This window comes from Paenibacillus sp. 11B, from assembly GCF_030487755.1.
Taxonomy (GTDB): domain Bacteria; phylum Bacillota; class Bacilli; order Paenibacillales; family Paenibacillaceae; genus Paenibacillus; species Paenibacillus vandeheii.
The window spans coordinates 115,344-173,014 of record NZ_JAUKNS010000007.1; the positions used below are offsets into that span (position 1 = coordinate 115,344).

Annotated in this window: 48 protein-coding genes (2 of these 48 cut by a window edge); 36 read left to right on the forward strand and 12 right to left on the reverse strand. The window is 49.5% G+C overall.

What is annotated here, in order from left to right:
* A protein-coding gene (locus Q0V21_RS26340; protein ID WP_094937839.1) for a YqzM family protein crosses the window boundary here: on the reverse strand, window positions 1–19 show its 5' portion. The gene continues 137 nt to the left of window position 1, outside the view; only the first 19 of its 156 coding nucleotides appear in the window; the start codon lies at window positions 17–19; its stop codon lies beyond the left edge, outside the window.
* A gap of 264 nt (window positions 20–283) precedes the next feature.
* Between Q0V21_RS26340 and trxA the strand changes: the two genes are divergently transcribed.
* Window positions 284–601 (forward strand): thioredoxin, encoded by a 318-nt coding sequence (gene trxA, locus Q0V21_RS26345; protein ID WP_017692451.1) that lies wholly within the window; start codon window positions 284–286, stop codon window positions 599–601.
* A gap of 478 nt (window positions 602–1,079) precedes the next feature.
* Window positions 1,080–3,170 carry an excinuclease ABC subunit UvrC gene (uvrC, locus tag Q0V21_RS26350; RefSeq protein ID WP_024632631.1) on the forward strand — a complete coding sequence of 697 codons (2,091 nt, stop codon included), beginning with the start codon at window positions 1,080–1,082 and terminating at the stop codon, window positions 3,168–3,170.
* Here uvrC and Q0V21_RS26355 read toward each other — a convergent pair.
* Window positions 3,139–4,836, reverse strand: a complete 1,698-nt coding sequence (locus Q0V21_RS26355; RefSeq protein ID WP_301881290.1) for a CPBP family intramembrane glutamic endopeptidase — start codon at window positions 4,834–4,836, stop codon at window positions 3,139–3,141. The two genes, uvrC and Q0V21_RS26355, sit on opposite strands and share 32 nt — an antisense overlap.
* A 466-nt stretch (window positions 4,837–5,302) precedes the next feature.
* Between Q0V21_RS26355 and Q0V21_RS26360 the strand changes: the two genes are divergently transcribed.
* Together Q0V21_RS26360 and Q0V21_RS26365 are read left to right on the forward strand one after the other, a co-directional pair.
* Window positions 5,303–6,637: a TrkH family potassium uptake protein gene (locus tag Q0V21_RS26360; RefSeq protein ID WP_301881469.1), complete on the forward strand. Its 1,335-nt coding sequence runs from the start codon at window positions 5,303–5,305 to the stop codon at window positions 6,635–6,637.
* Window positions 6,638–6,654: 17 nt separating this feature from the next.
* Window positions 6,655–7,326 carry a potassium channel family protein gene (locus Q0V21_RS26365; protein WP_024632628.1) on the forward strand — a complete coding sequence of 224 codons (672 nt, stop codon included), beginning with the start codon at window positions 6,655–6,657 and terminating at the stop codon, window positions 7,324–7,326.
* Between the two features lie 55 nt (window positions 7,327–7,381).
* Here Q0V21_RS26365 and Q0V21_RS26370 read toward each other — a convergent pair whose 3' ends face one another.
* Entirely contained in the window at window positions 7,382–8,305 is a 924-nt protein-coding gene (locus Q0V21_RS26370; RefSeq protein ID WP_024632627.1) for a LysR family transcriptional regulator, read from the reverse strand.
* Between the two features lie 303 nt (window positions 8,306–8,608).
* On the opposite strand from Q0V21_RS26370, the gene Q0V21_RS26375 reads away from it, so the two are divergent.
* From Q0V21_RS26375 to Q0V21_RS26400, 6 genes are all read left to right on the forward strand, one after another.
* Window positions 8,609–9,277, forward strand: coding sequence for a succinate dehydrogenase cytochrome b558 subunit (locus tag Q0V21_RS26375; RefSeq protein ID WP_024632626.1), 669 nt, complete (start codon window positions 8,609–8,611; stop codon window positions 9,275–9,277).
* Between the two features lie 42 nt (window positions 9,278–9,319).
* A complete protein-coding gene (gene sdhA / locus Q0V21_RS26380; RefSeq protein WP_024632625.1) occupies window positions 9,320–11,062 on the forward strand; it encodes a succinate dehydrogenase flavoprotein subunit in 1,743 nt (580 codons plus the stop codon).
* Between the two features lie 486 nt (window positions 11,063–11,548).
* Window positions 11,549–12,313, forward strand: a complete 765-nt coding sequence (gene sdhB, locus Q0V21_RS26385; RefSeq protein ID WP_024632624.1) for a succinate dehydrogenase iron-sulfur subunit — start codon at window positions 11,549–11,551, stop codon at window positions 12,311–12,313.
* Window positions 12,314–12,489: 176 nt separating this feature from the next.
* The gene (locus tag Q0V21_RS26390) at window positions 12,490–13,431 is read left to right on the forward strand and encodes a metallophosphoesterase (protein WP_301881291.1); all 942 of its coding nucleotides are present in this window, start codon (window positions 12,490–12,492) and stop codon (window positions 13,429–13,431) included.
* A gap of 39 nt (window positions 13,432–13,470) precedes the next feature.
* A complete protein-coding gene (locus Q0V21_RS26395) occupies window positions 13,471–14,205 on the forward strand; it encodes a metallophosphoesterase family protein (protein WP_301881292.1) in 735 nt (244 codons plus the stop codon).
* Between the two features lie 180 nt (window positions 14,206–14,385).
* Window positions 14,386–15,018, forward strand: a complete 633-nt coding sequence (locus tag Q0V21_RS26400; protein WP_079347650.1) for a GNAT family N-acetyltransferase — start codon at window positions 14,386–14,388, stop codon at window positions 15,016–15,018.
* Window positions 15,019–15,266: 248 nt separating this feature from the next.
* On the opposite strand, the gene Q0V21_RS26405 is transcribed toward Q0V21_RS26400, so the two are convergent.
* The gene (locus tag Q0V21_RS26405) at window positions 15,267–16,076 is read right to left on the reverse strand and encodes a histidinol-phosphatase (RefSeq protein WP_301881295.1); all 810 of its coding nucleotides are present in this window, start codon (window positions 16,074–16,076) and stop codon (window positions 15,267–15,269) included.
* Between the two features lie 32 nt (window positions 16,077–16,108).
* Window positions 16,109–17,011, reverse strand: a complete 903-nt coding sequence (locus Q0V21_RS26410) for a LysR family transcriptional regulator (protein ID WP_024632619.1) — start codon at window positions 17,009–17,011, stop codon at window positions 16,109–16,111.
* 448 nt (window positions 17,012–17,459) lie between these two features.
* Between Q0V21_RS26410 and Q0V21_RS26415 the strand changes: the two genes are divergently transcribed.
* From Q0V21_RS26415 to Q0V21_RS26435, 5 genes are all read left to right on the forward strand, one after another.
* On the forward strand, window positions 17,460–17,918 hold the full coding sequence (locus tag Q0V21_RS26415; protein ID WP_024632618.1) for a chemotaxis protein CheX: 459 nt from the start codon (window positions 17,460–17,462) through the stop codon (window positions 17,916–17,918).
* A 56-nt stretch (window positions 17,919–17,974) separates the two neighbouring features.
* Window positions 17,975–18,748: an SDR family NAD(P)-dependent oxidoreductase gene (locus tag Q0V21_RS26420; protein ID WP_024632617.1), complete on the forward strand. Its 774-nt coding sequence runs from the start codon at window positions 17,975–17,977 to the stop codon at window positions 18,746–18,748.
* A 212-nt stretch (window positions 18,749–18,960) separates the two neighbouring features.
* Window positions 18,961–20,334 (forward strand): DEAD/DEAH box helicase, encoded by a 1,374-nt coding sequence (locus Q0V21_RS26425; protein WP_079347646.1) that lies wholly within the window; start codon window positions 18,961–18,963, stop codon window positions 20,332–20,334.
* A 27-nt stretch (window positions 20,335–20,361) separates the two neighbouring features.
* Window positions 20,362–21,114 carry an ABC transporter ATP-binding protein gene (locus Q0V21_RS26430; protein WP_301881299.1) on the forward strand — a complete coding sequence of 251 codons (753 nt, stop codon included), beginning with the start codon at window positions 20,362–20,364 and terminating at the stop codon, window positions 21,112–21,114.
* A gap of 2 nt (window positions 21,115–21,116) precedes the next feature.
* Window positions 21,117–22,334 carry an ABC transporter permease gene (locus Q0V21_RS26435; RefSeq protein ID WP_079347642.1) on the forward strand — a complete coding sequence of 406 codons (1,218 nt, stop codon included), beginning with the start codon at window positions 21,117–21,119 and terminating at the stop codon, window positions 22,332–22,334.
* A 159-nt stretch (window positions 22,335–22,493) separates the two neighbouring features.
* Here Q0V21_RS26435 and Q0V21_RS26440 read toward each other — a convergent pair whose 3' ends face one another.
* The 3 genes from Q0V21_RS26440 to Q0V21_RS26450 form a co-directional block, all read right to left on the reverse strand.
* Window positions 22,494–22,625, reverse strand: a complete 132-nt coding sequence (locus Q0V21_RS26440) for a YjcZ family sporulation protein (RefSeq protein ID WP_218671893.1) — start codon at window positions 22,623–22,625, stop codon at window positions 22,494–22,496.
* A gap of 286 nt (window positions 22,626–22,911) precedes the next feature.
* The gene (locus Q0V21_RS26445) at window positions 22,912–24,210 is read right to left on the reverse strand and encodes an aminotransferase class I/II-fold pyridoxal phosphate-dependent enzyme (RefSeq protein ID WP_301249003.1); all 1,299 of its coding nucleotides are present in this window, start codon (window positions 24,208–24,210) and stop codon (window positions 22,912–22,914) included.
* 178 nt (window positions 24,211–24,388) lie between these two features.
* Window positions 24,389–25,006, reverse strand: coding sequence for a pyridoxamine 5'-phosphate oxidase family protein (locus Q0V21_RS26450; protein WP_301881301.1), 618 nt, complete (start codon window positions 25,004–25,006; stop codon window positions 24,389–24,391).
* 136 nt (window positions 25,007–25,142) lie between these two features.
* On the opposite strand from Q0V21_RS26450, the gene pdxR reads away from it, so the two are divergent.
* Entirely contained in the window at window positions 25,143–26,603 is a 1,461-nt protein-coding gene (gene pdxR / locus Q0V21_RS26455) for a MocR-like pyridoxine biosynthesis transcription factor PdxR (RefSeq protein ID WP_301881302.1), read from the forward strand.
* A gap of 124 nt (window positions 26,604–26,727) precedes the next feature.
* A complete protein-coding gene (locus tag Q0V21_RS26460) occupies window positions 26,728–27,513 on the forward strand; it encodes a helix-turn-helix domain-containing protein (protein ID WP_079347636.1) in 786 nt (261 codons plus the stop codon).
* 489 nt (window positions 27,514–28,002) lie between these two features.
* On the opposite strand, the gene asd is transcribed toward Q0V21_RS26460, so the two are convergent.
* Both asd and Q0V21_RS26470 read right to left on the reverse strand, forming a co-directional pair.
* Window positions 28,003–28,794, reverse strand: coding sequence for an archaetidylserine decarboxylase (asd, locus tag Q0V21_RS26465; RefSeq protein ID WP_079347634.1), 792 nt, complete (start codon window positions 28,792–28,794; stop codon window positions 28,003–28,005).
* Between the two features lie 85 nt (window positions 28,795–28,879).
* A complete protein-coding gene (locus Q0V21_RS26470) occupies window positions 28,880–30,010 on the reverse strand; it encodes a YheC/YheD family endospore coat-associated protein (protein WP_301881303.1) in 1,131 nt (376 codons plus the stop codon).
* 394 nt (window positions 30,011–30,404) lie between these two features.
* On the opposite strand from Q0V21_RS26470, the gene Q0V21_RS26475 reads away from it, so the two are divergent.
* Window positions 30,405–35,075: a WIAG-tail domain gene (locus Q0V21_RS26475; RefSeq protein WP_301881305.1), complete on the forward strand. Its 4,671-nt coding sequence runs from the start codon at window positions 30,405–30,407 to the stop codon at window positions 35,073–35,075.
* A 186-nt stretch (window positions 35,076–35,261) separates the two neighbouring features.
* Here the strand turns inward: Q0V21_RS26475 and Q0V21_RS26480 are convergent, their stop codons facing one another.
* Window positions 35,262–36,827, reverse strand: coding sequence for a M4 family metallopeptidase (locus Q0V21_RS26480; protein WP_301881306.1), 1,566 nt, complete (start codon window positions 36,825–36,827; stop codon window positions 35,262–35,264).
* Window positions 36,828–37,590: 763 nt separating this feature from the next.
* Between Q0V21_RS26480 and Q0V21_RS26485 the strand changes: the two genes are divergently transcribed.
* The 4 genes from Q0V21_RS26485 (at window position 37,591) to Q0V21_RS26500 (ending at window position 41,217) form a co-directional block, all read left to right on the forward strand.
* Window positions 37,591–38,541, forward strand: a complete 951-nt coding sequence (locus Q0V21_RS26485) for a glycosyltransferase family 2 protein (RefSeq protein ID WP_301881307.1) — start codon at window positions 37,591–37,593, stop codon at window positions 38,539–38,541.
* A 62-nt stretch (window positions 38,542–38,603) separates the two neighbouring features.
* Window positions 38,604–39,719, forward strand: a complete 1,116-nt coding sequence (locus Q0V21_RS26490; RefSeq protein WP_301881309.1) for a glycosyltransferase family A protein — start codon at window positions 38,604–38,606, stop codon at window positions 39,717–39,719.
* Window positions 39,716–40,489, forward strand: coding sequence for a glycosyltransferase family 2 protein (locus Q0V21_RS26495; RefSeq protein ID WP_301881310.1), 774 nt, complete (start codon window positions 39,716–39,718; stop codon window positions 40,487–40,489). The genes Q0V21_RS26490 and Q0V21_RS26495 overlap by 4 nt, the downstream gene beginning before the upstream one ends.
* Complete coding sequence (locus Q0V21_RS26500) at window positions 40,486–41,217, forward strand: sugar phosphate nucleotidyltransferase (protein ID WP_024632601.1); 732 nt, start codon at window positions 40,486–40,488, stop codon at window positions 41,215–41,217. Before Q0V21_RS26495 ends, Q0V21_RS26500 begins: the two co-directional genes overlap by 4 nt.
* Window positions 41,218–41,452: 235 nt before the next feature.
* Here Q0V21_RS26500 and Q0V21_RS26505 read toward each other — a convergent pair whose 3' ends face one another.
* A complete protein-coding gene (locus Q0V21_RS26505) occupies window positions 41,453–41,821 on the reverse strand; it encodes a hypothetical protein (protein WP_301881311.1) in 369 nt (122 codons plus the stop codon).
* Between the two features lie 208 nt (window positions 41,822–42,029).
* On the opposite strand from Q0V21_RS26505, the gene Q0V21_RS26510 reads away from it, so the two are divergent.
* The 14 genes from Q0V21_RS26510 to opp1C all read left to right on the forward strand — a co-directional run.
* On the forward strand, window positions 42,030–42,794 hold the full coding sequence (locus Q0V21_RS26510; protein ID WP_301881313.1) for a GT-D fold domain-containing protein: 765 nt from the start codon (window positions 42,030–42,032) through the stop codon (window positions 42,792–42,794).
* Between the two features lie 64 nt (window positions 42,795–42,858).
* A complete protein-coding gene (locus Q0V21_RS26515; RefSeq protein WP_301881314.1) occupies window positions 42,859–44,418 on the forward strand; it encodes a glycosyltransferase family 2 protein in 1,560 nt (519 codons plus the stop codon).
* Window positions 44,419–44,734: 316 nt separating this feature from the next.
* Window positions 44,735–45,004 (forward strand): glutaredoxin family protein, encoded by a 270-nt coding sequence (locus Q0V21_RS26520; RefSeq protein ID WP_301881315.1) that lies wholly within the window; start codon window positions 44,735–44,737, stop codon window positions 45,002–45,004.
* Between the two features lie 311 nt (window positions 45,005–45,315).
* Entirely contained in the window at window positions 45,316–46,656 is a 1,341-nt protein-coding gene (locus tag Q0V21_RS26525) for an LLM class flavin-dependent oxidoreductase (protein ID WP_301881318.1), read from the forward strand.
* 106 nt (window positions 46,657–46,762) lie between these two features.
* Entirely contained in the window at window positions 46,763–48,403 is a 1,641-nt protein-coding gene (locus tag Q0V21_RS26530) for an ABC transporter substrate-binding protein (protein ID WP_301881319.1), read from the forward strand.
* 42 nt (window positions 48,404–48,445) lie between these two features.
* Window positions 48,446–49,378, forward strand: coding sequence for an ABC transporter permease (locus Q0V21_RS26535; RefSeq protein WP_079347613.1), 933 nt, complete (start codon window positions 48,446–48,448; stop codon window positions 49,376–49,378).
* 64 nt (window positions 49,379–49,442) lie between these two features.
* Window positions 49,443–50,360, forward strand: coding sequence for an ABC transporter permease (locus Q0V21_RS26540; protein WP_301881320.1), 918 nt, complete (start codon window positions 49,443–49,445; stop codon window positions 50,358–50,360).
* A 24-nt stretch (window positions 50,361–50,384) separates the two neighbouring features.
* Window positions 50,385–50,933 (forward strand): NADPH-dependent FMN reductase, encoded by a 549-nt coding sequence (gene ssuE / locus Q0V21_RS26545; protein ID WP_301881470.1) that lies wholly within the window; start codon window positions 50,385–50,387, stop codon window positions 50,931–50,933.
* A 130-nt stretch (window positions 50,934–51,063) separates the two neighbouring features.
* Window positions 51,064–51,936 carry a LysR family transcriptional regulator gene (locus Q0V21_RS26550; RefSeq protein ID WP_301881321.1) on the forward strand — a complete coding sequence of 291 codons (873 nt, stop codon included), beginning with the start codon at window positions 51,064–51,066 and terminating at the stop codon, window positions 51,934–51,936.
* 68 nt (window positions 51,937–52,004) lie between these two features.
* The gene (locus Q0V21_RS26555; RefSeq protein ID WP_301881322.1) at window positions 52,005–53,066 is read left to right on the forward strand and encodes an LLM class flavin-dependent oxidoreductase; all 1,062 of its coding nucleotides are present in this window, start codon (window positions 52,005–52,007) and stop codon (window positions 53,064–53,066) included.
* Between the two features lie 199 nt (window positions 53,067–53,265).
* Entirely contained in the window at window positions 53,266–54,381 is a 1,116-nt protein-coding gene (locus Q0V21_RS26560) for an amidohydrolase (protein ID WP_301881471.1), read from the forward strand.
* Window positions 54,382–54,646: 265 nt separating this feature from the next.
* A complete protein-coding gene (gene nikA, locus Q0V21_RS26565; protein WP_301881323.1) occupies window positions 54,647–56,254 on the forward strand; it encodes a nickel ABC transporter substrate-binding protein in 1,608 nt (535 codons plus the stop codon).
* 116 nt (window positions 56,255–56,370) lie between these two features.
* The gene (gene opp1B / locus Q0V21_RS26570) at window positions 56,371–57,300 is read left to right on the forward strand and encodes a nickel/cobalt ABC transporter permease (RefSeq protein WP_024632588.1); all 930 of its coding nucleotides are present in this window, start codon (window positions 56,371–56,373) and stop codon (window positions 57,298–57,300) included.
* A 1-nt stretch (window position 57,301) separates the two neighbouring features.
* A protein-coding gene (gene opp1C / locus Q0V21_RS26575) for a nickel/cobalt ABC transporter permease (RefSeq protein WP_301881325.1) crosses the window boundary here: on the forward strand, window positions 57,302–57,671 show its beginning. 515 nt of this gene lie beyond the right edge of the window; the window shows 370 of its 885 coding nt (coding positions 1–370); it begins with the start codon at window positions 57,302–57,304; its stop codon lies beyond the right edge, outside the window.

Sequence of the window (57,671 nt, forward strand, 5' to 3'; positions counted from 1 at the left end):
TTCGCACATTTGCATCCATGGTATTGCCTCCTTATGGGGATTACAGCTTGCCCTTTTTGGGAGCTGAAGCCCGGAGTAATTTTAGTATACTTGGAAAAGAAAGCGTTTGTAAAGATTTTGCAGTGATCCTGCCAAGTTCTTCAATTGTGAAGATTTGATGTTGGGAAGATGAACATTGATGCGTTCATTTCACAAGTTTAAAGTACCTGTGTTATACTGGAAGTGTCGTTCACGACGTTACAGGTTAAAATAAACCGTAAGTATATATAAGGAGGACAATTTCATGGCTATTGTTAACGTATCCGATCAATCCTTTAACGCTGAAGTCGAAGGCGAAGGAACGGTTCTTGTTGATTTTTGGGCGCCTTGGTGTGGTCCTTGTAAAATGCTCGCTCCAATCCTGGAAGAGCTGTCCACTGAAGTTGGCGATGCAGTGAAAATTGCTAAAGTCAATGTGGACGAAAATCCGGAATCTGCTTCCCGCTTCGGCGTAATGAGCATTCCAACTTTGATCTTCTTCAAAGACGGTCAACCAGTTGATAAAGTGGTTGGTCTGAACTCGAAAGATGCTCTCAAAGGAATTATCGCAAAACATCAATAAGTTACCAGGCTTACACATACGCCTCCGGTTATGCGCCGGGGGCGTTTTGCGTCGAAACCTTTTATATAGGACAATATAAAGTATAATTATTTTTACACGATAACGTAGAGTGCAGGACCGATCTGGGGAAGCGTAGCGTTCCCATTTATTCTAAGACTTTTCCCTTATATATTATTGGATCTAATTATTTACACAGTAACGGAGAGGACAGAAAAAACCTGGAAAAGCGGAGCGGTCGCATTTATCACCGGATGTTCCCTTTGAAAAAAGGGGAATCGAAAAAATCTGGGGATAACAGCGATTGGAAGGTTGTTCTGTCATCGTAGTGTCAGTGTGAAATATCTTTTAGTTCAATTAAAATAGAAAGGAACTCATAGAAAATCCGGGATAATGACGATCGAAAGATGGTACTGCAATTGGAGTGGTACAGTGTAACCTTTTATTTATACTTTTTTCAGGAAGGAGGACCCACCGAATTATGGATGAATTCCTTACAAACGTACAGGAACAGGAGAAGGCACTGGAGCAGATCCGCCACAAGCTGGCTTTGCTGCCCGACATGTCCGGCTGTTACCTGATGAAAAACAGTGAAGGTACCATTATTTATGTAGGTAAGGCCAAAGTGCTGAAGAATCGCGTAAGATCTTATTTTATCGGCAGTCATAATGGGAAGACCCAGCGCCTGGTGTCCGAAATCCGTGATTTCGAATATATCGTTACTGGCAGTAACATGGAAGCGCTCATTCTGGAGTGTAACCTGATCAAAAAACATATGCCGCGGTATAACGTGCTGCTCAAGGATGACAAGACATTTCCTTACCTTAAAATTACGAATGAAAAGCATCCCCGGCTCGAAGTGACCCGGCGTGTGCTCAAAGATAAAGCCAAATACTTCGGACCTTATCCGAACTCGTATGCGGCACACCAAACGAAAAAGCTGCTTGACCGGATGTATCCGCTGCGCAAATGCGGCGTAATGCCAAAGGAAGTTTGCCTGTATTACCATATGGGTCAGTGTCTGGCTCCATGTGTTCAAGAAGTGGGCAAGGAGCAGTATGATGAGATCTCCCAGGAGATCAGTTCCTTTCTGAGTGGCGGGCATGAAGAGATCAAGAAGGATTTGCAGCGCAAAATGCAGGAAGCGGCTGAGGATCTTTATTTTGAACGTGCCAAAGAGCTTCGGGATCAGGTTATCGCCATTGACGCGATGATGGAAAAACAGAAAATTACGATGGCGGACGCCAGAGACCGCGACGTATTTGGTTTTGCCATTGATAAAGGCTGGATGTGTGTCCAGATTCTATATATGCGTCAAGGGAAAATGATCGAACGTCACGTCTCAACATTCCCGTTTTACGGTGAGGCATACAGTGATTTTATGTCTTACGTGACCCAGTACTATAGTGATAATCCAGCATTGCCGCAAGAAATTTTACTGCCGGAAATGCCGAAGAATCTGGAAGATGGTGAAGTCAACGAGGATGCTGTATCTGATGCTGATGGAGCGCGATCTGCGGCCGTGACAGCTGAGTCAGAACAGACAGCACGGTTAACACAAGATTCAATTATGGAGCCACGTGTTGCCGAATCCCGTGCATCTTATGGAGATATCCAGCCAGAGGTAGATTCAGAAGAAGCTGCGATGGTCATTCAGGACAACGCTGTTGCTGAGGCGGATGTATTGGCTGATAAACAGGCCCCAGGCCTCGAAGATCCTTCTCAGGTCGCAGCTGCATTGCAGGAATGGCTGGAAATCAAAGTCCACATCCCGCAGCGTGGGTTGAAACGGCAGATGATTACGATGGCGGTAGATAACGCACGCGTAGCGTTGGAGGAGAAATTCCGTCTGATCGAGCGCAACGAAGAGCGAACCTCAAAGGCCTCGGAAGGCTTGGGACGTTGGATTGGCCTGGATCAGCTGCGCCGGATCGAAGCGTTTGATAACTCAAACATCCAGGGAACCAACCCGGTATCTGCGATGATTGTATTTACCGATGGCAAACCGGATAAGAAAGAATACCGCAAGTATAAAGTGCGCTCGGTAGAAGGGCCAGATGATTATGAAACGATGCGAGAAGTTATCCGCCGCCGTTACGAGCGGGTGCTGAAAGAAAACTTGACCCAGCCTGACCTGATTGTTGTCGATGGAGGCAAAGGCCAGATTTCGGCCGCCGTGGACATTTTGGAGAATGAATTGGGATTGTTTATTCCGGTATGTGGATTGGTGAAGGATGCGAAGCACAAGACCTCGCAACTAATGATCGGCAATCCGCCGGAAGTCATTTCCTTGCCACGTGACAGTCAAGAGTTCTACCTGTTGCAGCGGATTCAGGAAGAGGTCCACCGTTTTGCAATTTCGTTCCACCGGGAGCAGCGTGGAAAATCGATGGTGACTTCCCGTCTGGATGCTATTCCAGGGATCGGTGAAAAGCGGCGCAAGCTGCTGCTGAAGCATTTTGGCTCTTTACGCAAAATAAAAGAGGCCAGCGTCGAAGACTTCCGGCCTCTATCTATTGGTGACAAGCTTGCGAATCAAATTATTGCAGCACTTCGTGATGAGGAGTCGTAACATACGGCTTCTTTTTTTTGTTTGGATTCAATTTGTAAATGACATAACCAACGATCCCCGGAAGTACAATCCAGAAGAGTCCGGCGGAGATGTTGAGCGCATCACCCATGAAGATCAGGCTGAGCCCCATCAGCAGGCTATCAAAGATAACATGTGCGAATACAACGGCGATGAAGCCGTGCCGCAGCATGATCAGACTGAACAAGAGTCCAATGACTGTCAGCTCAATCGGACGTGTAATGACGGGATAGATGGGATACAAGGTGTGACCCAGTGCCCAGATCAATGTTGGGATGAGGCAGGCAATGAACGTATTGCGTACTACCTTCTGCATCATGCGAATTCCGAACAAACGATAGACCGTTTCCTCACCAATCCCGGCCATCCAGGCCATAATCGGGAAGATCCAGGCATAACTCATGTTGTACGTGGACTGATCAGCCGATGTTGTCGACCAGCTTCCAATACTCCGCTCCAAAATAAAGAACAGTACAGATTGCACACCCAGCAGAATCAAGGCCCATAGGTAACCTGTATACATACTGTGCAGCACATATTTTCCGTATCCGGGCTCTTTGGCGCGAGGCCAAGGATTCAGACCGATTTTGCGCCACATGCCGTCACCGGCAACGAGCGACAGATAGATGGTTGCACTCATGACCAGAGTGATCCCCGCCTGCATGACCATCAGGAAGGTCAGCATAAAGTTAGATAGCCCTTGCGCCTGAAATAGCGGCATCATGTTCAGGGTTCCAATAACGGAAGCCGCAAAGTATACCAGAGACAGTACGATTCCGCGTTTGAACGACGTGTGTGCTCTCGTCAGAATACTGTAGATGATCGCGAGCACGCCCAGCACAAAGGTCAGAAAAGCATAACCACCGTAAGTCATCCAGTTGGCTTGGCGGGTCTGATTTTGTACATAATCGGTATGGGAGACAGGGACCGAGAAAACCGATTCAAAGGAGCGGACGGCTCCGTCTTCAAACGTAAAGTTCAGTTCCAGCTTGGAATCTCCAATTTGCTTTTCATTATCCGTGTATTTCAGTCCCGCTTCTTCTTCACGGGTGTCGAGCTGAAGTTTCGGTACATTATACCCGAATTCGCCAAGAACTCCAGCGGCTAGCTGCTCTTTCTCATTTAAAGAAAGGTTATCTTCGGCTAAGCGTTGGGCAGCATTCACTTTACTTTTGTCCTGCTCAGCCTCGATGGATGCATACAGGGAAGAAGGGAGCTCGCGCTTAAAGGCGACCACTTTTCCTGTTCTCATATGTACGTCAACATTCAAATAACCGCCTTTGTCCTGATCGGGCAAACGAACGCGGTACACATCGTATGGATAGGTTGTTTCCCATTTCTTGTTATAGGTTTCTAACTGTTTGGTTTTGGCCATATACCCATAGATATCGGAGTGGGTTTGGTATGTCACTAACTCGTTTCCAGTCTTCGTCGGCAGGGTATAATCGGGTAGAGAAGCTGCAAAAGACCGAGCCGACTCCGCCGCTTTCTCCTTGCTTATAAAGGATGTAGACTGGATATCAGTCGTTTGCGATGAGGTGGCAGGGAAGATTTGAAAAACAAAAAACAGAATCAGGCCAATCGCCGCAAGCAACCCTAAACGCTTGAAGTTAGCTTTGAGTACCAAAGGCTGCCCTAAGGGATTCATTTAATATTGTTCCTCCTTTATTAATATGGATATTAAAGTAAAGATAGCACAGCCCAAGCCCCGAATGCCAATGGTGAAACGAGAAGCGGTGCAAATGCATGAAAACGAATGAAAATGATCGAAACAATATGATCTATCCGTCGCCATATCTGAGTTTTTCCCTTTTTGACGGAATTCGATGCTATTTACACAAAAATCGTTTTGTATACAAACGCCTCAGCGCTTATAATTTTGAATCAAATGTCCAATATTCCGCATGTCTTTAGGCTAACAAGGGAACGAATAGAATGTATTCCAACCTAATGTTATGTGATTCAACGATAATTCATACATGTTTACGCTCCGAAATGGAGCTTTCCAAGTGCTTGGGTATAACGAAGAGCGTTATGGAAAAGCGCTTCGGAGAAAGGCTCCACGTTGTGGAGTCATTTTCTTTTTGGCAGAGGTGGATGATACTTAAGTGAAAATGAATGTTCAATGGATGCGGCTATCGCCACCCCGAATTCTGGTCCTCGGGTTCGCAGGTATTATATTGCTTGGGACACTTCTGCTGATGCTTCCGGCATCCAGTCGAAGCGGGGGCAGCCTTCCTTTTATTGATGCGCTCTTCACCGCGACTTCCGCAGTCTGTGTAACAGGGCTGGTTGTCGTGGACACGGGAACTCACTTTTCGACGCTGGGTCAGGTCGTGATTGCAATCCTGATTCAAATTGGCGGACTCGGCTTTATGACGATGTCGACACTGGTGGCGATTGCGTTCAAACGACGCATCTCTCTGCGTGAACGGTTGATTTTACAGGAAGCGATGAACCAGAGCACGATGGAAGGGATTGTCCGTCTTATTCGCAAGGTTGTGGTCTACTCGCTCATACTGGAAGGCATATGTGGCACGTTGTTTGCCATTCGCTGGTCGTTTGATATGCCGGTAGGGCAGGCCATATATTATGGATATTGGCATGCCATCTCCATGTTTAACAATGCTGGGTTCGACATGTTTGGAGAATTCCGCAGCTTAACCGGGTATGTGTATGATCCGCTCGTTAATTTTACAGCTATGTTCCTGATTGTTTCCGGCGGCATTGGCTTTGTTGTTCTGTCTGATCTGGTAGAGTATCGGAGAACGAAGAAGCTGTCGCTGCACTCCAAAGTGGTGCTGCTGACGACAGGATTGTTAATCATATTTGGTGCACTGGTTATTTTTGTATTTGAATTCAGCAATCCCCGTACATTAGGTGGCCTGAACTGGGGTGGCAAAATATTGGGTTCATTTTTCCAGTCCATCACGCCGCGAACAGCTGGTGCTAATACGTTAGACATCGCCGGGCTGAGGCAGGCAACGCAATTTTTCATCATTATATTAATGTTTATCGGGGCTTCTCCAGGTTCCACAGGAGGCGGGATCAAAACGACCACCTTTATGATTATGATCGGGGCTGTTGTCGCGATGATTCGTGGGAGGGAAGATATCGTCTTTTTCAGGTACCGACTCTTACAGGAACGGATTTTTAAAGCATTGACGATTACGCTCCTCGCACTGTTGCTGATTATCGCGGTTACGATGGTGCTCAGTACAACGGAAGACAGCAGTTTTCTGACGATTTTATTTGAGACGACATCAGCTTTTAGTACGGTTGGTTTGTCTATGGGACTTACGCTGAAGCTGACCACGATCGGCAAGATTTTGATCTGTTTCACCATGTTTGCAGGGCGTCTTGGGCCGATTACACTCGCGTATGCACTTGGACAGAAAAAGGGTAAAGAATTGTACAGGTATCCGGAAGGCAAAATGATTATTGGATAAGGGGTTCGTGAAGAACAATGAAAACACAGCAGTTTGCGGTGATTGGGCTTGGGCGCTTTGGCTCCAGCCTGGCACAGGAATTAATGGAACTTGGATATGAAGTGCTGGGTATCGATAAAAATGAAGAAGTCGTCGATGACATGAGTGAATTGGTCACCCATGCCGTCGTCGCGGATTCGACGGATGAGGAAGTGCTGCGCTCCCTGGGCATCCGCAATTTTGACTGCTGTATCGTTGCCATCGGGGCGGATATCCAGACCAGTATTCTAACTGCCATTTTACTGAAGGAACTCGGTGTGAAAACTGTTGTGGCGAAAGCTATTTCGGTTCTTCATGGACGAGCACTGGACAAGCTGGGGATCGATCGTGTCGTTTATCCAGAGCGTGACATGGGAATCCGGGTTGCCCACCAGCTTGTTACCCCGAATCTGCTGGATTATATCGAATTGTCCGATGATTACAGTATTGTGGAGATGAAGGTTCCAGCCTGTCTGCATAATAAAACGCTATCCACGCTAAATGCACGAGTGCGCTTTGGTTGCAGCATTGTAGCTTTGCAAAAGGAAGCCGGGGTCATTATTGCCCCGACTGCACTGGACTCGCTCCAGATGGGTGACATTATGGTCATTATCGGTATGAATGATGACATTGATCGGTTTGAGGAAGAAGTGATCAGCCAGGAGAGCTGATTCCTTGAAACGGAAAGATGACTGCTGAGCGTGGAGCTCAGCTAATATATGAATGCTAAGGCGTCGTAGTCCTCCGTGAGGGCAGCGGCGCCTTTGCTGTAAAGAGCGCAGCCGTTTCCCTGACCCACTGTCTGGAGGTTTGGCTGAGGTTTTCCTTTTCCCCGTAGATCATGCAGGTCGTACGCCGTGTCTGTTGCAGCTGAGGCAGATATACAGAGACGAGATCATTATCCGCAAGCAATTGAGGGCGGAGATATGACTTGGGAAGCAGTGCTGCGGCTTTGCAGGTAGGCAGAAGGCGGACAATCGCTTCAAAGGAATCAATCTCCATGCGAATATCCGGCATCACGGCGCAGCGCTGGAAGAGGTCATCGGTTAATTTGCGGTACCATGTCCCTTTGGAGAACGTAATCATCGGCAGGTCCTGCAAATGCTCCATTCCGGCCTCCTTGCCAGACAATGGATGCGTCAATGGTACAACCAGCTCCAGATGATCATCGAAGAGCGGCACACAGTTCAGACCGGCCTCGCTAATCGAAGACGCAACGATGCCCACATCCGCTTTTTTATCCCGGACAAAAGAGACAATTTCATGTGTTTTTCCTGTCACCAGCTTAATCTCCGCATTAGGATGTTTCTCCATAAAGGCATTAACCAGCGGAGGCAATGTAGTTTGAAGGGTCGTCAGACTGGCTCCAAGCGTAATTGAGCTTTGCTCTTCGTCCTTATACTGCGCCAGCATGGTCAGAAATTTCTGCTGCTGCTGTTTCTGCTCTATCGCGAAAGTGTAGGCGACCTGACCTACGCTGGTTAATTCGAGTCGTTTACCACGGCGATGAAAGAGCGCCACTCCGAGTTCATCCTCCAATTTGGCGATTTTGCGTGATAGTGCGGGCTGTGAAAGATTCAGCAATTTCGATGCACGGTTCAGACTGGACTGCTCCACAACCGCCGCAAATGCGTTTAATTCCTCGAACATGAGCACTAACCTCTTTTCTAATGAAGGTACTTTGCGTGAGGCATCTCCTTGTCAAATATTTCTCCATGTTGTATGGCCTGCACGACCGATGTTTATAACTTATACCTATAGGTTATAACATTTAATAATTATATTGCAATTCCCTTATAAGAAAAAAAGGAGTAACATGAACCGTGACACAAGTTGTTCACACCTGAAGAAAACGGAACAATTTGTCGAACCTTTCCTTGGGGAAGGTTTGTGTCATGATATGTGAAATTATTTATGAAAACGTTGTATTTAGCGAAAGGGGATCGACATTTTATGAAAGGGTTTTACTCCAGAAAGCTGCACTCCTTGCTTGGCGTCATTCCGCTCAGTCTGTTTTTTGTTGAGCATCTGGTGACGAACTTCTCGGCAGTTGAAGGCGGCAAAGAAGGCTTTAACGGTGCTGTTGCATTTCTGAACAGTCTGCCACTCGTCATTGTTCTTGAAACGCTTCTCATCTGGCTGCCGCTGTTCTATCACGGTGTATATGGTTTGTACATTGCCTATCAGGCCAAGCCAAACGTGGGACGTTTTGGCAATGAGCGCAACTGGCGCTATACGTTGCAGCGCGTCAGCGGTGTTATTACGTTTGTGTTCGTTATCTGGCACATTTGGGAGACTCGTTTCCAGGTTGCGCTGGGGAACGTTACACACGAAGAGCTTGGCGGTGTCATACATGACATCGTGATGAATCCGGTGACGTTTATTTTATATCTGATCAGTGTGGTTGCGGCATCCTATCACTTTGCCAACGGCTTGTGGTCGTTCTTGGTTAGCTGGGGGATTACCGTCGGTCCGCGTGCGCAGCGTGTATCTTCCTACATCTGCATGAGCTTGTTTGCCATCGTAGCCATCATGTTTATTGTATCGCTGCTTGCTTTCCGGAGCATGGATTTCCAGGTAGCGACTTCAATGATTGACGCAGTTAAGACAGTTCTGATTTAAGCATTTAGACTTAAATGCTGACTTATAAGGGAGTGAACAGCAATGGCATCATCTAATATAATTATTGTGGGCGGCGGTCTCGCGGGGTTGATGGCGGCGATCAAATCGGCTGAAGCCGGAGTCCATGTTCATTTATTTTCACTGGTTCCTGTTAAAAGATCGCACTCCGTATGTGCCCAAGGCGGCATCAACGGTGCGGTAAATACCAAGGGTGAGGGCGACTCCCCGTGGGTACACTTTGACGATACGGTATACGGCGGCGACTTCCTCGCGAATCAGCCTCCGGTCAAAGCAATGTGTGAAGCGGCACCAGGTATTATTCACCTGATGGACCGGATGGGCGTAATGTTCAACCGGACACCGGAAGGTTTACTTGATTTCCGTCGTTTCGGCGGCACGAAGCATCACCGTACAGCGTTTGCCGGTGCAACAACAGGACAACAATTGCTCTATGCGTTAGATGAGCAAGTACGTCGCTGGGAAGCAGCGGGTCTCGTTACGAAGTATGAGAACTGGGAGTTCCTGCAGGCTGTTGTGGATGACGAAGGCACCTGCCGCGGGATTGTAGCACAGGATCTGAAAACGATGAAGGTACAAACGTTCCCGGCAGAAGCGGTTATTCTGGCGAGCGGCGGCCCTGGCATTATTTTTGGTAAAACAACCAACTCGGTTATCAATACAGGTACTGCCGCAAGTGCGGTGTATCAGCAAGGTGTAAATTACGCGAACGGTGAGTTCATTCAGATTCACCCGACAGCCATTCCAGGCGACGACAAGCTGCGTCTGATGTCCGAATCGGCTCGTGGTGAAGGTGGACGGATCTGGACGTATAAAGACGGTAAGCCTTGGTACTTCCTTGAAGAAAAGTATCCGTCATACGGGAACCTTGTTCCTCGTGATATCGCGACGCGCGAAATTTTCAGCGTGTGCGTGGATATGGGCCTTGGCGTCAACGGCGAGAACATGGTATACCTCGATCTGTCACACAAAGATCCGAAGGAGCTGGATGTGAAGCTCGGCGGAATCATTGAGATTTACGAGAAGTTCATGGGTGATGACCCACGCAAAATTCCGATGAAAATCTTCCCGGCAGTCCATTATTCCATGGGCGGCATGTGGGTAGATTATAACCAAATGACCAACATTCCAGGACTGTTCGCAGCCGGTGAATGTGAATACCAATATCATGGTGCGAACCGTCTGGGTGCGAATTCCCTGGTATCGGCAATCTACGGTGGTATGGTGGCTGGACCAAAAGCGGTTGAATATATCAAAGGACTCAAAAAATCGTCCGCAGATATCAGTTCTTCCGTGTTCGATGGTTATACTAAGCGCCAAACCGATAAGTATGAAGGCATCCTGAACATGCAGGGCAGTGAAAACGCCTATGTCATTCACAAAGAGCTTGGCGAATGGATGACAGCGAACATGACCGTTGTACGCTACAACGATAAACTGGAAGCTACTATCGGCAAGATCAAGGAATTGAAAGAGCGTTACGGCAAAATCAATATGTACGACACTTCAGGTTGGAACAACCCGGGCGCGGCATTTACCCGTCAGCTGTGGAACATGCTTGAACTGGCAGAAGCGATGACTCTGGGCGCACTGCTGCGTAACGAAAGCCGCGGAGCGCACTACAAACCGGACTTCACCGAACGGAACGACGAGGAATTCCTGAAAACCACGATCGCAAGCTGGTCGAAGGAAGGTCCAAAAATTTCGTACGAGCCTGTAGACGTTTCCCTCATCCCACCACGGATCCGGGACTACTCGAAAGATTAAGTAAAGCGAAATCTTGGCCTATTAATAAAGTTAAAGACGTAGCACCTTAACGGAAAAGCAGTAGACAAATAGAGGCGAAGCGTAAGCGGAGCTTCTCAAAGTTACTGCCAACCAGAATGAATTATTGCAACTTTCAGTAAAGTGACTCCATAAGCACGACGTAGCGGAGGAGACGGAAATGTCCTGAAGAAGCAGAGCGTTTGCGATGCTTTAGAAATTAAATACTGCATCCAGCATGAATGGATTGCAGTTTCCAGCAAAGCGACCCCACGTGCACAACGTAGCGGAGGAAGCGGCAATGCCCAGAAGAAGCGAAGCGCTCGCCTTTATCACCAAATTTTAACCCTGTTAAGGGCTGATTCAGAAAATTTGGGGATAACAGCGATCAGAAGGGCATTCCGCAGCCGAAGCGTCACCCATGCGCGGAAAAGATCACTTTGCGCATAAGCAACACCAATCATCGTCACCAAAGGAGGGGACAACGATATGGCGGACACAGCTACAGCCAAAAAAACCGTCAAGTTTATCATCACCCGTCAGGACAGCCCGGAGTCATCTTCGTACAACGAAGAGTTTGAGCTCCCGTACCGTCCCGGCATGAACGTTATTAGCGCCCTGATGGAGATCCAACGGAACCCGGTTAATACGGAGGGCAAGTCTATTGCCCCGGTCTGCTGGGAATCGAACTGTCTCGAAGAAGTCTGTGGAGCATGCTCCATGGTCATCAACGGCAAACCGCGTCAAGCGTGTGCAGCCCTGATTGATAAGCTCGAACAACCGGTTCGCATCGAACCGATGAAAACCTTCCCGGTGGTTCGTGACCTCGTCATTGACCGTACCCGGATGTTTAACGCCCTGAAACGGGTTAAAGCTTGGATTCCGATTGATGGTACCTATGACCTTGGTCCAGGTCCGCGGATGCCGGAGAAGAAGCGTCAGTGGGCTTACGAGCTATCCAAATGTATGACATGTGGTGTATGCCTCGAAGCATGCCCGAACGTGAATGAAAAAACAGACTTTATCGGTCCGGCTGCTCTTTCTCAGGTACGTCTGTTCAATGCTCACCCAACAGGAGAGATGAACGCCGAAGACCGCCTGGAAGCACTTATGGAAGATGGAGGTATTGAGGGCTGTGGGAACTCGCAGAACTGCGTGCGCTCTTGTCCAAAAGGTATTCCATTGACTACTTCCATTGCCGAAATGAACAAACAAACGACCAAACACATGTTCAAACGCTGGTTGGGCGTGTAATCTATTCATAAAAAATGCAGAAATTCAATCTGCACCATTAGAAGAAGTCGTGATCCTAGGCGGATGTAGCCCAAGAACACGGCTTCTTTTTCTGTATACTCAGAGGAACCGGGCTAGTCATGCAGAATATGGTATACTAAGGAGATGGATTTGGAGCGGAAGAAGGAGGGGGACGCATGGGAGAAGCACCACGTGAGGGCAGCAAGATCTCGCCGCCCCGGCGCTCACAGTATGGATCTGATTCGGAGAACCCCATTTTCCCAGGAGAAGAAAAGGATCACGATCCCTCCCGGCGCAGTTTTTTGCTGCGCATGATCTTGATGACGGCGAGTGCCAGTTTGCTCACAGGAGGATATGCCTGGTTATGGGAGCCGCGTCATTTGGAAATCAAGCACGTTGAATTGAAATTACCCAAGTTTCCAAAAGCATTCGAGGGACTGCGTGTGATTCAGTTCAGTGATGCTCATCTTGGATTCCATACGGGGCTGAAACAAATGGAGAAGCTGGCTGAAACGATACGGGAACAGCAGCCTGATCTGATTTGTTTTACTGGAGATATGGTTGAACGGGAAGCAGAACCGATGCGTGAATGTATTCCTGTACTTGCCTCGATGCAAGCGAAGTATGGCAAATATGCCGTATTAGGGAATCATGATTATCGTGGCCAGCAGCAGCATGAAGTGGAGCTGATGTTCAAGGAGGCTGGATTCACGTTGCTCCGAAACAGCCATGTTCTGATTGAACGCGGGGATTCACGTATTGCGATAGCAGGTCTGGATGACGCGCTTACGGGCAGACCTGATCCTCTTGCAGCAATCAAGGGATTGAGTAGAGAGGTCTGGAAACTGCTGCTTATGCATGAGCCCGATTATGCAGACATTGCAGCACCTTACGGTTTCGGACTACAGCTCTCCGGACACAGTCATGGCGGGCAGGTGCGTTTTCCATGGATTGGGGCGCTGACTACACCGAGAGGTTCACTCAAGTATATTCAAGGGTTATATTACGCAGGGGATAAGCATATGCCAGTCTATGTGAACCGTGGCTTTGGCATGACCCAACTGCCGATCCGCTTTTTGTGCAGGCCGGAATTGACTGTTTTTGAGTTAAAGGGTTAACAACATAAAGAATATAGAGCATAGAGGGAGGTTAGCCAGATGGAACGAATTGCGATTGTATCCGATATTCATGGCAACATGACTGCTTGGGAAGCGGTATTAAACGATATTCGGAGTCGCGGATTGAAGCGAATCTTTTGTCTTGGCGACCTCGTTGGCAAGGGACCGGACCCGGTACAGGTTGTGGATCTGGTAAGAGAGACATGTGAGCAAGTCATCCGTGGCAACTGGGATGAGCTGGTTGCAGTTAATTCGGACAATGAGAATTTTACTTGGCAAGCGAAGCGGCTGGGTAAGGAGCGATTGACATATTTGAAGAGCTTGCCGTTTAGCCACCAATTAGAGCTGAGTGGTCGGAAGATCCGCCTAGTGCATGCATCTCCCCAAAGTGTATATCACCGCGTACAGCCGTGGGATGAGATGGAGAAGAGGTTAGCCATGTTTGATCCTCCGGCAGACGAGCCTGAGCTCGGTGTGGCGGATGTCGTAGGATATGGGGATGTGCATAACGCATACTTGCAATTTCTGAATGGCAAAATGTTGTTCAATGCAGGCAGCGTGGGTAACCCGCTTGATTTGACCCAGGCTTCATACTGTATTCTTGAAGGAGAGAACAGCAGTGATCGGAACACGCCATTTAACCTTCAATTTGTAAGGGTACCTTATGATATTGAACAGGAAGTACAGACTGCTCAGCAGGCCCAGGTGCCCTCACTTGATTTCTATATCCGAGAGCTTCGTACAGGTGTCTATCGCGGGCTGCAAACGGATTAGTGATTTCAGGAATAAATTGCTGTAATGAATTGGCATACTAATGTTCGGGCTACTGAGCGGAGTGTAGTTGAGTATATTGATGTATCGTCGTTTATCCATGTATTCTATTTGCGCCGGATCATCCTCAGAGCATGCTTGTCTTACCGGACTAGAACCCGTTAGGCAAAAGGAGCGATTGTCATGCTGACCCGAAAAATGCTGGGCCAAGGATTGCCTGCTTTGTTGACAGAGCGCCTTGTTCTTCGATCATTACGTCAGAGTGATTACAGCACGTTGTCGGAGCTGTTTTCCGACCCGCAGGTGATCCGTTATGTAAACAGGGGAAGTCAGCCCACGCCAATCCGGGCTCGGCGATTATTGAATCAGATTCGTAGCAGCAGCGCCAAGCTGGATTCACTGCATTACGGCATCTGCTGGAAAGGCAGTGAGCAGATCATTGGCATCACTTCATTCCAACATTGGAATGACAAGAATGGTACCGCACAGATTGGATACATCTTGAACAGGTCCTGCTGGGGCAAGGGAGTCGCGACTGAGGCAGTGCAGCGTTTGCTGGAATTCGGTTTTGCCGAGCTTAACTTGTCCAAAGTGGAAGCCCGCTGTTACGAGGCAAATGTTTCATCCGAACGAGTGCTTTGCAAGAGCGGCATGAGTTATGAACGAACCCTGCCCTCGTTTGTTTTGAATCATGAGGATGGTGAGACGCCGGATACTCTGCTGGATGTTAAGGTGTATAGTCTATGTCGTGAACAACATGTCCGTTCTCATTGGGAAAATCGCCTGCAAACGTTGGTATCCGACAAGCGCGAGTAACATAGAATAAAATGAAACAGCAGAGGGTTGAAACGAACTTCAATCATTTGTTACACAAATGAAATATAGCTGCAATTGAACTCTAACAGACAGCGGGTAAACTTATCTCATGACCCCCTTTTTGATAATAGATAATGCTGTTGGGACCCGCTGTTTGCGGGTTCATTTTTTTTATATTAGGAAACGAACCGAAAACCCCCACAGCGTGCTGATTCACGCCATGAGGGTTTTATTGTGATGCTCTATGATTAAAACGGTACAACTTGCATCTGTTTTTGTTTGAAGTATACCCATTCCGTAAACCCGATCTCTTGCAGACGTGTACGAACGTCATCTAGTTCATCGGCAACACGCTGTGGTTTGTGGGCATCCGATCCGAAGGTCACCTTCACTCCGTAATGATGCGCACGCTCCAGAATGGCATCTGACGGGTACCAGCCACCACTAAGCTTGGTTTTACCCGACGTATTAATTTCAATGGCCACATTCGATTCTGCAATGACCTGCAACGTTTCGTCAATGGCTTGATCCGCGATAATGTCCGAGAAAGGTGGATAATTTCCTTTCATCGCATCAATATGTCCAAGGATCTGGAACATGCCGCTCCGGGCTGACTGCCGAATCAATGCATAATAACTTTCTTTCACTTCCACCTTACGTGCATCGCTTAAACCATTCCAGCGGGTTTTGTTGAAAATGCTGACATCTTCTGTGTGATGAACTGAACCAATAATATAATCAAAAGGATATTGCCCCAGCGTACTGCGATACAATTCGGCATGAATAGGGAAATAATCGGATTCGATGCCAAGCAGCACATCAATTTTGCCTGCGTATTCTTCCTTCAGAGCAAGTACTTCTTCCACGTAATGATGCAATTCCGACTTGCCCATCGCAATCCGGGGAAAAGCCTGCTCTGCGTCACTGCCAAAGTAAGGTGTATGATCCGAGATACCGATGACCTGAAGTCCAGCTTGAATACCTGCCTCAATATAGTCGCGAATATTGCCGTCCGCATGACCACAACGAAAATGATGGGTGTGAAGATCAAATTTCATATGGAAATCCTTCCTTTCTCATGGCTCATTTATCATTCTGAACTGATGAACTGGGTCTCCGGCATGCCTTTGAGATCGCTCAGGAATTGCTGCATGGCCGAATTGAGATAACGACTTGATTTGTAAATGACTCCGACAGGGTGACTGACCTCAAGTTCACTGAGTGGAATCATGCGCAGTGTGCCTTGCCGCAACTCATGGGCAACAGATTGTTTGGATATAACGGCAGCCCCGAGATTAATCTCAACCATCCGTTTTACTTCCTCGCTGCTCGACAACTCCATGACGATATTGGGCTCAATGTTATGTTTCTTAAAAATGCCTTCCGTAAAGCGACGCCCCACCGTATCCGGGGATAGCAAAATCAGAGGTGTGCTGCGCAGGACATCCACCGCAGCATGCTTTTGCTTCGCCAGCGGATGGAATGGAGACACCACAAGTTCGAACGTATCATAATACAGCACGGACGTATTCAGGTTAGGATTACGCTCCGTGAGATAACCGATACCGATATCAACCATACCATTCTCGACCTGGGTATAGATCTGTGAGGAGGGCAGGGATTGGATACTGGTCTTAATAAGTGGAAATTGATCCTGAAAGTAAGATAACACCCGTGGCAAAATCTGAATGGCAATGGACGTCGTTGTGCCGAGTCTGATATGTCCCTGAGGGGTCTCATCGAGATCCATCAGCTTTTGTTTCAGCTCACCCACGATATCCAGCATACGTTCGGCATGTTGCAGAAACACCTGTCCACGATCGGTGAGGGTTACCGGCTGGTTACGATCGACAAGAACGGTCCTGAATTCATCCTCCAGGCTTTTGATTTGGGCCGAAACGGCAGGCTGGGTCAGATTTAGAAGTTCTCCGGCTTTGCGGAAACTCATCGTTTTCGAGATCGTAATCAGCGTCTCCAGTTGACTGATATTCATGTATGGCCTCCTTGCACGTAAAATGTCTTCTGTCTATCCATAGTGGAATCCCGTAACTGGTCATTGCTTGCGTTCCTTAAATTATAGGTGATTCAAGACAGCAGGGCAATGAAGGGGACATCATGGATTTGGGGAGGTCCATAAGAACGAGAAATTAATTTTATTTCAAGAAAATAAAATTTTTAATATTTTAAGAAACAGTAAAAAAGTCCTAAATACCAATTGCCATGCCCCTCCGTGGCAATTGGTGTTCCAACAGATGCGAAAAGCCTTGTTTTTTCGCTAGAATCAGCTATAAACATTTACCCCGTGGATGACGATAAATTATAGTACACATGCCTTACCGAATTCTTGGTGAATTCTTGTACGTGATAAAGTATAATAAATTTATTGAATATGGGACTTTTGGTGTGTGACCAATAACCCAGTGTAAGGGGGACATTAGACAGTGAAAGCGGAAGTGATTAATCCTTTCCTGGAATCCGCACGGAACGTATTCGAACAGCTCATCCAGGTTTCGCCTTCCACCGGGAGTCTTGGCGTGAAAAATGTGGAGTACATTGCAGACCATGTCTGGATCGTGATCGGAATGACTGGACAACTGAGCGGAAACATTGTGTTTGGAATACAAGAGTCGGTTGCATTGAAAATTGTTTCTGCCATGATGGGCGGTTTTGTCATTACAGAAATGGACGAAATGAGTAAAAGTGCTATTTCGGAACTTGGCAATATGATTAGCGGCAATGCAAGTACCATCCTGTCTAATCAGGGTGTCGTTGTTGATATTACACCTCCACAAGTGATGAATTCTGAATATGTGGCTTCCTTTAGTGCAACGAAGGCGTTGAGCATTCCTTTGCTGATGGACGGAATTGGTGAGATGGATATTCAAGTGATGATCTCGTAGAATAGAACCATACGCCTCTAGGGGCAATATGTGTTCAATACGGGAGGACATCGGGTATGCTGAAAGATCAGGTTGTTTTTATCACAGGTGCGTCGAGCGGAATTGGTGCGCTCTGTGCGCAGATGTTGATAGAAGAAGGAGCCATCCCGATTCTGGCTGCCCGCTCGCGGGACAAGCTGGAGGAGATTGGTGCTTCGCTGAAAGGGCAACACGAACTACTCACGTTAGATGTAACGAATGATGAGCAGGTTCAGACAGCCGTGAATGCGATGTTGCAGAAATACGGACGAATCGATATTTTGCTGAATAACGCGGGTTACGGAAAATTTGCGGCGATGACGGATATGTCTGTGCAGGAATTCGATGAGATGATGGACGTGAATTACATGGGCATTGTCCGCTGCACCAAGGCAGTGTTGCCGCAGATGCTGCAACGGGGCAGAGGACAAATTGTAAATGTAGCTTCCATGGCTGGCAAGATCGGAACGGCAAAATCCGCTTCATACACGGCGACCAAACATGCCGTACTTGGCTTCAGCAATGCCCTGCGCCAGGAACTTCGCAAAACCGGAGTCACGGTAACGACCATTAATCCCGGACCTATCGATACACCGTTCTTCCAACGGGCGGATCCCTCCGGTAACTATGTTAATAATGTACGCTGGATGATGCTGAAGCCGGAAGAGGTTGCGGGGCATATGATCCGGGCGATGAAGAAGCGCAAGGAAGAAGTGAATCTGCCCAGACTGGCTTCGGCTGGTGTGTGGCTATATCAGCTATTTCCGCGTCTTGCTGACAGGCTGTCGCACGGTGTAATGAATCAGAAGTAAGATGCAACAGTGGGCATCACATATCGGATGAAAGAAGGGCTCCGCCGAGGGGCTTTTCTTTTTTTTGTCTGTAAAGGTATGTTTCGTGAATAAGATTTGGTCCGCAGGCTTTTTTCGCATATAATGAAAGGTAATGTGATGACAGGCTTCGGTTATATTAGTACAAGCAGGGCTAGAGCATCGAAACGAATAAATTTAAAGGATGGACATACATGACGAATCAAACATTTGCTTCAATTGGCGTAGAACAGGATCTTGAGGCTGTACTCGCCAGACATGGCATCAATGAACCTTCACCAGTGCAGGCACAGACGATACCGGTTATTCTGGAAGGTCGCGATGTGGTTTCAAAATCTCAGACGGGAACAGGCAAGACGCTCGCCTATCTGCTGCCACTGCTGCAATCCATCAAAAGTGATGTAAAAGGCACACAGAAGCTCATTATAGCTCCGACGCAAGAGCTGGCAATGCAGATTGTACGCGAGGCACAGCGGTATGGAGAAGAACGTAAAATCGGCGTTCTGGGTCTAATTGGCGGTGCAGCGGTAAAACGTCAGATCGAAAAGCTGCGTGAACATCCCGAACTGGTTGTGGGAACGCCAGGACGACTGAAGGAATTGATCACGCTGAAAAAGCTGAAAATGCACAACGTCTCCACAATCGTTATTGACGAGGCAGACCAGGTATTCCAGCTCGGCGGAGTAAGCGACGTGGACTTCGTATTGCGCAGTGCCCTGCGCGACCGTCAACTCATTTTCCTGTCCGCAACGATCGATGAACATACCGCTGGACTCGCGAAGCGGGAGATGAAAGAGCCGGTACAGATCGGAATTGAACCGGACCGGGCAACCGCCGCGGGACTTGAGCATTTTTATTTTGTGGAAGAAAACCGTAACAAAATCGATATGCTGCGACGTTTGGTTAGACAATATAACCCGGATCGCGCCATCGTCTTTGTGAATGCTACCGAGGATATTGGCGAGGTTGAAGCGAAAATGAATCATCTGGGCTTCTCTGCAGCTGCGCTGTATGGAGACGCCGACAAAGTGACACGCAGCAATGTGTTATCCGCTTTCCGCAATGGCAAACTGCAACTGCTGATCGCGAGCGAGGTCGCAGCCAGAGGACTGGACATTGAAGGCTTGCCGATGGTCATTAACTATGACCCTGCATTTGATTCGGAACACTATGTTCACCGCGCAGGCAGAACAGGCCGGATGGGTCGCAGCGGCATCGTGTTGTCGATCGTGGATGAAACGCAAATTTTCATTATGCGCAAGTTTGCGCGGGAACTTGGAATCGAATTGCCGGAACGTGTATTGTTCGGGGGGAAAGTGCTCGAGGCTGATCCGCGCCCGGATACCCGGCCTGAAGGGCATTCCTTCTCCAGAAAACCAGGGCAGTCCCGGGATCGTAAGCCTGGTCAGGCCAGCCGTAATGGTGGCGCCAGAACTGCTGTATCGAACCAACGCTCGACGGGTGGCAAGCCAGCTGGCAATGCAGGCAGAACTGAACGGGACCAGGATCGCAAGAACAAGGGCGCTCCCAAATGGAGCAAAGGCAAAGAGCCACGCGCTGAAGAATAAAACCTGACGAAAGAGGTGCAGGGATAGATGGAAAACGTTCAACCGCCCGTATTGAAAATCAACGGGCTAAGCGGAGGTTACAGTGCCAAGCGGCCGGTCCTCCACGGCATCGATCTGGAAGTTGGACGCGGAGAGATGGTCGGACTGATCGGATTAAACGGTGCTGGCAAAAGTACAACGATGAAGCATATTTTAGGGTTAATGACCCCTCAGCAGGGTGAAGTGAGGGTCATGGGCAAGAAGCGGGACGAAGATCCACAGGTATATCAATCTGCCATGGCCTTTGTACCTGAATCTCCCGAGCTGTATGACGAAATGACGGTCATGGAGCATCTGGAGTTTACAGCCAGAGCATACGGTGTTTCGGAGGCTGATTTCAAACAGCGTACGGAGAAGCTGCTGAAATTGTTCCGCATGAATGAGAAAAGTACCAGTCTGTCCACCCACCTGTCCAAGGGTATGCGGCAAAAGGTCATGATTATGTGTGCTTTTGTGGCAGGTCCGCCACTCTACATCATTGATGAGCCTTTCCTGGGACTTGACCCACTCGGGATCCGCTCTTTGCTTGATTTTATGCTCGAAATGAAAGCGTCGGGATCTTCCATTCTGCTCAGTTCACACATTCTGTCCACCATTGAAAATTACTGTGACCGTTTCATTGTTCTACACCGGGGACAGGTCATTGCTCAAGGGACGCTGAATGAGCTGCGTGCTCAATTCGGGGAATCGAATGCCACGCTGGAGCATATGTTCTATTCCCTTGTACAGGGCAGGGATTAAGCATGGATCTCAAGCAGCTATGGAAGCAAAGACGCACGGGATTCTGGAATGGAATTCTTCCTTACCTGGGTTATGTCATTCAGAGCGGCGTAGCCATGGTGTTCTTATTTCTTGTCATTGCGTTCTCCGCCTGGTATACATCGTTTGTACAGCATATTCCGGCGGGATTCCCGATTCGCTGGATTACGCTGCTGTTGCTGGCACCACTGGTGCTGTTTAGCAGCTATCGTACATATCTGCATCCGGCTGACATCGTATTTTTACGTCCGCAGGAATATCGGATGCACGAATATCTGAAGAACAGCTTCGCCCGTGGCATCATCTATAAAACTCTGGGCATGCTCTTCATATTCATTACGCTGTGGCCGCTCTATGTTCGAGCGGATCAGGATGCAAGGCCATTTGGCTGGTTTATCCTGCTGCTGCTGCTGTGGAAAGGGCTGTCCAGCTATGGGGCATGGCAAGAGCTGCGCATGGTGCAGATTGGTGCAGCCAGAGGATATCGTCTGCTCCGATGGGCACTTGCTGTGCTTGCGGTTGCCGCTTGGTTGTGGCAGCCTCCACAGCGCAGCATCTGGTTCCTGCTGCTGCTGGCTGTTGTCTATATCGTTGCCCTGCGTATTCCTCTGAAACATCGGGTTTCATGGGAACGTCTTATCCAGGTAGAGCAGGGCCAGGCTGGACGAGTGATGCGAACGTTGGGCTGGTTTGTCGATGTACCTTCATCAGGCCAGAAAGTAACTTCTCGCCGCTGGCTTAGCAAATGGGGGAGTGGCCTCCCCTGGAATGCAGGGAAAGCTTACCGCTATCTGATTACCAAAACATTTATCCGAACTGAAGTGTTCTCGATTGTTGTACGCCTGGTCGTACTCGGAATGTTGTTGTCCTGGTGGACGGCAGGCAGTTATTTCGGTATAGGTGTCTACCTGTTCTTCCTGCTGCTTGCAGGTGTTCAACTGGGTGCGCTGCGTCGCAGTCATAGTGAGTCGTTCTGGATTATGATATATCCTATCTCGGGAGAAAGTCGTCGTTCCCAGGTGCTGGGCTTCATCTCGAATCTGCATGCAATGGTTGCCTTACTTATGTGGGTGCCGATGCTCGCTGCGGGAGTGAGTGGACTAGGCATGACTGGAGCGGCATTGGTCCTTGGCGCGCTGGTAATCTACTTGATGCGACGTTCTCAGGGCAATAAGTGGTTGAAGGAAGAAGAGGATGAATGAACGGTCGAGCATCTGCCAGTAAGCAGTCATTGGCGATGCCGATCAGCAATTCTATTGAAACATAACAGAAAGACGGGTATTCCGAGCTGTATCTCGGAATACCCGTCTTTCTGTTAGAATCAGCTTACCTTGTTCCGACTCATGTTGAGGACGTATGGACTAACAGAGGAACGATTTAGTGATAATGACGAGCAAGATAAACAGAACGAGAATGGCACCTGTATTTGTAAATCCTCCTCCGAAACCGCCGCAACCATAACCGCCTCTTGTTTCTTCAACAACTCCAGACATTGGTCATTCCCCTTTCAAGTGGTGTTAGGCACGCCCTTGCGTACATCGTATATTATGTACCGTGGAGGTAGGCTGATTGGGCCGTTGCCCGGTACAGCTTCAAAATCATCGTTTTGGGCATTTGCCCCGGCCCAGACAGCCATGCGTTTTCAGAGTGAACACAAAACACCCCTTTGTATCGAGAGATATTCATCAGGATACAGAGGGATGTTCATATTTGTCAGGAAACGCAAGCTAGTTCGTTTCCTGACTTCTTTATTTAGATAAGCATTTTACTGCATATGATCTAGTTCGTCTGAAGATCCAGAACTCCGCGATAGATCGTATCAAACAGATCTTCCAAGCCGGATTCTTCAATACAGGAGAAAGCAATTCGCAGATCGGACTCACCCAGTGCAATGGTACCGACGCCATATTTCTGTAGCAAATGGGTCCGGAGTTGCTCTGCACCCACATCTTTCAGCTTCAGACACATGAAGTAACCGGAGTTGAATGGGTAGTAATCCCATACCTCACCGTATTTACCGCTATCAAGAATGGCTTTTACTTTGTTGGCGCGGCCTTTCATGATTTCAAACTTCTCCAGCTTCTGTGCTTCGAACTCAGGTGCTTTCAGTGCATCCAGTACAAACGTTTGGGAAGGATGCGGACCACTGGAGATGGTTGCACGGATAATACCCAATGTTTTCTGCTCCAGTGCATGCAGAACCGCAGCGTCTTCATGAGCATACGTAATGAATCCAACGCGGAAGCCCCATACAAATTCTTCCTTGGTGGCACCGTCAACTTTGACAGTCAGGACACGTGGGTGAAGGTTCGCCAGTTTACCAAACAGGGATTCGTGAATGGAATCTTCGAAGAAGAGACCAAAGTAGGCATCATCGGTTACAGCAACGACGTTTACACCAGCCTCCGCCGCTTGACGAATCGTGTCCACGATTGCATCCGCTTCTTCAGCTCCAGGCGTATAACCTGTCGGGTTGTTCGGGAAGTTGAGCAGCACGATGGCTTTGCCTTTATCCTTCTGCGCAAGCAACGCTTCAAGTAGGCCTGCACTGTTGAAATTCAATTGATCATCGAACAGGGGATAATGAACCAACTGGCCGTGACGGCGAATTCCGAAAGTCAGCTCATAATTTTCCCAGTTTTTATCCGGATATATAACAGCGTCCCCTTCTTCAGCGAACAGGTCGGCTACGATACTTAGTCCATGAGTTAATGCGTTAGTTACAATCGGATTACCAAACGTTTTACCTTCAAGGGAAGGTGTTTCCTTCAGCATCTTGTCTCTCCATACGGTCCGCAGCTCAGGCTTCCCTGCAGGCGGAGCGTAAGGGTACAAATCCTTCGGTTGGTATGCAGACAGCTTATCCTGAATAACAGCTAAGTGCATCGGCACACCGCCCTCCAGAGCGATACCAATCGTAGCATTGTAGGTTTTGGCCAGACTTGCTGCTTCAGCAGACTGACTCAAGATACCTTCTTTTGGAAAATAGATTTCTTTGCCGAGCTGCGACAGCATGGAGTAGACGTGACTGCTGCCTGCCTGAATACTTTCGTTCAACTGTTCAGCCAGTGGATTCATTCTTTTCATCCTTCCAAGTCTTTGTGATTCAACTGCCTAACATTATAACACCTTGCCTTCCCCCCGTCACGGAAATAACGCATAATGACAGTTTTATCACTTCACCGCGTTGTTGTAGATGTTTTTGAGTTAGGTTAATGTCACTTCTTTCGTTCGATTCTACTATGGAAAATGAGTATTATTCCTGATGAAAAGGACAGTATTTCCGCATCATTTCTGCGGTTTCCGCATCTCTTCCTTCGTTACGCTGCTCCAGTTCACCACTAATATGATCAAAGCGTTCGGCTGTGAGGTTCTGTCCAAATTTGAACTTGGCACTCATCCGTTCCGGAACAATGCGGACCACAGCAACAGCTTTGAGTTGTCCCTTGTATCGGGGATCAGCTGCATCAATGGGGATATATCCGCCCTGCGGCTGGAGTTTCTCCATGAAACGTTGCAGAACCTTACCTTTGATATCCAGATCCTGAAGCGGCTCTGCCTGACCGGATGCCATTACACTTTTGAAAAAAGAGGTTGCCGGACAGGCCAGCTCTGGATCACTGAAATAAGATGGAATCATGGAAAACTCTTCGGCCACTGTAAAGCTGACCGAGGAATCCTGTTTGATCTGCTTCATTTTCTCTCCGGCAAGACTGCCGTGGAAATAAAAACAACCGTCCATATATACGAAGTTTAGCGGTGTTACCCGTGGCTGCCCGTCTGGACTGACCGTTCCCAGAAAACCAAAGGAGCATTGCTCCAGAAAGGTTATCATTTCCTGCTCTTCATCTACATTGAATTCTTTTCTTCTCACTGGTGTTCCCCCTTGAATGGCAATGTGTATTAGATCGTTGTACCTTAGCCATAACAATAGAACCTGCATTGACATATAAAAAGATCCAATTTACATTCACTTTAGTAGACCAATTTATTTGGAAAAGGGGTGCACGATGGAATTATGGCTGCCCATGGATTCATACGAGCTTCAACATCGTTACAAATACGAGGCGTTGTACCATGCTTTGCGTGACGCCATTCATGCAGGAATGCTGGTTGGTGGCACAAGACTGCCTTCCACCCGAGAGTTAGCACGTCAGTATGAAATGTCACGCGGCTCCGTAGCCCAGGTGTATGACATGCTGCTCGCTGATGGCTATGTGCGGGCACATCGGGGAAGAGGGACTTTTGTTTCGGACACATTAACGGCACAGGAACATGCGGGACAGGAAGCGATCCTTCCACTTTCTCCATGGGGAGAGCGGGTGAGCATGCTGAATATTCATAATCAAAATGAAAAACCGTCATCTATTGAACGGGAGAAACCGGTCATCAACTTCCATGTACAGCGCATGCCTGCCGAGCACTTCCCGCAAGCGGAATGGAAAAGTGCTTTGGCCGCCGTTCATCGCAGCAGTGGATCACATGAACGAAGTGGTACTGCTGGAGACCTTGAGCTGCGTGAGGCCATCGCGTCACATCTAAGATGGACACGCGGCATCCAGGCTGATGCATCACAGATCGTGTTGTTCAGTGGTTCCATGCAGGGCATCACCCTGCTGGCACAGCTGCTTATCCCAGAGGGGGCAGCTGTTGTATTGGAAAATCCGGGTTATCAGGGGATTGCCCATGCGGTGAAGTCCTGTGGAGGGACGATTATTCCAGCGGAGGTTGATAGCGGGGGAATTATTCCGCAGCGCTGGGAGGCACAGACGTTATTTGTGACCCCAACCCGTCAGTTTCCTACAGGAGCAGTCCTTGGTTTGGACAGACGGAGAGCCATACTTGAATGGGCGTCGGAGCGCAATGCCGTCATTATTGAAGATGATTATGACAGTGAATTTCGCTGGGGTGGCAGACCGATTGAACCGCTCAAAGTACTTGATCGTGAACAAAGGGTCATCTATGTCGGATCGTTCTCACAAACGATGGTTGCATCCTTCCGGCTGGGCTATGCGGTTCTTCCGCCAGGTCTGGTGCAGCCACTGATCGCTGCAAAAGCACTGTACGAACCGGTTCCTCCTGCCCTTCTGGAGCAGCGTGCACTTGCGAAGTTTATGACCCGGGGAGGATATTTGCGCCATCTAAGACGGTTAACCCGTCTGTACGGGGAACGGCATGCTTTTTTTGTCAGTGAGATGAAGCGGGAATTACCGGAACCCTTCATCATGCAGCCTGGGGATGCTGGATTGCATATTTATGCTGCCTGGAAAGGGAGTATCGACAGTTATGAACGGTTCAAGGCACAGGCTCTGGAAGAAGGTGTCGTATTCCGAGATGCGGTGCGTTATCGGCTGACTCCAGGTCTTCCGGCTGTGTGTTTTGGCTTTGCACATCTGGAGAAAGAGGAGATTCAAGAGGGGATAAGGCGAATGCGGTTAGCATGGGAGAAGTGCACATTTTCGTTTCGGTGAATTCCGCTGTATAATGGAATAAGGCGTTTCGCTCCAGCAGGAGCAGGAATCATATATATACACATATCGCATCATTATTGATGCCTTATGCAAAAGAGATTAACTTTCAAGGGGGAGTGGCGACATGCTGCAGGCATCGCCGTCATCTTTTGTTATTTTGCCCGCCGTCGCCAAAATTGTCTGCGAACCGGGATGGAAGTGGCAGAAGCGGGAAAAACCGATGCAAAACTATGACTTATTTTACGTGTGGAGTGGTGAGGGGACCGTGGTGCTGAACGATCAGCCATATGAAGTGGGCAAGGGAAGCTGTTTCCTGTTCAGGCCAGGCGATCATCCTACTGCAACACATAATAAGCAAAAACCGTTGGTACTTACGTATATTCATTTTGATATCGATATACCCGTTAATGATGTTCCGCAGTCCTACCGTGAAGTACTGGAAACGGTCGAATTCGAGCATTTGCTGGCTCGGTATGTACGGCTGTTCTTATCCGATGTATATGGGCGTGAGGAAGAAAGTCGGCTGATTCTGAAACAGCTGATGATTCATTTGCTGCGCGCGGACACGGAAGCTCCTGTGGAGAAAAAGGTGAGCAACCAGTTATCTGATGTCATCCAGGAGGTTGCTAACTATGTACGCCAGCATCCGGGGATAACACATCGCGTGGAAGACCTCGCTTCCAGAGCTGGATTATCGCCTCGATACTTCTCGATCAAGTTCAAGGAATTGATTGGTTCGTCCGTGCAATCCTATATCATTCGCATGCGCATTGAGCGGGCTGAGCATTTGCTGGTGCATACCGGCATGAATGTGACCGAAGTGGCAGATGCCCTTGGGTACCGGGATATCTTTTTCTTCAGTCGTCAGTTCAAGCAATATACCGGCAAAAGTCCGTCCGAGATTCGATAGGGCCTCTTTGTCGGGTAGAATATGGCAACGTTTCAATTCTGGGAAGCAGGGGTAAGTATGTAGCATTCCAGACGATCGAAAGGGGGAACTTGTGATGAACGGAAAACGTCGGGTCCGCAACCGGGGATGCTCTATAAAGGGCTTTAATCTTTTCCGGAACCGCCTGCGCCGCAGCAAACCGGCAGAGGAAATGCAGGACGTATGGTTTTAAGAAATGGTCAGAAAACCAATATGACGAAGCATAGCTTCGTATTGCATGTATACATGGAATGAGAACGGATGTCATCTTGGCTTCTACATAGATCTGAAGCAGATAATTGGATTCTTTGATCAACCAAAGGTACTCATAGCCTGGACACTTTACCCTAAAAAGGTGTTCCGGCTGCGAGTACCTTTTTATATAGGCAAATGTTCTGTGTGTAATTTCTTTCTGTATATTAGAAATTAAAAAAGATGACTCCTGTTATTCAGGAATCATCTGCTCATTGCTCATTGGACGGGTTTTAACCGACCGAGCAATTCTCCCATTTTGACGGAATCACCAGGCTGCAAGCCCGGTTTCGGTTCGAATGTGCCGCTCTGCGTCAACAGTACGACGGTGGAACCGAATTCAAAATATGCGAGATCATCGCCTTGTGCCCAGGAACTGACATCCGTACCGGCGTACTGTATACTGCTCACATTCATTGCGCCTACCTTCACGACAGCAACTTCTCCAAAATCATGGGCAATATACGTAATGAGCCGTTCGTTTCGACTCAGCACCGATTTCATATGGGTCAGGCCAAAATCATTTACCGGATAAACCTTGCCCTTAATATGTTCACTCTCCATTCGGCGACCGCTAACAGGCGCATGAATGCGGTGATAGTCGCGAGGACTGAGGTATAGGACAAAAGCATAGCCGTGCTTGTACTTCTCCAGATGCGGTGAGTGGTTTAATAATTCAGCAAGTGTATAATTTTGTCCCTTAACATTCAGGAGCGTTCCAGCAGATATCGGACCGGCTGCCGTGATTTTGGCATCTACCGGACTGATCAATGCATGTTCTGAAAGTTCAAGCGGGCGCATGCCCGGTTTAAGTTTACGGGTAAAGAAATCATTCAATGAACGATATTCCTTCCAGTCTTTTTCAGCTTCCTGAACAGGGATGTCGTAGGTCCGGACAAAATAAGGGATAAATGCCTTGCTTCCTCGGCTTTTGGAGAAGGCTCCCACAGTCCGGGAGATCCATTTGCGAGAAGAAAGCTCGGTCATTAACCGCAACAGCGTTTTTGCCATGAATATCCCCCTTAGGGTTAGTGCGAACTTCAAGGCCGGCAGGACCGGCCGTTCTGCATAATATTGACACAGAATGCCCGCGAAATCAATATAGGCTCCTATCGTACGTCTGAGGTTGCCGCGGTATGCGCGAATTCTGTTCCAGCAGCAGACGTCCATAAGCCATCGGTTGTCGGTAACTGGTCTTCCAATGCTCCGTCATCCCGGCCTTTCGGAAACCGTAGCGTTGATCCCTTCCGTTGCATTCGATAAAATAAATCCGCCCGTTCTCTGTTATCCCCAGATCAAGTCCAAGGTCCGCAAGATGTGGCAAGCTCGAGGCCAGCGTCCGTGCGATGCGGAGTCCCACAGACTTGATTCTGGCCTCCAGTTCTAGTAGATGCCAGTCGGATTCCTCCGAGCCAAGAGCTTCAGCCAGCGTCATGACTTTGCTGCCTTGGGCGATATTCGTGACAAACGTATGAGCCGGAGCTACCTTGGCGAATATGCCCGTGATTCCCCACAAACCGTCACCTCCACGTTGCACCGATACCCGCAGATCTACGGGTCTTCCTTCATAACGAACCAGAGGTATGCGCTCTTCAATAAGATAGGCATGACGAAAAATACGGCGAAGGGTAGCTGAGGGCAGTTGTCCCTTATTCAGTCGAAAGGTAGCCCATCCCTTGCGTGAAGTTCTTGTCTCACAAGTGAGTTTCCATTGACCATCCTTTTGGAATATCCGCATAATGCCGTGACCAATGCTTCCGCTGCAAGGCTTGATCACCAGATCATCGTAATGTTCCATCATATAGGCCAGAGAATCGGGTGTAGCTTTGACCGCACGGGGGAGATGCTGCCTGAGATCGGGGTCCTGATAAAGCATCTCGTGAATGTGATCTTTGCGGTATCGATTGCGAACATTGTATACCTGTATGCCCTGCAACAGAAGTTGGGTCACCTGGTGCTGCTCCGTACGGCGAAGCTGGAGAGCCCGATTATGAATAACAGAAGGCAATGGCATCCTTTGACGCACGTATATACCCTCTTTTTTTACATAAGCCATACAGGTTTTGGTATCCGAATCCACGTCTTCCAGCCGCAAAAAACAAGGGATTAATCCATAACAGGCCGCTGCCTGTTCAACATTCGCGAGTGATTCCTGACCCGTCCTTCCAGCCGGTATCCCCCGGTACATGCGTGAATCGAACAGAATACCGATCGTTTCTTGTAGCATGACCGTTCCTCCTTCAATGTTATCGCGACCATGGATCGTCCATCCATGAAATGCCGGCCTGTCAACGCCTGGTTGGATATCACGATAACGCAGACCGGAATCATGATGCTTCGATAGGCACCAATGAGTTCTCATACCAGCCCTTTGCATTCTATAGATTTATGCAAAATGCTTACATGATATCGTATGACATTTCCGGGTCAGGGGCGTGGACAGCCGCCTTACATAAGTGAACGGGTACAGCCTATTTCAGCAGACCGCATTCCAATAATGCATATTTTGAAGCTTGTACATCCACGTGCTGTAATTGGCAAAAGTCATGAATTGTAGTGGCAGATGCCCAGACTGGAGCATATGATGCCGGAGACGAACGTCAGAGGAAGGAGCAGGCTGTATGAGTAAAAAGGGCAATAAGAAGATTCCTACGCCGAAACTGCGGCATGTGAGTCCAAAATTTAAGGAACTGGATCTGACCAATCGACGGTCAGACACAATGAGCTCAGGTTTCACTTCGAATAGGGAAGCGCGCGTGAATGCAAATAAACGGGATTCGAGGGCCATTCAGGAATCAGAAGAATTCCTATTCGAATCAACGGAGCTACCTGCTACAACGAACGAGCTGGAAGACCTAAAAATCGTAGCCAAAATCATTAAGCCGGAACCCGTAGAGTCTGATAACGAGGAAGTCGTCGAGACACAAGATAGCCTGGAAAAGCAGATTCAGGTCAGCAGCGTGGCTCCGCATGTTCTAGAAGAAGAAAAGGACGTCAACAAGCAGGAAATCACAAGCAGGGATCGGCTGCAGATCCTGAACCAGAACCAGATGCCGGGTCATACCGGACACTATATCTACACGGACGACTTGAGTGAATTTGCTGTTACGGAGAGCAAACTGGCTCCTTTCTCTGTGGATGCCTCCAAGCTGAAACCGGATGCGGTAGGCAGTGAAGCATTGCAGGATTATGCGGTGACCAGCATTCACATTGCAGACGGGGCAATTGTTTCCGCTAAACTTGCGGAAGCGTCTGTATCCGAAGAGCACTTGATTGACGGCTCCGTATCAGGTCACAAAATACGAAATGCTTCTATTGCAGGCGATAAAATCAGGGATGGCAGCATTACTTCCCAGAAGCTTGGCAACCAGGTCATCGATTCAGCCAAAATTGCCGACGGTTCCATCGGCACAAGACATCTCAGCCGAATGCTGGTTACGGAAGAATTAATCAAGAATCATGCCGTAACTGGAGACAAGATTGCGATTAGCGGCGTGGATACAAGGCATCTCACGGGAGGAGCGGTGCATACCTCTAAACTGGCTGACGATGCGGTGACTACATCCAAAATTCGTGAAGGTGCTGTCACAGGCAGCAAAATCGAAGAACAATCTATCGAGTCTCACCATATCCAGGCAGGTGCTGTTAAACAGATGCATCTGGCAGAAGGGGCTATTGGTCGTTCACAACTATCTATTGGCAGTATTGGGAGTGACCAGATTGAGGATGGATCCATACAAACAAGACATTTAGCTGAGGGTTCGCTAAGCGGAAGACATCTGCTGGACGGTTCCATCGGTTCAAGCCAGATCCGCGCTTATGCAATTGGCAAGGAGCAGATTGGAAACGGAGAAGTAGGCAGTGAACATTTGACGGACGGTGCTGTAACCAGCAGCAAACTGGCAGACCAGTCGGTTGGAACAGCTAAATTGCTGGAACAGTCGATTACAGCCTCCAAGATTTCTGATCAGAGCGTCATTTCTTCCAAAATCGCGGATGAAGCTGTACAGGGCAAACATCTTGCCAAAGGGTCCATTCGTGCGGAACACATTGCGAACCGGGGAATCACGCCCGTACATGTGGACAATTCCGCAATTCACTCCATTCACATTGCAAGTGGAAGCATCGAGGCAACTCATCTGTCTACCGGAAGTGTGTCCGGAGATGCTCTCGCGGATGGCGTGGTATCTGAGCGGCATCTGGCAGAGTCAGCTGTAGGTACGTATGAATTGCAGGATGCTGCAGTTATAGACGCCAAGCTCGCGGATGGAAGTGTGACAACAGAAAAACTTGGAACGGCTTCGGTTAGCAGCAGAGCGCTTGCCCCGGGGAGCGTCGTATCCTCGCATCTTGCGAGCGGTGGAGTCACAGGTACACATCTGGCTCCAGGCAGCGTGGGTTCCGAGGCCCTGAGACCTTATGCAGTGAAATCGGAACACCTGACAGAACATGCAGTAGGTGTACCTCATCTTCAGCCAGGCAGTGTTGAAACGGATGCAATTGCACGGGCAGCCGTCACAACAGACAAATTGGCTCCTGGCAGTGTAACTTCAGCCCAGATGGCAGGCGGATCCATTTTTCCACCTCATCTTACAGATCATGCGGTTACCTCCCCCAAGCTATCACCAGAGAGTGTTGCCACGGATAAACTGGCGGATTTTGCTGTCACGTCAGCCAAACTGGCAGACGGCAGCGTGACTTCTTCCAAAATTATGGCAGAAAGCATTCACGCCAAACATATTCCAGCAGGAACCATTCGCGGTTATCACCTGAAGCAGCATGCCGTTTCACTGGAACATTTGTCGGAGGAAGTACGTTCTCCAGAATTATTCGCTGATGGGAGTATTACTGGCAACAAACTGCGGCATGGGTCCGTAACAGTAGACCATTTGGCAGCAAATGCGGTGTCCGGTACTGAATTGCAACAGGTATCGGTAGGCAGCGAGCATCTGCAGCCATCCGCTGTGCAATCCGTTCATCTGGCTGATGGAAGTGTGAAATCGGATCATTTGGGTACGGGGGTGGTGAATTCACAGCATCTGAAACCCGACATCATTCATGAGGAACATATTGCTGAACAGGTAGTCACATCCCATCACTTGGCACCTGGATCTGTCGAAACAGACCATCTGGCACCTTTATCCATTACAGCGGCTCATCTGCAGCCAGGTTTGATCAGTGGTTTGCACCTTCAGGCAGAGTCGACAAGTGCGGTTCACCTGCAGCAAGGAGCTGTACATTCCCGTCATATTCAAGATGGTGAGATTCTTCCTCATCATATCCATGAACGCAGCATCGGTACGTCTCATCTGGAAGAAGAAGCAGTAAGTACGATTATATTACAGGATGAATCGGTAACACGCTCCAAACTGGCGAGTGGTAGTGTTGATGGCAGCAAATTAGCCGCAGGGGCAGTATCGGCTGCCCACATGGCAGACGAAAGTGTGCAAACCCGCCATATCCAAGAAGGTGCAATCCTTGCTGGTCATATTCAAGAACGCAGCATTGGCACACTCCATTTGGAAGAGGAGTCGGTAAGTGCAGTCCATTTGCAAAATGGATCTGTTACGAGTGCCAAACTGGCGGATGGCAGTATAAACGGAAGCAAGTTATTCGAAGGTACTATATCGGGGATTCATATCGCATCGGAAAGTGTGCAATCCGGGCATATTCAGGCAGGTGCCATCCATGCGGGTCATATTCAGGAGCGCAGCATTGGCACACCCCATCTGGAAGAAGAAGCAGTAAGTGCGGTTCATCTGCAAAATGGCTCCGTAACGAGTGCCAAACTGGCTGATGGCAGTGTAAACGGCAGCAAGCTGCTCGAAGATACAGTGTCGGGGATCCATATCGCTTCCGAAAGTGTGCAGTCCCGCCATATCCAGGAAGGAGCAATCCTTGCTGACCATATTCAGGAGCACAGCATTGGCACGACCCATCTGGAAGAAGATACAATCAGTACGGTTCATCTGCAAAATGGGTCTGTAACGAGTGCCAAACTGGCCGATGGCAGTGTGAGCGGCAGCAAATTACTTGAAGATTCGGTGTCAGAGGTCCATATTGCCAATGGAAGTGTGCAATCCCGTCATATCCAAGAAAGAGCGATTCATGCGGACCATATTCAGGAACGCAGCATTGGGATCTCCCACCTCAAAGCGGAATCGGTAAGTGCGATTCACCTGCACAATGGCTCCATAACAATTGCCAAACTGGCCGACGGCAGTGTTAACGGCAGCAAGTTGCTTGAAGGAGCGGTATCAGCTATCCACCTGGCAGACCAAAGTGTGCAATCTCGGCATATTCAGGATGGAACGATCCATGCTGATCATATTCAAGAACGTAGTATTCGCACAACCCATCTGGAAGAGGAAGCAGTAAGCGGGATCCATCTACAAAGTGGGTCCGTAACGAGTGCTAAACTGGCCGACGGCAGTGTAAACGGCAGCAAATTGGCTGACGGCGCGATAACATCCGCGCATCTTGCAGACTGCGCCATCGATGGCAGCAAACTGAGTGAACAAAGCATTACATCCAATCACTTGAATGCGGGAATTGTAGGCCCGGCGCATTTGAGCGAAGAGATATGGAATGCGATTCGCCAGTTCAGTGGAGAAACGCTGGAGCAGCTGGCAGCGATCAAAAGACAAGAAGCATTGCTTCAGACAGAGAGCGAAGCAGTACAGCCTTCACAGCAGGCCCTGGTCGAGGCACTGCCGGGTGCTGGTCTGGAGGAAACACAAATTCACCAGACATCGAATCAGGAGCTGGAGGAACAACAAGAGCAGGCAGCCCAAACGGACCAGCTTGGAGAACCATTGGCAGCTGCTTCAGTGACGACAGAGGAGGTAGTTCAGGCTCAGCAATCACAGCTTGAATTGTCACAGGAGATCGGTGGAACTACGGAGTTTATATTGAGTGAACAATCGATTACACAGGAACATTTGTGTGATGAGGCGGTGGGCAGCGAGCAGCTGCAATCCGGAGCCGTTCAGGCCAAACATCTGGCATTCCAGCCTGTACGGAGTGTCAGCCGTCAGCCTGTCGTGCAGCAGTTCGGTATGGAGGCTTTCCTATTGCCTGAGGATGAAGAATGTGTGGAAGTATCGGTAGCCTTTGAGGAATCGTTTATATCGGAGCATTATGTGATTGTAGCCATGTGTAATGATCGGGGATTTCAGGTGTCGCTGCTCTCCCAGAGTGAAGATGAAGCTGTACTGGAAGTGTCACGTACTGGAGGTTCCAAACACACGTATGGATTGTTATCATGGATTGCCGCCGGGCCTTCCGTGTAAGCGTGCGGGATCACGTGCCTTCATCTTCAAAGACAACTGTGGACGAAGGAGTACACATGTTCAAATAGACAAAAGCGGTTCCCGGATTTGTCCGGGACACCGCTTTTTTTCATATATAAGCTTGCTCCGTTCGGACGATGAGGGGTGCCTGAACGAGTGAATATGAGTTCAACAACAAATGGATTCTTACAGTCCTACGGCTTGATAAGCTTTGGTAATTGCAGTAACCTCGGCGGAAGTTGCACCGTACAGATCTTTGGCTGCTTGGATGGTAGCTGTTTTTGCCGCAGCAAATTTGGATGTTGGTGTCAGATAGTTCACGAGTGTGCTGTAGAAGATTTGAATGGCTTTATCGCGTCCAATTCCGGTTACAGTGACACCGTTATGCGTGCCGCCTTGAACTGCAAGATAGTATGCTTTGTTGATGATACCGCTGTTGGTATGAACACCACCGTTGTCAGCTGTTCCGGTATAACGGTCACTGTATTTGTCAGGTTGTCCATACAATGTAGGGTTGGACATGGAGCGCAGTGCATCGCCTGCAATGTTAGGTGTGTAAATGTCGTCACCGATCAACCAGTTTTTGCTCTGAATGGTATTGCCGAAGATATCTGCGAAGGCTTCGTTCAGTGCGCCTGGCTCATTGCGGTACTCCAGGTTGGCTGTGTTCTCAATGACACCGTGAGTCAATTCATGACCTACTACGTCCAGATCACCGGACAGGGAAGTGAAGGTTGTACCATCTCCGTCACCAAATACAATCTGTACCCCGTTCCAGAAGGCGTTATTGTAGTTGGAGCCGTAATGTACCGTGGATTTGACCAGCAAACCGTTGCCGTCCAGACCGTTACGGTTGAATTTGTTTTTGTAGAAATCATACGTGGCGGCAGCATAGGCATGGGCATCTACTCCGGCATGATCAGTCCATACATTGTCGGAATCCGTCAGGAGAGTACCTGGAATGGTGGAGCGATTGCTTGCGGTGTAGGTTTCGATCCCTTTGCCGCGAGTGGTATCTTTCAGTTGGAAGGTACTGCCGGATTGGGTGGTTGTAAGAGTCTTGGTATCACCAAGTACACCTGTACCTGTTCCTGTTGCGAAGTTGATGAGGTCATATTGAGATACGATACTGCCGTCAACGGCATTCACGAAATATTTGGTACGCAATGGGGCTGGTTCAAGCACATTGACTTCAGTAATGTAAACAAGATAGGTTTGGTTGTCCTCTTCATTGTGGTAAATGTTCAACTCGGCTTCAGGGGTTTTCTGTGGTTCGCCAAGCTCTCCAACGCGGGAAGTGGCTTCTTCCGATGCAATCTTGATCGCATCCTCTGCACTGATTTCAGCGACGCCGTCATTAGGGATGGCTTGTTCTTCAATCGGTGGAAGATCACCAAGTGCGGATGAAACCTGTCCTGTTTTGTCCAGGTGGATCGTTTGCTCGGCACCGTAAACTGGAATTCCTTTAATGTACTGCTTCAGGCGGAAGTGCCGTACACCAGAGGTGTCTGTCGTTCTTTTAATAATTTTGAGTTGGGATTTCACGTCGGAATTCTGGAATTGGTCCTGTTGACCAAGGAAATTGAAGATTGTTTCGTCGGAGCCGCTGTTCAACTGGATACCCTCCTCAGAGGCATATGGGGCCTGCAATGGAATGGACTGATCAGACAATGGAGCTGCAGCAGCAGCAGATACGGAAGCGAGCAAAAGAGCTCCTCCAAGAATTGTTGGCATAACTTTAGCAAATTTCATAGTAAACTCTCCCATTCTCAATATGATTTTTTGGAAAACAAATAATTATGCCAATCTCGGTTGGAGTTCCGTCTGCAACTTGGGCAGCGCGGAGCGTGAGGCTGAATCTGAAATGTGGAATATGACAAGAAACGATAAGGAACAAAATCGGCAGAGCCTGTATGCCTGTGGTTGGGTGTAAAAGGAGTACCGTTTATCCGGTTCAGCTATGAGGCTTAATCGTTCATTGTAGTTCCTCAATCAGAAGCCAGGGGTCTTGTCCACTTGCGAAGCAGAAGATGTTCTTACGGAGCCGGGGTGTTCGTTCCGGGTTCACATAACCAAACCTGAATTACGTATTTGAACGGCATCACTCCTCTCAAGGTACATGCAGCAAACGCTAAAACAGTCTCCCGGATCATCCTGCTGCGAGCAGAATTAACCGAAGGTCAATTATCAGGATAAAAATAGAAATCGAAAGGAACACATGTTCCTTCTTAGGATTTTTTTTGTAAATCTACTTCTTGCAACGTATATTATCACAATGTAAAAGGTTGGAAAAGATGCAATTTTAAATTTTTTTTGAAATTGTGTCTGAAGTAGGGGAGCTGTAGCGGATTTCGAATATTTTGGCGAATATTGTCTGAATAAATGGATTGACTGAGCTTGATGGCGGACAGAACCTGCTCGGTTCAAGGACATACGCCGTTTCCACTGCTCCATGAATACATAGAATAACGTGTACTCCCTTTGCATGCCGATGATGTACACCCGGGAGGTGACTGTGTTGCAAAAACGCGGCAATACCGCTTTTGTTGCAGCCAAATCGAATCTGGCACAAAGAAAAGCGCAACTAAAGAAGCGTCGTCTGAAATCTGCATACAAAAAGGGTACAAAGGCCTATACGTACGTGATTTCACCCAAGGACCAAACGAAATGGCCAGCATTCGGAGATGAGCATGCGATGAGAGAGACACCTGCACAGGATTCGACGAACTCGCATAAACCACTGCTTTCGGTCATTATACCTGCCATGAATGAAGCGCGAACCATTGGTGCAGTCGTCCGTCAGGCGCTGCGTATATGCCGTGATGCTGAAGTGCTTGTTATTGTGAATGGTTCAACGGATGGAACGGCAGCGGCGGCAAAAAGGGCAGGAGCACAGGTGCTTCGTTATGCTGAAGCTTTGGGACATGATGCAGGAAGAAGAATCGGTGCAGCGGCAGCTCGTGGCAGGGTGCTGTTGTTCACGGATGCAGACATTCTAATTCCGGCAGAACATCTCGCGCCATATGTGCGAGCGATACTGGATGGGACGGATGTGGCACTTAATGATTATAACGGGCCGGTGGCGCGCACCCCTGTTCACCCTGTGATAGAGGCCAAACATGCGCTGAACAGCATGCTAGCCAGACCTGATCTGCAAGGTGCTTCCATGACAGCCATTCCGCATGCATTAAGTCGCAGGGCACTTGAGGTAATGGGTACGGAAACACTGGAGATTCCACCGTTGGCACATGCAAAGGCGGTTATCAGCGGGTTGAAGGTGCGTGCTGTCCATCATGTGCCTGTGGGCAAAATGAATGCAGTTCGAGTCAAGAAACGAAACGGACCTGATCCGCTCAGTCAATTGATATGGAATGATCATCTGACAGCGATCAAGTGGATAACCGATACGCTTGGCCCACGTGGAGGGCATTCCGACCTGCAGCGTGTTCGTAGCCTGACGAGGTGAGCATGCTGCATAAATCAAGAAAGCGGCTTCGTCAAAAGAGGCAACATGCTGGAGGTGAGGAAATGAAGGAGCGTTCAGGGGGCGTCCGTCGTCAACGGAAAGCAGGCAGACGAACAACAAGGAACAGAACGAGAACCATGGGCAGGAAGAGCCTGTCTAAATCGCCGCTAAAGAGTTCAGCAGCGAGTAGATCGATAACGAAAAGATCCGTATTGCATGAAGCATTCAACGCAGGGCAACGGTCCGGACGCAAGGCGCTGCACAATGAGCAATCGATTGAACAACATGTACGTTCGACATGGCAGGAGCATGAGGCTGCGATTTCAGCGGAATTAAGGGGCTATCCTGCTGCAATGCAGGCAGGGAAAGCTTTCATGCAGGGGTATGCTCATGCTGCTGGACGTCCATTGAATATCATACCACTTGCCCTTAACAAACCTGCCGCTGCGGTCGTCTGTGCCTGTAATGAGGAACTTACGCTGGGGCAAGTGCTCGTACAACTGAAACGGTTACCGCTGACGGATATCGTTGTGGTATTGAATGGAACAACAGACAACAGTCTAATGCAGGTGCTTGAACAGCCTGGTATCACGCTCGTATATGAACCTGACCGGGCGGGACATGATGTAGGCCGTGCACTGGGGGCCAAGATGACGGAGGCGGAGACCCTTCTTTTTGTGGATGGGGATATGGTCGTTCCGGCAGAGCAACTCGCCCCGTTTCTGTATGCAGTGGACCGGGGGGATGATGTGGCACTGAATAATCTTTCATCCCTTTTGCCTCCATTTGCCCGCCAGGATGAAGTGAGCCGGATCAAAGCATATCTCAACCGTGTGCTGAACCGTTCGGATCTGGGTTCCAATTCGTTGACGGCCGTACCCCATGCCCTCTCGCGCAGGATGATCCAGATCGTAAAACCACAGGCCCTGGCCGTTCCTCCCAAGGCGCAAAGTCTAGCCATTCAGCACGGATTAAAAGTGACAGCGCCCAGTCAAGTCGATGTCATTCGTTCCAATCGTCTGCGTTCCACCAATACGGGCAGCGGCAACGAAGTGGCCCGATTGATCATCGGCGACCATCTGGAGGCGATTGCAGCCTGGCTGGATATGGGCGGCAATACGTCACATGCCCGGTCCATTTCCCGTGTCGAAGTGGCCTACAGGAGGAATGCCAGATGACACTGACGAGTATCATTATTCCGACGTACAATGGGCTGGACCTGCTGAAGCCATGTATCGATGCCATTCGAAAATATACTGATCATCATACGTCATATGAAATTATCGTTGTGGATAATGGTTCGATTGACGGAACGGCAGCGTATTGTGCCCAGGAACGAATTCGTTTTGTCCGGCTGCCGGATAATCGGGGTTTCCCGGCGGCTTGCAATGCCGGGCTCCGTGCAGCCTGTGGTGATGAGCTGTTGCTGCTGAATAATGATGTAACGGTTACCGCCCGCTGGCTTGAAAACTTGCGGGCTGCCCTCTACAGTGATGCCAACATTGGCATTACAGGTCCGATGACCAACTATGCAAGTGGAATCCAGCAGGTGGAACTGGAGTTCCGGGACATGGCCCATTTTCAAGAACTGGCTGCTGCCAACAATATAGTCGATGCTTCCAGGTGGAAGGAAGTCAGACGGATTGTCGGCTTATGCATGCTCATTCGGCGAAGTGTGATGGAGGACATTGGTGTGCTTGACGAAGCCTATTCGCCGGGACACTATGAAGATGACGATTATTGCTACAGGGCCTGTCAGAAAGGGTATCGTTTGCTGGTATGCGGGGATGTACTTGTACATCATCGCGGCAGCGCGAGTTTCCTGAAGACCGATCCTGTGGCATGGAAACAGTTGCTTGAGCGCAATCGATCCATTTTTATCAACAAATGGCATGTCGATCCCCTTAAATATATTGAGACATCCGATGAAGGAGGGATAGTGGAATGAAAGGTGTAATTCTTGCAGGCGGAACCGGAACACGACTGTATCCTCTGACCCGGCTGATTAACAAGCATCTGATTCCAGTCGGCAAGCACCCGATGATTATGTATGGCATCGACAGACTCCGCCAGGCAGGCATAGAAGAAATATTGATTGTTATCAACAAACATTCCGCTGGCTTATACACGGATTATTTGGGCGGTGGAGCAGATCATGGCGTCAAGCTCACGTATCGGATTCAGGAAAAAGCAGGCGGAATTGCTGAAGCATTGGATCTGGCGACTTCGTTCATCCTCCCTGGAGAAAAATTTGTTGTTCTGCTGGGTGACAATCTGTTTAGCGACGATTTGAAGCCTTATGTGGACCGGTATTTGCAGCAGCCTGCGGGTACGGCTCGTGTTTTGCTTAAAGAAGTGGACGATGCACGGCGGTATGGGGTGCCGGTGTTTGATCCACAACATCCGGAACGAATCTCATACATTGAGGAAAAACCGAGCGATCCGAAGACCTCTTATTGTGTTACTGGCATATATATGTATGATGACCATGTATTTAATCTTATCCAACGCATTGCCCCTTCGGCACGCGGTGAACTCGAAATTACAGACGTGAACAATCATTATGCAGCGGCTGGAGGACTGGAATACGATATTTTGCAAAAATATTGGAGTGATGCAGGGACGTTCCAATCGCTTCAGGAAGCAGCCATCCGCATGAAGGGACAACTGCCCTAAAATATATGCGCCTGATGCTGCCGCTGTGAGAGGTCCCTTGAGAGCAGAACAACCTGCGCCGGAGCCGGAAGAATGCTCCGGCGCTTTGTGCAGCGGCGGCACTCCTCGTGCATGCCAAGGGAGGGAATGCCGTGAGAGCAGCAAAACGCAGCGACAAGAGTAGGAAGAAGACACCGGGCAGTCATGCCGGACCCTGGCACGTATCTGTGGGAGTGCAGCCCAAAGCGGGCTCAGATCACGGATGGGGAAACAAAGGCTTGAAGCCAAGAGCTGTGGAGCTCGTAGGAATAGAGCACAAGCTTTTTGCAGAACCGAAAGGTAAAGCCAGTGGGCGTACCGGTGTAAGACGTCGTGGGAGCGCAGGAGCGCGAGCACGAACAGGGGCAAAAGCAGGCGAAGCCCGCGGCAGTACAGGTGCGCGAGCAAAAACAGGCGAGCGTGCAGGCGTGAGCCGTGGTAGCAAAGGTGCGCGAGCCAAAGCGGGCCAGCGCGCAGCTGCAGGCCGCGGGCATGCTGCGCCGCGCAGCGGGCGGGCCGCAGTCGCCCGCCGCAAACCGCGCACGGCTGCGCAGCGTGCGGCCAGGCCAGCAACGCAAGCCAGCACGCCAAAGGCGCTGCCTGCCAGCGGTGCTGGCCCCGCCCCGCAGCAAGCGACACACCGGCACGATGGTGTCGCTCCCGCGGGGCGGGAAAGCGCTGCCGCGCATGCGGGCAGCGCAAGGGCACTTGCGCCTGCGCAGCTGGCTGCAGCGCCCGAGAGCGGCTACGCCGAGGGCTTCCGCGACGGCGTGTTCGCGGGCGGGGAGGCGCTGGTGGCGCAGCACATCCCGCCTGATCATATTCTGCCTGCCGTGGCGGCGGCAGATCTGATCGAGGCGGGATTCCGCCAGTATGCGCCTACCCTGACCCGGCTGGCCAGCCCTCATGAGATGGCTGGCCAGATCCAGAGGGCGCTGGATGCGCAGCGCCCTCTGTCCGTCGTTCGCCTCGGAGATGGCGAACTGCTGACCCTGGCAGCCGATACGGTGCTGCCAGGTGAACAAGTGCAGGAGCTGGCACCGTTTCTGCCTTATGCAGGGGTGCCACGCTCCACACCGGACATCCGCGCTGAGCTCGCGGAAGCCATTCAGGGCGCCGATTGGGTAGGCGTACCCATCTCGCGTGCGCCCACTTTTCAAGGGCTGTTATTTCCAGTATTTCGGCATTTCGGCATTGACTGGTCTCGTCTGAATCTGACCAGTTCCACGATTAACTACAGCCTGCATCAGTCGGGTCTGTTGTTGCCCGTGATACATGGCCGCCGGGTGCTGCTGATTGGAAGCCAGGCTGCTGAGCTCGGAGCGTTGTTGAACGGTCGTGGCGTTCATGTGACAGGTATCATCGGTGCAGTGGAGGGGGTTGCGGATATCCCGAGGGTGATGCAGCAGACTGCGGAGCATTCTTTCGATATCGCTCTTGTAGCGGCAGGAATTCCAGCCGTCATTCTGTGTCGCCGAATCGCTGGTGAGCTGGGGCGGGTTGCCATCGATTTTGGACATTTGGCTGACAAATTGGTTATAGGAGAGCTTCAGCTCTAAGGGACGGTCTGGTGCGATGTTCATCGTAACGCGCATTGGGATGAGGGGAAATGGAGGAAGCAACATGAGCACATCAGGCAGACGTTCAAAGCAGCGGGAAGCAGCGTCATCTGAAACCGTTGTTTTGCACTCAGCTCGAAGTCGTAGTGGAAGGAAAACCAGACGTCAAGGCTCAGGTAAACGGGCAGCCAAGAACGCAAAACTGTATAAGCAGGGCTACCGTAGAGGCTATGATGAGGGCGTGAGGCAGGGAGAAAGCTCATTCGGGCTGGTATTCGAAGGGGTAAGCATTATTATTCCGACGTACAACCAGCGCGAATATGTCCTGCAATGTGTGTCCAGTATTGAAAAGCATACACCTGCGCCTTATGAAATTATTGTTGTGGATAACGCGTCCAAAGATGGCACGGCGGAAGCCATGCTTCGCAAAGGTGGCATGGTAAGGGTCGCTGCACTGGATAAGAATCGTGGTTTTGCCGGCGGTGTCAATCATGGACTGATGATGGCGAGAGGCCGACACATTGTCGTGCTGAACAATGATACGCTGGTCACTCCAGGCTGGCTGGATAACATGATGTCCTGTCTTAACAGTCATCCCGAGATGGGGGTCGTGGGCCCGGTTACCAATTACATTGGTGGAGATCAGCAGATCGAAGTCCCATACACAGATGTGGAGGAGATGTGGTCTTTTGCAGCGCAGCATAATCGTCCGGATGCCGGTAAGCATCGGGAGACCGATAGGCTGGTCGGATTCTGCTGGCTGTTCTCTCGGGAATTGCTGGAGCGGGTAGGTTATCTCGATGAAGGCTACGCTGTGGGTAATTTTGAAGATGACGACTGGATCATCCGGGCGAGGCTGGCGGGATACAGGCTGGCGGTAGCCGGGGATGCCTTCATACATCACTACGGAAGTGTAAGCATGAAGGCGCTGGAAGAACAGGATTATGTAGCGGTGAATAAGGATAACGAACAGTTTTACACTCGAAAATGGGGAGATCCCCATGCACTCGTTGCCGAAACTTCCCGGCTCTCGCTGCATTCAAAGGTGTCGACCGGTCAGCAGGAGAGCACGACACCCCTTGGTAAGACGGACTCCTCTGACCTGAGACAGCGCATTTCCACCAAGGGCAGCAGCGATGTAATGCATAAGCTGAGACGCAGCACGGACTTTTACCCGGAGGGCTGTTTCATCACGGATATCAAGGGCGATGTTTACCGACTGATGCATAGACAGCGACGCAAGCTGAACATTCCCGTACCACGCGGCATTTCTCCCGTTCTGGTTGCCAAACCGGACCTGCTCGGCGTACCTGCAGGTGAGCCACTGGTATCTGGGGGTGAGGTGCAGGGCTGGCCCTTTGCAAGAAGCCATGTTCATGCTCAACCGGTTGAAGGCAACCGCGATGCGCTGGAGGAAGGCATGATTATTGCCGCAACGAATGAGCGGGATGTGTGGTATCAGATGAGTGGCAATAAACGTAGGAGGTTTGTAACCCCTTATGCTGCGGAACGATGGGGCGTGCAATCCGGGCATGTCGTTCATGTATCCGCTAACCAATTGCGTTCAATCGAAGAAGGCTGGCCCATCATTGCTTCTCCCCAGCTCTTGAACGAAGATTTGTAATGACGGGGTCCGGCTGCCTTGTATATCGGTTCGACAGCATGATGCGGAATGTGATGTACAGCGTATCGTTACGCTATACATCCTTTCCGCATCCGAACTTTACATAAATTACGAATTATGAAATGTAACGACTTTTTTCAAATTTAAAATTTAATCTTTCTATCCTCTTATAGGTTTATTCTATTGGCAGATCCATTGACGCTTGAAGAGGTGAGGAGTACATTTATAGCCATAATTCTTATTTAACAGATAGGAATAAATGGTCTGGGTGGTGATCCATCCTGATCTGACAATGAATCAATCAGGAGGTATGCAGATGTCTTCTACATCGAAAAAAGTAGTGCTTTGGAGCAAAACAGGCTGTCATTTCTGCGGGGAGGTCAAGGCATTTTTAACGGCCCGCAACCAGCCTTTCGAGAACATCGAAGTACAAGGCAATGATGTGCTGAGGGATGTGCTTGAAGCCAAATATGGCATTCGCCATGTACCTGTCATTGAAGTGGGTGGAGATGGCAAGTATGAAGCATTGCTGGAGCCCGATCTGGAGAAACTGGCGGAACTTCTCGCCAGGCCGATGAAGCAGTAGTCTGACCGGACGTGGCGGATCTCTTGATAAAGCAGTTTCCGGCTGCTGGCTGCTGAAGGCTGTCATTTCAGTTTGCAGCAGTCGGGACTTTTAAGACATCGTATCCTCATATTCAGATATCCAATCCTTATATAGAAAAGTTCTATAAGTAACGCTGTTGACCGATGTGCGGGGCAGTGATAAGCTTTGTGAAATTAAAACTGACCAAACTCATAGGAATAGTTTACTTTTGTTTTTCATTCGTAATCCATATCAGATCGGACTTAAGAACATTTCTTGATATATCCTAATCCAAGGAAGGCGGAATAGTTATGACGGCTCAGCGCAGTTTGAAATTTGGAGCGATTGTCCACGGTGTAGGAGGCAGCATGACGACTTGGAGACACCCGGAGATCCAGCCGGATGCCAGTGTGAATTTTGAGTTCTACAAACGACAGACGTTGAAAGCGGAGGAAGGCAAATTCGATCTCGTTTTTATCGCTGACGGTCTTTATATTACCGAGAAATCTATACCTCACTTCTTGAATCGATTTGAGCCCATCAGTTTATTGTCCGCCCTGGCCGCGATTACGTCACGGATTGGTCTGGTTGGAACACTGTCCACCTCCTATAGTGATCCATTCACAGTCGCCAGACAGTTCGGTTCTCTTGATCTGATCAGTAATGGCCGCGCTGGTTGGAACGTTGTTACTTCCCCGCTTGAAGGTTCGGCCAAAAACTACAGTAAAAGCAACCATCCAACCCACCCGGAGCGTTACCGAATTGCAACGGAATATTTGCAGGTAACCAAAGGCCTGTGGGATTCGTGGGAAGACGATGCCTTTGTAAGAGACAAAGAGAGCGGTGTTTTCTTCGATCCATCCAAGCTGCACACACTCAATCATGAAGGAGAGTTCTTCTCCGTACAGGGTCCCCTTAACATTGCTCGTTCACGGCAGGGGCAGCCGGTCATTTTTCAGGCAGGTTCTTCTGAAGATGGCAAGACTCTTGCTGCCAAGGAAGCGGATGCTGTCTTCACGGGACATGATTCAATCGAGGATGCACAGGCCTTTTACAAGGATGTCAAAACCCGTGCAGCTGCTTATGAACGTTCCGCACAGGATATTGTCATTTTGCCAGGAATTAATCCGATCATTGGACGGACAGAAGAGGAAGCGGAACAGAAATATCAGGAAATTGCCAGCCTGGTCACCATCGATAAAGCACTGGACTATCTGGGACGTTTCTTCGAGCACCATGACTTCTCCCAATATCCGCTGGATGAGCCATTCCCTGAGCTGAATGGCATTGGCAGCAACAGCTTCCGCAGCGGTACGGACAAAATCAAGCGGGATGCCAAAGAGCAGGGATTGACGCTGCGCGAAGTAGCCCTGCGAGCTGCAACACCGAAGAGCAAATTCCTCGGAACACCGGAGCAGGTGGCTGATCAGATTCAGGAATGGTTTGAAGCGGAAGCGGCAGATGGATTCATTATTCATTCCGAACTGCCGAGTGGATTGTCCGATTTTGTAGAGCTCGTTGTTCCGATTCTGCAAGAGCGCGGCATCTATCGCACTGAATACGAGCATGACACATTGCGCGGCAATCTCGGGGTGCCAATTCCGGTGAATCGTTACACGGCTGCCCGGGAGCAAGTCGGAACCGAGGCGTAAGAAACTGGGGAGCTGGAAATCGGCACAGTCAAGGAATGAAGCGTAAATTAGTAAATCAATAATTCAATGAATCAATGACACCTGTATACACAGAGGGGGAAGCTATATGAACAGGTCTATCTCATGGATGAAATATATGGCATTGGCGGCAGTAGTGGTGCTGGTATTATCCGGTTGCGGAGCGGCAAGTAACTCGAACAGTACAGTCCAGGCTTCCGGTGGGGAGCAGTCCGGGCAAGCAGAAGGTGGGAGCCTGACCTACGCACTCGCCACATCTCCGGATACGCTGGACCCGCATCGAAGTGGCCTTGCCGTAACCGTACGTGCGATCCGGACGATCTATGATAATCTGGTGGTCCAGCTGCCGGATGGTTCCATTAAACCTTGGCTCGCCAAGGAGTGGAGTGTATCGGAGGATGGCAAAAGTTATACGTTCAAGCTGCGTGAAGATGTGAAGTTCCATGATGGCACACCATTTAACGCGGAAGCCGTGAAGTTCAATCTGGACCGGGTGATCGATCCGGCCACCAAAGCCGCCAATTCCCTTGCCTTGATCAGACCATATAGCTCCTCGGAGGTCATTGATGAATACACCATCAAGGTGAATCTGGAACAGCCTTCGCAAGCCTTTCTCGGCAACTTGAGTCAGGCCCTGCTAGGGATTGTGTCTCCAACAGCTGCCAAGAAATACGGTGACCAACTGGGCAAAAACCCGGTAGGGACTGGTCCGTATACCTTCGTGAAATGGGATGAAAATGCGGATATCGTTGTCGCCAAGAACAAGGATTACAACTGGGCTCCGGAAACCGTTGAAAATGAAGGTGCCCCTCATTTGGATACGATTACGTTCAAAATTGTACCGGAAGAAGCAACGCGCATCGGCAGTGTACAGAGTAAGCAGGTACTTGCCGCCGAGACTGTTCCGCCGCAAAATATTGCTGCGTTGAAGAACGATCCGAACCAGCAATTGCTGCAGGCGAATACCGTTGGTTTGCCGTATACCCTCTTCTTCAATCTGCGCAAAGCACCTTGGGATGATGTGAAAGTCAGACAGGCGGTGCAATCTGCGGTTGATGTGGAATCCATCGTGAAGACATTGTATCTGGGCAACTATGAACGAGCGTGGTCTGCACTGTCTCCAGGAATTCTCGGTTACGATGCTTCCCTGGAAGGAAGTATCCATCCGGATATTAACAAGGCCAATCAGCTGCTTGATGAGCAAGGCTGGGTCAAGGGAGCAGATGGCATTCGTGAAAAAGACGGTAAGAAGCTGACCCTGCATTATGTGGACGGTTCGCCGAACCGGGAGAAGCGTAACGACATTGCTGCGATTATTCAGCAGCAGCTCAAGCAGGTGGGTATAGCTGTTGAAGTTGAAATTACGAAGGATATTGCTACGGTCGTCTATCAGAACTGGGATTATGATCTCTACGGCAACAGCCAGGTCAACTCTGATCCGAATGCACTCTATGCTTTCTATCATACGAGTGCAGAAGGTGAACGCCCGACGCTTTCCGGCTTATCCGATCCGAAGATCGATAAGCTGCTGGAACAAGGAGCGGTGGAGACTGATCCCGATAAACGAGTGGATATCTATAATCAGATTCAGCAGTATCTGATCGATCAGGCTGTCATTCTGCCGATCTATGTGTTCCCTTATACGGTGGCTGCATCCAAATCGGTGCAGGGCATCAAGTTTGATTCACTCGGTTATCCGCTCTTTAACGATGTTCGGATTCAGCCCTAACACGTACCATCAATGATGTAGACAGGAAGGAGACGACCCGGTATGGTTCAAATGATACTGACAAGACTTGCTACATCGCTTCTGGTTATTTTCGGAGCTTCGGTGCTGGTGTACTGCATCATGTATCTGCTGCCGGGTGATCCGGTCCTGCTCATGCTGGACCCGTCATCGGCAACACCCGACATGATTGAGAACCTGCGGGTTCAGCTTGGTCTGGATCAGCCGTTTTACATTCAGTTTGCCAACTATTTCGGAGACATGCTGCGCGGGGATTTCGGCAAATCCATGATCAATTCCGACCCGGTTCTGCCCAAAATACTGGAGCATTTCCCTGCCACACTGGCGCTGACCGCGCTCAGCTCGATCATAGCGATAACCATCGGCATTACGCTCGGTGTACTGTCTGCCATTCATCGTAATGGCGTGATTGATTTCATCGCCCGCCTCGTTGGATTGTTTGGCATCTCCATGCCGACCTTCTGGACCGGCATTCTGTTGATCCTGTTGTTCTCTGTCCAGCTGGGCTGGTTCCCGGCAATGGGTTCCGACGGATTCAGTTCATTGGTGCTGCCTGCTGCAACACTGGGCCTCGTTGGTGCGGGTTTTATTGTACGTATGGTGCGTAACAGCATGCTGGAAGTGGTGAACGAACCGTTTATCGTAGCATTGCGAGCGAAAGGTCTTTCACAGCGAACCATTATGTACGGTCATGCGCTGCGTAATGCGCTGATTCCTGCGGTGACGGTCATCGGCATGTTGATTGGTGATCTGCTCGCCGGAACCGTCGTGGTGGAAACGGTCTTTTCCAGACAGGGTATCGGCAGAATCATCGCGGATGCGTTGATGGCCAAAGACCTGCCAGTCGTGCAGGGCGTAGTCTTTTTCACAGCGATGATCTATGTCGTGTTGAATTTACTGGTGGATATCTCTTATGCGTACATTGATCCCAGAGTTAGGCGTGCAGTCCGAACATGATGAACGTGATGGCGGATGGAACAGCTTGAAACATCTGAACGCGTAGTGAGGAAGGAGGAGTCTTATGAGCATGAAACCATTGGTGTGTGACAAAAAAGGTTGGACCGGCAGAACAGGGCGTTTACGCCTGTGGAGCCGCCGTCCCCTGCGTCACCGCGTCTCATTCGCGGTATCCCGTTTATTCTTTTATTCAGCGTTGCTGGTTGTGGTATTTACCGTCACTTGTGCGATTGTGCCGGGCTGGATTGCCCCCTATGATCCTACTCAGATGATGACGGATGCCATTCTGCAGGCTCCCTCTGCTGCGCACCTGTTTGGGACCGATTATTTTGGCAGGGATATCTTCAGTGTAGTTGTGCATGGCAGCAGGGATTCACTGCTGATTGGATTTGCCTCGGTGCTGGTGGGTGGTCTTGTGGGCAGTGCCCTTGGCATTATTGCGGGGTATGCAGGAGGGGTTTTGGACACCATCACCATGCGGGCCGTCGATATTCTGATGGCTGTTCCAGGCGTGTTATTGGCATTGTCCGTTGCGGCAGCACTGGGACCTGGACTGCTTAACATTGCACTGGCTGTTGCGGTATCCTCCATTCCGGGGTATGCACGGGTGATGCGTGGGCAGGTCATGTCCGTTAAAGGTTTGCCTTTTATTACAGCTACACGTTCACTTGGGGGCTCCAATGCCCGTATTTTCTGGAAACATGTACTGCCTCATTCGTTGTCACCATTGCTGGTTATGGCGACGCTGGGCGTAGGGACCTCTATTCTGACAGGCTCCGGGCTCAGTTTTCTCGGACTTGGCGTGTTGAAAGAGATTCCGGATTGGGGAGCGCTGCTCTCGCAAGGAAGAGGTTATTTGACGGTTGCCTGGTGGATCTGTACGTTCCCGGGACTCGCAATTACCATGTTTGTGCTGGCGGTTAATCTGATTGGAGACGATATTCGCGATCGGCTCGACCCCAAAGTAAAAGGAGCGGCTTGACCGCTATTCCAAGGAGGAATCATGATGTCACATGTCGTTATTATTGCCGGAGCGCCTACCAAACGTTCACGTCTGACAGGCCTTACGGAGTACAGCAGCAATAAATTAAGAGAGGCGGGCATTACCGTTGAGGTGATTCATGTGGCTGACCTGCCAGCGGAGGATCTGGTGCAGGCCAAGTTTGATAGCTCATTCATTCGCGATGCACTCGCTGTTGTTGAAGCCGCGGATGCAGTCATCGTGGCGACCCCGGTATACAAAGCGTCGTACTCAGGCGTGCTGAAGCTGTTCCTGGATCTGATTCCACAGGAAGGACTGCGGGGCAAGCTGACTCTTCCATTGGTCATCGGCGGCTCAATCGCCCATCTGCTCGCTATCGATTATGCATTGAAGCCTGTTCTGGCAGCACTTGGCGGCAGACATATTCTCGGCGGGGTATATGCGGTTGATCAGGGGATTGATCGACTCGATGATGGTAAATACGTACTTTCGGCGGATATTACTACGCGTTTGGATCGTTCCCTGGAAGAATTGATATTGACTCTGGAAAACAATGGTATTACGATATCCTAAAACCAAGTAAATTCATTGGATAAATAGATATAGAAATTGAACTATACATTTACACAAGAACGTAGAGGACAGAAAAAACCGTAAATATTCTTTGTTCAATTTGTATATAAACTGGATTCGGGGGGCGCTTATGAATATTGAGAACATTGAAGCATTTGTATACATCAATCATTACGGAAGCTTCAATAAGGCTGCCGAGGTACTCTTTTTGTCCCAACCTTCTGTCACCGCTCGTATTCAGTCCCTTGAACGTGAACTCGGCTGCAAATTGTTTGACCGTCTGGGTAAACAGATTGTGCTCACGGAAGAAGGGAGGAAATTCCTTCCCTACGCCCAGCAGGTGCTGCAAGTGATTCAGAAGGGCAGACAGAAGATCCAGCAACGCCGTACGACGCCTGATGCACTAAGACTCGGCAGTACGGTATCCGTATCCAACTATGTCATTCCAGACTTTCTGCCCAAAATCAAGGAAGCTTATCCTGAGGTCAGTATAAAGCTGACGACAGCAACGACGGACCAATTGGTCGCCAAGCTGCTCAGTCAGGAGATTGATCTGGCGTTTGTACGCAAGGTCATGCACCCGGCGATCCGTACGATTGCCTTTTATGAGGACCCCATTCAGCTTTACGTTTACAAAGGGCATCCATTTATAGAACGTGGGCATGTCAGTATGGAAGCCATCCGGAATGAACGACTGGTCTTTTTCGAATGTGGGTCACTGGACTGGCTGCGCATTCACCGGGCCTTTGACTCGCTGGAACATCCGCCGGATATTACATATCATGTCGATCATTCGGAAACGGCGAAGAAACTGGTTATGCAGGGGGCAGGCATCGCATTTCTGCCTGGGTTAACGGTGCAGAAGGAAGTACGGGAGCAGGAACTGTTCCCCATTCAGGTGCACGAGGTTGCAGGTGTATCGCTGCAGATCAGCGTCGTTACGTTAAAAGAAGAACATTCGCCTTTTGCAGAGCCTTTCGGGGAGCTGCTGCGGCAGCTATAGAGCGTCGTTTAAGGAAGCAGGAAGGATTTAATAAGTCAGGCTCGGCATGATCGAAGGAGGAGAATGTGATGGGTATTCGTGTTGGCATATTGGATCAAACCCCGATCTACGAAGGGGAGACTCCGATTGATGCGTTTCGGCATACGATTGAATTGGTACAGCGGGCTGAACAGCTTGGATTTCATCGTTTCTGGGTATCGGAACATCATGACTCAGGCCATGTCGCAGGCTCCTCACCGGAAGTACTCATTTCCCATTTGCTGGCGCATACGGAGCGGATTCGTCTCGGTTCTGGCGGGGTAATGCTCCAACATTATAGTCCTTACAAAGTGGCCGAGAACTTCAATGTGCTCTCTGCGCTTGGCCCGGGGAGAATCGATCTTGGTATTGGACGTGCACCAGGGGGATTGCCTCGCTCCACACAGGCACTACAGCAAGGAATTCAGGAGGCCGCTTCCCTAAAAGATAAAATCAATCAGGTCAAGCAGTTCATTCATAATGAACAGCATGAAGACGAAACACATCCTTTGGCAGGCTTGAGCGCCGCACCGGTATCCGCAATCCCGGCCGAGCTCTACGTGCTTGGGGCAAGTGTCGATAGTGCAGGCATGGCGGCAGCACTGGGGCTGCCGTATGTATTTTCATTGTTTATTAATAGCAATACAGAGGTCGCTCAGGAGGCTTTGCGTACTTACCGGGAACAATTCGACCGCTCACATGGGCGGGAGCCTTATGCCATTCTCGCTATCTCATTAATTGTGGCGGAGAGTGCGGAAGAAGCCGAAGGACTGGCAAGTGAACATATGCTGGTCAAAATCCATCTGGAGAATGGCAAGGCATTAACCGTTGGTTCCATAGAACAGGCGGAAGAATTCGGGCGGCAATCGAACGAGAAATATCGGATCGAGATTTTGGAGCCAAGTGTGACGAGAGGTACAAAGGAAACGGTCGGTCAGGCTCTGACGAAGTTCCAGCAGGATTTTGCCGTGGATGAACTGATGGTTACCACAGCCTCACGTGATTTTGCCAAGCGTATTCGTTCATTTGAATTGTTGCGTGAGGCACTGGATGAGCAGGGACTGGGCGAATTCTCAACTGAATCGACACCTGCACAAGTGGTAATCAGTTAGGCATAACCATGGTAGAGAGCATACTTGCTGAACGAAGTGACCCGTGTATTATATTCATTCATCTTACATGGCACATACGATGATAAAAGGAGGCAATGTCGTGAGCAGTGATCTGAAACAGGCAGAGCAAGCAGAACAGAGCCGCAAGCATGAACTTTACGTTGGGCAGGATGAAGCATTCGCAGAGCACTTAACCGCGATTCGGCGACATTTGCATCGTAACCCCGAGCTATCCGGAGAGGAACGCGAAACGACAGAAGCCATTCGGGGCTGGCTGGTTGAGGAAGGCGTACGGATTGCGGATGAATACTCGCTGCGAACAGGCCTAATCGCTGAAATTGGGCAGGGTGATGACCCGGTAGTGGCATTGCGTGCAGATATTGATGCCCTGCCGATCCAGGAAGAAACGAAGCTGGAGTATGCTTCGCAAGTGGCGGGTCGGATGCATGCCTGCGGTCATGATGCACACACCGCCATTCTGATCGGTGCTGCACGATTGTTGAAACAGCGTGAGTCCCGGCTGCCGGGCAAGGTTCGTTTGATTTTCCAGCCCTCGGAGGAGAAAGCGACGGGGGCACGGCAGGTGATTCAGAGCGGAGCGTTATCTGAAGTACGGGCTGTTTTTGGTTTGCATAACAAACCGGATCTGCAGGTTGGTACGGTAGGTATCCGTGAAGGGGCGCTGCTCGCAGCGGCAGACGGTTTTGTGGTTAAAGTAGAAGGTGTCGGAACGCATGCGGCAGTGCCGGAAGCGGGCATTGACCCGATTGTGGTTGCATCTCATATTGTGACCGCATTACAGGCCATCGTGAGTCGTAATGTCGGAGCACAGGAGAGCGCTGTAATCAGTGTGACCAAAATAAACAGTGGCACCGCCTGGAACGTCATTCCCGAAGAAGCCATCTTGGACGGCACCGTGCGTACCTTTGACGAGAAGGTGCGTGCCAAGATTCGCGAGCGCTTCAACCAGGTGGTTGCCGGTGTTGCAGCAGCCTTCGGGACACGCGCTACGGTGCGCTGGATTCAGGGACCACCTGCCGTGGTCAATGATGCGTCATTGGCTGCTGCGGCTGAGCAGGTGGCAGGTGAAATTGGTCTGAACATTATCCGACCGGTACCTTCTCCGGCGGGCGAAGATTTTTCCTTTTACCAAAAGGAGGTCCCGGGTCTGTTCCTCTTCCTCGGAACGTCAGGTCCGCATGAGTGGCATCATCCTGCATTCAATGTGGACGAACGAGCGCTGCCGCTTGGCGCACATCTTCTGGCAGCGCTGGCTGAACAGGCACTGCAAAAGTTGCAGTCAAACGGCGGATAACCGATAACAGCAGTCGGAAGATTGTATTGTTCTGTCATCGAAGTGGCAGCGTAAATATTTTTAGTTTAACTTATAAAATACAGTCGCGAATGGACGCAAAAAACGGTGACCTCAATCAGGTGACCGTTTTTTGCTATTTCCGTATTTTTAATTTAGTAGTTGTGGTTCTTCAGATTGTATGCTACGATTCTAATCGTAATTATTACTATTACAAATCGTAATTATTACTTATATATCTACTTCACGAGGGAAAAGGAAGGGAATCATGCATACATCACGCAAGGTTTACACATTGGCTTTATTAATTTCGCTCCTGCTAGTATTATCCGCTTGCTCCGGGACAGAAGCAGGAACGGCGCAACTAAACACGAAAGCTTCCAACGACGAGTTGGTCTTTGCCAGCACCAAGGATATCCGAGATATCAATCCCCATCTATACGCGGGAGAGATGCCGGCTCAGAATATGGTATTTGAATCCCTTGTAATCAATACGCCGGAAGGCATTAAGCCTGCACTCGCGGAGAAGTGGGATATATCAGAAGATGGCACCACATATACATTTTATCTACATAAGGATGTTCAGTTTTCGGATGGAGAGCCGTTTAATGCCGAAGCCGTGAAGATGAATGTCGATGCCGTGCTGGAAAATGTCGAGAAGAACTCCTGGCTGAATCTGGTTGCCGAGATCAAGGAGACGAAAGTGATCGATGACGCCACGTTCCAGATTGTACTGAAAGACCCGTATTATCCGACATTGGAGGAATTGGGGTTAACTCGTCCGTTTCGCTTCATCTCACCGAAAAGCTTTATTGACGGTACAACTGCGAATGGAGTCAGCAGCTATGCCGGAACAGGGCCATACATTTTAACAGAGCACAAGCAGGACCAGTACGCGACATTTACGGTCAATGAAAATTACTGGGGAGACAAACCGCAGATCCAAACGATGAAGTGGAAAGTCATGCCTGACCATCAAACGATTCTGCTCGCCCTGGAAAAGGGAGAAGTAGACCTGTTATTCGGTTCGGACGGTGACATGGTGGACAATGAATCGTTCAAAGTGTTGACGGATCAAGGGAAATACAGCACGGTCATCAGTCATCCGGTTGGCTCACGTGCGATCGTTCTTAATACCAACCGCTCAGCAACTCAGGAGCCCCAAGTGCGTGAAGCACTGATGTATGCCATTAATAAACAAATCATCGCGGAAGGCATACTGAACGGGACGGAACAAGTGGCAGATACGTTGCTCTCCACTTCGGTGCCGTACGCGGATGTGGGCCTTGAAGGTGTGCAGTATGACATGAACAAAGCAAGCGATCTGCTTACGGCGGCTGGCTGGGTTGCTGGCTCGGATGGCTATCGGTACAAGGATGGGAACAAGCTTGAACTGACGATCTATTACAATTCCGATAATGCACAGGAGCGGACCATTAGTGAATCGATGCAAAACGATCTGAAGCAGGTCGGCGTAGCGTTGAACATTGTTGGCGAGGAAAAGCAGGCCTATCTGGACCGTCAGAAAACGGGTGAATTTGATCTGATGTACTCCCTCTCCTGGGGATTGCCGTATGATCCGCAAACGTATGTCTCTTCCTGGAGAGTTCCCTCCCACGCCGATTATCAGGCCCAATTGGGGCTGGAGAAAAAAGAGTGGCTGGATCATACGATTACAGACCTGATGGTCGAGCAGAATGAGGAACAGCGCCAAAACATGTACAAAGAGGTTCTAACGTATATTCATCATGAAAATGTATATATTCCACTGACCTATTCGGTTACCAAAGCCGTTCATATCAAGGCGCTTCAGGGTGTGGGCTTTAACGTTTCCCAATACGAAATTCCGTTTGAGAAGATGTACTTCGAAGAGTAATCAGGAAATTTTAAAATTCATTAGGAAAGTCAGGAAGCCTCGCTCATCCTCTTCCATTTGCGAAGTTGTGAAGCGAGGTTTCCTTATATATGGATGAAGTAGAGAGGAGGATCACCTTGGGCAGGTATGTCATAAAACGAATATTAGCCATTATTCCCGTGCTGATCGGTATTTCATTTTTAGCATTTATTCTGATCCATTTGCGAACCAGTGATCCGGCTGAAGTGGCGCTGCGGGTGAATCAAGTTACGCCGACACCGGAAATGGTGGATGCCATGAGGGAAACACTAGGTTTGGATAAACCGTTTCTGACCCGTTACGTGGACTGGATTAGCAGCAGCATTCAGGGGGATTTCGGCATTAGTTATGTTAACCAACAATCGGTTGGGGAGCAGATTGCACGAGCCCTTCCAGCCACATTAAAGCTATCGGCTGTTGCCCTCGTTATCATTCTGACGATAAGTATTCTGATTGGTGTGCTCAGTGCCATTTATGAAAATAGGCTAGTGGATCGTTTGATGCGTGCATTGGTCTTTATTGGCACAGCCATGCCGAGTTTCTGGATTGGCATTCTGCTGATGTGGTTATTTGCCGTCAAGCTGAATTGGTTTCCCACGAGTGGCATGGAGCAGGCAAGTTCAGTCATCCTGCCGGCAGTAACGCTGTCCCTGGTATTCATCTCTACCTACGTCAGGCTGATCCGCAACAATATGGTGCAAAACAAAACCGAAAACTACGTGCTGTACGCTCGTGTCAGAGGATTGAAGGAACGGACGATTATCTGGAAAGTGTTCCGTAATTCCCTTCAATTATCGATTACGGCGCTGGGTATGTCGATCCCGAAGTTAATCGCGGGTACGGTCATTGTGGAAAATATTTATGCATGGCCAGGCATTGGGCGTTTGTGCGTCACCGCGATTTTCAATTCGGATTTTCCGATTATTCAAGCTTATATTCTGATTATGGGTGTGATGTTTGTCGTCTGTAATTTACTCGTGGATCTTCTGAATTCAGCTCTGGATCCCCGGATAAGAAGGGAGGGGTAACATGATGTTCTGGAAGCGCCTGGTGTCCGATAAAATGGCAGTGTTATGCATGATTACGATCGCACTTGTGGTCGTCGCTGGCGTGGGAGCACCCTGGTTCGCACCGCATGATCCCACGAGTCTAAACATTATGAACAAATATGCAGGGATCAGTCTGGAGTATCCATTGGGTACAGATCAACTCGGCCGCTGTAATCTGTCACGTCTTCTTTATGGCATTCGTACAACGATCCTGTTTGCAGTAATTACAACCGTGATTACAATTACGATCGGAACCCTGCTGGGGATCATATCGGGTTATTTTCGCGGAAAGGTGGATGAAGTCATTATGCGAATCTGTGATATGATGCTCTCCTTTCCAGCAGAAGTGA

Excerpts from the sequence above, each read along its gene's own strand:
- trxA (WP_017692451.1), top strand. The coding sequence starts at position 284 with ATGGCTATTGTTAACGTATCCGATCAATCCTTTAACGCTGAAGTCGAA.
- uvrC (WP_024632631.1), top strand. The coding sequence starts at position 1,080 with ATGGATGAATTCCTTACAAACGTACAGGAACAGGAGAAGGCACTGGAG.
- Q0V21_RS26355 (WP_301881290.1), bottom strand. The coding sequence starts at position 4,836 with ATGAATCCCTTAGGGCAGCCTTTGGTACTCAAAGCTAACTTCAAGCGT.
- Q0V21_RS26360 (WP_301881469.1), top strand. The coding sequence starts at position 5,303 with ATGAATGTTCAATGGATGCGGCTATCGCCACCCCGAATTCTGGTCCTC.
- Q0V21_RS26365 (WP_024632628.1), top strand. The coding sequence starts at position 6,655 with ATGAAAACACAGCAGTTTGCGGTGATTGGGCTTGGGCGCTTTGGCTCC.
- Q0V21_RS26370 (WP_024632627.1), bottom strand. The coding sequence starts at position 8,305 with ATGTTCGAGGAATTAAACGCATTTGCGGCGGTTGTGGAGCAGTCCAGT.
- Q0V21_RS26375 (WP_024632626.1), top strand. The coding sequence starts at position 8,609 with ATGAAAGGGTTTTACTCCAGAAAGCTGCACTCCTTGCTTGGCGTCATT.
- sdhA (WP_024632625.1), top strand. The coding sequence starts at position 9,320 with ATGGCATCATCTAATATAATTATTGTGGGCGGCGGTCTCGCGGGGTTG.
- sdhB (WP_024632624.1), top strand. The coding sequence starts at position 11,549 with ATGGCGGACACAGCTACAGCCAAAAAAACCGTCAAGTTTATCATCACC.
- Q0V21_RS26390 (WP_301881291.1), top strand. The coding sequence starts at position 12,490 with ATGGGAGAAGCACCACGTGAGGGCAGCAAGATCTCGCCGCCCCGGCGC.
- Q0V21_RS26395 (WP_301881292.1), top strand. The coding sequence starts at position 13,471 with ATGGAACGAATTGCGATTGTATCCGATATTCATGGCAACATGACTGCT.
- Q0V21_RS26400 (WP_079347650.1), top strand. The coding sequence starts at position 14,386 with ATGCTGACCCGAAAAATGCTGGGCCAAGGATTGCCTGCTTTGTTGACA.
- Q0V21_RS26405 (WP_301881295.1), bottom strand. The coding sequence starts at position 16,076 with ATGAAATTTGATCTTCACACCCATCATTTTCGTTGTGGTCATGCGGAC.
- Q0V21_RS26410 (WP_024632619.1), bottom strand. The coding sequence starts at position 17,011 with ATGAATATCAGTCAACTGGAGACGCTGATTACGATCTCGAAAACGATG.
- Q0V21_RS26420 (WP_024632617.1), top strand. The coding sequence starts at position 17,975 with ATGCTGAAAGATCAGGTTGTTTTTATCACAGGTGCGTCGAGCGGAATT.
- Q0V21_RS26425 (WP_079347646.1), top strand. The coding sequence starts at position 18,961 with ATGACGAATCAAACATTTGCTTCAATTGGCGTAGAACAGGATCTTGAG.
- Q0V21_RS26430 (WP_301881299.1), top strand. The coding sequence starts at position 20,362 with ATGGAAAACGTTCAACCGCCCGTATTGAAAATCAACGGGCTAAGCGGA.
- Q0V21_RS26435 (WP_079347642.1), top strand. The coding sequence starts at position 21,117 with ATGGATCTCAAGCAGCTATGGAAGCAAAGACGCACGGGATTCTGGAAT.
- Q0V21_RS26440 (WP_218671893.1), bottom strand. The coding sequence starts at position 22,625 with ATGTCTGGAGTTGTTGAAGAAACAAGAGGCGGTTATGGTTGCGGCGGT.
- Q0V21_RS26445 (WP_301249003.1), bottom strand. The coding sequence starts at position 24,210 with ATGAATCCACTGGCTGAACAGTTGAACGAAAGTATTCAGGCAGGCAGC.
- pdxR (WP_301881302.1), top strand. The coding sequence starts at position 25,143 with ATGGAATTATGGCTGCCCATGGATTCATACGAGCTTCAACATCGTTAC.
- Q0V21_RS26460 (WP_079347636.1), top strand. The coding sequence starts at position 26,728 with ATGCTGCAGGCATCGCCGTCATCTTTTGTTATTTTGCCCGCCGTCGCC.
- asd (WP_079347634.1), bottom strand. The coding sequence starts at position 28,794 with ATGGCAAAAACGCTGTTGCGGTTAATGACCGAGCTTTCTTCTCGCAAA.
- Q0V21_RS26470 (WP_301881303.1), bottom strand. The coding sequence starts at position 30,010 with ATGCTACAAGAAACGATCGGTATTCTGTTCGATTCACGCATGTACCGG.
- Q0V21_RS26475 (WP_301881305.1), top strand. The coding sequence starts at position 30,405 with ATGAGTAAAAAGGGCAATAAGAAGATTCCTACGCCGAAACTGCGGCAT.
- Q0V21_RS26480 (WP_301881306.1), bottom strand. The coding sequence starts at position 36,827 with ATGAAATTTGCTAAAGTTATGCCAACAATTCTTGGAGGAGCTCTTTTG.
- Q0V21_RS26490 (WP_301881309.1), top strand. The coding sequence starts at position 38,604 with ATGAAGGAGCGTTCAGGGGGCGTCCGTCGTCAACGGAAAGCAGGCAGA.
- Q0V21_RS26495 (WP_301881310.1), top strand. The coding sequence starts at position 39,716 with ATGACACTGACGAGTATCATTATTCCGACGTACAATGGGCTGGACCTG.
- Q0V21_RS26500 (WP_024632601.1), top strand. The coding sequence starts at position 40,486 with ATGAAAGGTGTAATTCTTGCAGGCGGAACCGGAACACGACTGTATCCT.
- Q0V21_RS26515 (WP_301881314.1), top strand. The coding sequence starts at position 42,859 with ATGAGCACATCAGGCAGACGTTCAAAGCAGCGGGAAGCAGCGTCATCT.
- Q0V21_RS26520 (WP_301881315.1), top strand. The coding sequence starts at position 44,735 with ATGTCTTCTACATCGAAAAAAGTAGTGCTTTGGAGCAAAACAGGCTGT.
- Q0V21_RS26525 (WP_301881318.1), top strand. The coding sequence starts at position 45,316 with ATGACGGCTCAGCGCAGTTTGAAATTTGGAGCGATTGTCCACGGTGTA.
- Q0V21_RS26530 (WP_301881319.1), top strand. The coding sequence starts at position 46,763 with ATGAACAGGTCTATCTCATGGATGAAATATATGGCATTGGCGGCAGTA.
- Q0V21_RS26535 (WP_079347613.1), top strand. The coding sequence starts at position 48,446 with ATGGTTCAAATGATACTGACAAGACTTGCTACATCGCTTCTGGTTATT.
- Q0V21_RS26540 (WP_301881320.1), top strand. The coding sequence starts at position 49,443 with ATGAGCATGAAACCATTGGTGTGTGACAAAAAAGGTTGGACCGGCAGA.
- ssuE (WP_301881470.1), top strand. The coding sequence starts at position 50,385 with ATGTCACATGTCGTTATTATTGCCGGAGCGCCTACCAAACGTTCACGT.
- Q0V21_RS26550 (WP_301881321.1), top strand. The coding sequence starts at position 51,064 with ATGAATATTGAGAACATTGAAGCATTTGTATACATCAATCATTACGGA.
- Q0V21_RS26555 (WP_301881322.1), top strand. The coding sequence starts at position 52,005 with ATGGGTATTCGTGTTGGCATATTGGATCAAACCCCGATCTACGAAGGG.
- nikA (WP_301881323.1), top strand. The coding sequence starts at position 54,647 with ATGCATACATCACGCAAGGTTTACACATTGGCTTTATTAATTTCGCTC.